Source organism: Streptomyces sp. NPDC059828, assembly GCF_042731955.1.
GTDB lineage: Bacteria > Actinomycetota > Actinomycetes > Streptomycetales > Streptomycetaceae > Streptomyces.
In genome coordinates, this window is record NZ_JBHWIW010000013.1 from 1 (window position 1) to 56739 (window position 56739).

The following is a 56739-nucleotide window of genomic DNA, read 5'->3' on the forward strand; positions in this document are numbered from 1 at the left end:
GGCGGGGCCCGGCCCCCCCGTGGGGGTAACCCGCCACCCGCCGCGGGGGTGGGCCCACTCCGCGTGCGCACTCCCCGGGGGTGTCGCTGAGGCCTGTCCCGTCATCCCCAGCGGGCGCACGACGCCGGCTGCGGCACTCCCGCCTGGCCTCGCCGGGCGGTACCCCGACGCTGCGGTAGCGGGTCATCCGGGATACGCCCGGTACGAGGACGACCTCCCCCACCTGGTCCTCAGAGCCACCTCGACTTCCCCTGAGAGCCAGGGGAGTCGACTCCCCCCGCCGGACTGTTTCCCCCGAGGGCGGCATCGCGCGCTCCAGTTCGACGCCCGATGGTGTGATCACTCGATCGGAGCATCCGCACGTGGCAGCGCGGGCGGGCCTGGCCGGGCGCACTTACGCTCACCCGGGTGACGCGTACCCGTACCGCCCTGAACACCGGCCTCGACGACTTCCTCGCCTGGGCGCAGCAGGCGAGGGGAGCGGCCCTGCCCGGGCGCCCCACGGACGCTGTGCTCGCGCTGCTCGCGCTGCGCGGTGCGGACCGCAGGACCGGTGTACCCGAGCCCACTCCCGAGCTGCTGCGCCGGGTCCTGCTGGAGGACCTGCCCCTGCTGCTGCACGCGGACGACGTCGAACTCGCAGCCGTACCCGGCATCCTCACCGCGCTCGCCGACCGGGTCCGCGCGGCCAACCGGTTGAACGCCAAACGGCACGCACGGGTGCTCGCGGCAGTCGATGAGCTGGTACCGGAGTTCGCGAGGGCCATGGGGGAGCCGCTCAACCTCACCTGGCCGCGCTGGTACGCATCGCTGCTGCGCGCGGACGGCATCGACGCCGACGAACCCGGGGCCGTATGCGACTGGCTCGCGGAGCTGGACGCGGCACCGCACGAGGACCGGCCCGCACTGCCCGCCCCGCTGCACCGCGCCGATGTCACCACCGCCACGTTCGCCACCCGGGTCCGGCTCACCGAAGCCCTGCTGGAGGCCTTCGCCCACGACGTGGAAGGGCCCTCGGCGGCAGGACCGCTGCTGCCCGCCTCGACCGCCCTGTCCGCCGACCGGCCCGAGGACGCGCTCGCGGCCGAACTGGAGGCACTCGCAGGAGCCCTGGGCGACCGCTGGACCGCCGAGGGACTCACCGAGGCGCTCACCGGCCCCTACGAGCACCTCGCGCCGGGCCCGGAATCGCTGCCTCATGTCATGCTCGCCGACCGGCTCCTCGATGAGCACCTCGACTACTACGGCGCCTCCGACGTACCGCTGCCCCCACCGGACATGCTGCCCCCGCCCGAGGAGATCAGGGACCTGCTGCACGCCGCCCCGCTGCCCGCCTCGCTGGCCGCATCGGACGAGGACCTGCACGAACTGGCCGAGCAGTGCGGCTTTCCCGGCCAGTCCGATGTGGTCTGGCACGCGGGCACGCCGACCGAGCTGACCGAGCTCGGCGCCGACATCCTGGCGGCCGTCGTGGAACGCGTCGCCGCCGACTCCGGCCCCGACGACGAATACGCCCTCGACGCCGCGCACATCCTCTACACGCTCTACGAACGCGGCGGCACACCGGACTCCGTGGCCCGCAGGGCGGCCGGCCACATCGACTGGTGGCTCGCCCCTGAGCTGGAGGACGCCCCGCTCACGGCCCCGGACACGGCCCCGGCCACCTACACCACACCGACCCCCGCCGAACTCGGCGAGCTGACGGGGCTCCCCGGTCTGACGGAGAGCAGCCGCGCCGAACTCGACGCCCCGGCCCGGGCCCTCGCAGCCATCGTCGACCGGCTCGCCGGGACCGGATGCGTCTTCCGTAAAGGCGATGTCTTCGGTCTCACCCCGCTCGGTGCCGCCGTCGTACGCCACGCGCTGTCGGTGGGCCATGTCGCCGTACCGGAAGCGAAAGCGCCCTCCGAGTGGGACGCGGCGCGGCTCGTCGCGGCCGTCGAGCCCTGGCCCCCGCATATCGCGGCCCGCACCCTGGCGGACTGGACGGCGGCGCGCGGCGGGGGCGACGAGGTATGGAGCGCACTCCTCGCCGCCGCGCCGACGGCCGTTCCCCGTCACGGCATCCCGGGACTCCTGGGGCGCCTCGATCGCGCAGCCATCCCCGTGGCACCCCTCGAGGCGGCCCTCACCGACCCGGTGATCGGCGGCCATGTACGCCGGGTCCTGCTCGCGCGCGGCGAGGAGGCGCCCGAGGACCGGGTCCCGCCGACGGCCCTGGCCAATGCGGTGCTCGGTGACCTCCTGGCCGCCTCGCTCAAGGACATGCGGGTCGCCATCGAGGTGGCACAGCAGGACCGTGCCCCCGAAAGCCCACCGCGTGCCCTGCTCGACGCCTTCGACAGCGCCGCCGCCGACTGGCCGGGCGGTGGCGCAGCCCTCATCCCCGTACTCGCCGCAGCCGATCCCCACCGGGCCCGTCCCGTCCTCGACGGTCTGCGCACCCGTCACCCGGACAGCGCGGTGACGGACTCGGCGGCGCACGCGCTGAAGGAGGCGAAGGTGTCGACGGGCGGTCAGCACCCGCGTAGGCGGAGGAAGCCGCACCGGTCCTAGGCGGGCCCGACGGCCGCTTCGGCGAACTGCTCCGGATCATCGAGCGGCTGGCCGCCGATGACGACCCGGGTGTCCTCACGGAGACCTTCTGGGCCGGTCTCCACGGCCTGGTCACCCTCACGCGCAGCGGACGGCTCCTGCCGGCAGCCCACGAACAGCGGCTCGCCCTGCTGGGCCCCGCGGGCCGTGCCGCGTCCGGGACGCCGTGGATGCGTGGGGTCGGGCGGTCAACTCGGCGCGGTGACAGGAGGATACGGCTCGAAAACATTGGTTCCGACGTCTTGTCAGTGCAATTTCACATTACTATTTTACAGGTCACATGTCGCGCGTGATGCTCTCACCGGAAGTGACCTCCATGAACAAGCGCACCCAACTCGCCCTCGCAACAATTCTGTTGACCGCACTGGCCCTCGGGACCCCGGGCTGCTCCACCGCGGACACCGACGCCCTGCGGAAGGCGAACGGCGGCCGCGGCCAGAACCCCGCGGCGGCCAACGAAGGAAAGATCCTCGGCGGCACTCCGGCCAGGGGCGGCACCCTGACGATCCTGTCCAACCAGGACTTCGCCCACCTCGACCCGGCCCGCAACTGGGTCATGCCGACCATGGACTTCGGCACCCGCCTGCTCTACCGCACCCTCGTCACCTTCGCCGCCGAACCGGGCAGCGCAGGCAGCCGGATCGTCCCCGACCTGGCCACCGATCTCGGCAGGCCCTCCAACGGCGGCAGAACATGGACCTTCACACTCAAGGAAGGTCTGAGATACGAGGACGGCTCGCCGATCACCGCCCAGGACGTCAAGTACAACGTCGAGCGCTCCTTCTCACCCGACCTCACCGGCGGCCCCGACTACGCCGCCCGCTACCTCGCCGGGACCAAGGGCTACACAGGACCGCTCACGGGTAAGCACCTCGCCTCGATCAGGACCCCGGACACGAGCACCGTCGTCTTCGAACTCACCCGTCCGGTCGCCGACTTCGCCTCCACCGCAACCCTGCCCACCTTCGCCCCGGTGCCGAAGGCGCACGAGAAGGGCGCTCAGTACGACGGACGGCCCTTCTCCTCCGGCCCGTACAAGATCGAGTCGTACGACCGCGACAAGAAGCTCGTCCTGGTGCGCAACGAGCACTGGGACCCGAAGACCGACCCGGTGCGCAAGGCCTATCCGGACCGCTTCGTGGTGCTGATGGGCCTCAAGGGCGGGCAGATCGACGACCGGATCATCGCGAGCAGCGGCGCCGACGCCTCCGCCGTCGCCTGGTCCGACCTGCAACCCGAGAGCGTGCCCAAGGTGCTCGGCAAGCCCGGCATCAGACAGCGGCTGCTCGCCGAGTCGCAGGGCTGCACCGAAATGCTCCAGCTCAACACCTCACGGCCGCCGTTCGACGACCCCGAGGTCCGCGAGGCCATGCAGCACGCCGTCGACAAGGAAGCCGTCCTCACCGCGGGCGGTGGCCCCGCGCTCAACGACATCGCCACCGCGTATCTGCCGCCCGCACTGACCGGTGGAAAGCAGGCCGACACCCTGCGCATCCCGCCCGCGGGAGACCCGGACAAGGCGAAGGCCCTGCTCAAGGCGGCGGGCCGGGCAAGCGGCTTCAAAGCCAGTCTCACCGTCTCGACGGGTGACAAGACCAAGGCCGAGGCGCTCCAGCAGGGACTGTCCCGCGCCGGGGTGAACATCACCGTCGACACCGTCGACCCGGGCGCCTACTACGACATCATCGGCGACACCCGCAGCGCCCCTGACATGGTGCTGGCCGGCTGGTGCCCCGACTACCCGTCGGGCTCCACCTTCCTGCCCTTCGTCTTCGACGGCCGCACCATCAAGGAGAAGGGCAACTCCGGCAACTACGCCCAGTTCCGGGACAAGCCCACCATGCGGCGTATCGACGAGATCAACGCCATGCCGGACGCCGCGGCGGCGGGCCGGGCCTGGGCCGATCTGGACGCGGCGATACTCGCCAAGTCCCCGGCCGTGCCCCTGCTTCTGGAACGCAAGCCGCTGCTCGTCGGCACGAATGTCGCGGGAGCCTTCGGCCATCCCGTCTGGGCCGGTCAGCTCGACTACGCGACGATCGGTCTCAAGGACCCGTCGAAGAGCCAGGGCTGAGAGCGCGCCCACCGATGACCGCATCCGTATCCGCGCCCGTCACCGCCCCGGACGCCGCCGTCGCAGCCGCATCCTCGGGCACCAGCCCCTGGAAGCGCGCCCGCGAGGAGCTGTGGCGCCGCACGTCCGTCCGTATCAGCCTCGCCGTCGTCGCGCTGTTCGCCCTGATGGCCCTCACCGCACCCTGGCTGAGCGCGCTCGGCGGCTGGAGCCCCGACACCTTCGACAAGAACGCCGTCGACCCCTACCTCGGCGGCCTGCCCATCGGCTCCGCCGGCGGGATCAGCCCCGACCACTGGCTCGGTGTCGAACCCGGCACCGGCCGGGACCTGTTCGCCCGGGTGGTGCACGGCGCCCGGGTCTCCCTCCTCATCGCCTTCACGGCCACCGCCGTCGTGGTGGTCGTGGGCACCACGGCGGGCATCGTGGCGGGCTACTTCGGAGGGCGCGTCGACGCCGTCCTCTCCAGGCTGATGGACCTCACCATGTCCTTCCCCTCCCTGATCTTCATGATCGCCGTCATGTCGGTGGCCAAGGACGTCAACCGGATCGTGCTGATGACGGCGGTCATCGGGCTGTTCGGCTGGCCGGGCATCGCCCGGGTCGTACGCGGCCAGACCCTGTCCCTGAAACACCGCGAGTACGTCGACGCCGCCCGCGTCGCCGGCTCCGGCCCCTGGCGGATCCTCAGCCGCGACATCCTGCCGGGCGTCTCGGGCCCCGTCATCGCGTACACGACCCTGCTCGTGCCCGGGATGATCAGCACCGAGGCCGCCCTCAGCTACCTCGGCGTCGGCGTCCGGCCACCCACACCCTCCTGGGGCCAGATGATCGCCGAGAGCGTCGCCTTCTACGAGACGGACCCCATGTACTTCCTCATCCCGAGCACCTTCCTCTTCCTCGCGGTGCTCGCCTTCACGCTGCTCGGCGACGCGCTGCGGGATGTGCTCGATCCGAGGGGCAGCCGCGGATGACCCTCTACCTCGTGCGCCGCCTCGCCGCAGTGGCGGGCGTCCTGCTCGCCGTCACCGCCGCCACCTTCGTCATCTTCTACGTCCTCCCGGCGGATCCGGCCGCCGCGGCCTGCGGCAAGACATGCAGCCCCGAACGGCTGGAAGCCGTGCGCCACCACCTGGGCCTGGACCAGCCGCTGTGGCGGCAGTTCACCGGATTCCTCAGCGGACTGTTCGCCGGGCGCACCCTGGGCACCGGTCCGTACGCCGTCCCGTGCGACTTCCCGTGCCTCGGCTACTCGTACGAGAACTCCCTGCCCGTCTGGGACCTGCTCGTGGACCGCCTCCCCGTCTCCGTGTCCCTGGCCGTCGGCGCCGCCGTGCTGTGGCTGCTGCTCGGTCTCGGCGCGGGAGTCGTCGCCGCCCTGCGCAAGGACACGCTGACCGACCGCGCTCTGATGGTCGGTGCGGTCGCGGCCGCGTCCGTGCCCGTCTACTTCACCGCGGTCATGCTGATCTACGGAGTGATCCGGGTGGCCGGACTGCTGCCCTACCCCACCTACCAGGAGTTCACCGACGATCCGCTGGGCTGGGCGGCCAACCTCCTGCTGCCCTGGCTGGCGCTCGCCCTGCTGTATGCGGCGATGTACGCACGCCAGAGCCGGGGTTCGATGATCGAGGCGATGGCGGAGCCGTACATCCGCACCGCCAGGGCCAAGGGCCTGCCCGAACCGACCGTGGTCGTCAAACACGGACTTCGGTCCGGGATGACCCCGATCCTCACCCTGTTCGGCATGGACCTCGGAGGACTGCTCGCCGGGGCGGTCATCACCGAGTCCATCTTCGGACTGCCGGGGGTCGGACGGCTCTTCTACGGGGCGCTCGTCAGCGCCGACCAGCCCGTGGTGCTCGGGGTGACCCTGCTGGCCGCCTTCTTCATCGTCGTCGCCAACCTGCTGGTCGACCTGCTGTACGCCGTGGTCGACCCGAGGGTGAGGTACTGATGGCCGCCCTGCTCGAAGTACGTGACCTCCAGGTCACGTTCACCACCACCGCCGGTCCCGTTCGCGCCGTGGACTCCCTCGGCTTCACCGTCGAAGCCGGCCGCACTCTCGGCATCGTCGGCGAGTCCGGCTCGGGGAAGTCGGTCACCTCGCTCGCGGTGATGGGCCTGCACCGGACTGCGGCGGCCCGGGTCTCGGGCTCGATCGTCTTCGACGGCCGTGAACTGACCGGACTGCCGGAGAAGCAGCTCGCCGGGCTGCGCGGACGCCGGATGGCGATGATCTTCCAGGATCCGCTGTCCAGCCTCCACCCCTCGTACACGGTCGGCGAACAGATAGCGGAGCACTTCCGCGTCCACTTCCGCAGCGGACGGGCCGCAGCGCGCCGCCGCGCCGTCGACATGCTCGGTGACGTGGGCATCCCCGAACCCGCCCGCAGGGCGGGAGAGTACCCCCACCAGTTCTCCGGAGGTATGCGTCAGCGCGTCATGATCGCCATGGCTCTGGCGTGTGAGCCGGATCTGCTCATCGCCGACGAACCGACGACCGCCCTGGACGTGACCGTGCAGGCGCAGATCCTCGAACTGATCGTGCGCGTACAGGAAGAGCGCGGTCTCGGCGTCATCATGATCACGCATGATCTCGGTGTGATCGCCAGGGTCGCCCACGACGTCCTGGTGATGTACGGCGGCCGGGGCGCCGAACAAGCCCCCGTGGAGGCGCTGTTCGACAGGCCGGCCCATCCGTACACCCGAGGGTTGCTGGACTCCTTGCCGCGGCTGGACGACGCCGAGGACGCACCCCTGCGATCGATCCCCGGCAGTCCGCCCTCGCTCATCGGGCGCACACCGGGCTGCGCGTTCGCGCCGCGCTGCGCACTCCACGCATCCGCCGACGAAGGGCAGCGGCGGCGCTGCACCACCGAACGCCCAGCCTTCATCCCGCTCGACCCCCTGCACGGTCCCGCACACAGGACGGCTTGTCATCTGGCCGTACCCGTCAAGGAGGAGGCCCGATGACCGTGACGACGGAGACGACCTCGCTGCTGTCCGTACGGGACCTCGGCAAGTCCTTCCCCGGCAGGCGCGGGCGCACCGGCCGGCGGGGTGCGCCGGTCAGGGCCGTGGACGGGGTGAGCTTCGACGTCGCGGCGGGGGAGAGCCTTGGCCTGGTCGGCGAATCGGGCTGCGGGAAGTCCACCACGGGCCGTCTGATCGTCCGTTTGCTGGAACCCACGGCCGGATCCGTCCACTTCGACGGCAGTGACGTCAGCCATCTGTCCGCAAGCGGTATGCGCCCCCTGCGGCGGCACGTCCAGATGGTGTTCCAGGACCCCCACTCCTCCCTCAACCCCCGGCAGACCGTGGCCCGGGTCATCGCCGACCCCCTGCTCGTACAGGGCTGGGGCCGGACCGAGGCGCGGCAGCGGGCGGCGGAACTGATGGAGCTGGTCGGGCTGATCCCGGAGCATCTCGACCGCTACCCCCACGAGTTCTCCGGCGGACAGGCGCAGCGGATCGGCATCGCCCGCTCCCTGGCCACCAGCCCACGGCTGCTGGTCGCCGACGAACCGGTCTCCGCCCTCGATGTCTCGGTCCAGGCGCAGATCGTCAATCTGATGGAGCGTCTGCGCCGCGAACTGGGCCTCGCCTACGTGTTCATCGCCCACGACCTCTCCGTGGTGAAGCGGGTGTGCGACCGGGTCGCGGTGATGTACCTCGGCCGGATCGTCGAGATCGGCGACAAGCGTGCGGTGTACGGCAGCCCGCTGCACCCCTACACCCGGGCGCTGCTGTCCGCCGTACCACTGCCCGACCCGGTGGCCGAGCGGCGCCGCGAACGCATCACCCTGGCCGGCGACCCTCCGAGCCCGGCGGCGCCACCGCCCGGGTGCACCTTCCATCCCCGCTGCCCCAAAGCGCAGGCGATCTGCCGTGGGGAAAGGCCGCTGCTGCGGATCGGTGGTCCGGGGGAGCGGAGGGAGGTCGCCTGCCACTTCCCGGGTGACTGAACCCGGCTACGGGATACGACGGGTCCGCCTCCCGGAGCGCGCAGCTCCAGGAGGCGGACCCGTCGTACCCCGCGGGTGTCACCCGACGAGCTGCTCGTACGCCGGGAGCGTCAGGAAGTCCGCGTAGTCCGCGTCCAGCGAGACCCGCAGCAGCAGGTCGTGGGCCTGCTGCCACCTGCCCGCCGCGAAGGCCTCCTCGCCGATCTCCTCGCGGATCGCGGCCAGCTCCCGGGCCGCGACCTCCCGGGCCAGCTCAGGGGTGGCCCGCACGGTCTCGCCGTCGTGCTCGAACGTCACACCCGCGTTGATCCACTGCCAGATCTGGGAGCGGGAGATCTCGGCGGTGGCGGCGTCCTCCATCAGATTGAAGATGGCCACGGCTCCGAGGCCGCGCAGCCAGGCCTCGATGTAGCGGATGCCGACCTGGACGGCGTTGCGCAGGCCCTCGTAGGTGGGCCTGGCGTCCAGGGAGTCGATGGCGATCAGGTCACCCGGCGCCACCGAGACGTCCTCGCGCAGCCGGTCCTTCTGGTTGGGCTTGTCGCCGAGCACCGCGTCGAAGGAGGCCATCGCGATCGGGACCAGGTCAGGGTGGGCGACCCAGGAGCCGTCGAAGCCGTCCCCTGCCTCGCGGTCCTTGTCGGCCTTGACCTTTTCGAAGGCGACCTTGTTGACCTCGGGGTCCTTGCGGGAGGGGATGAAGGCGGCCATGCCGCCGATCGCGTGGGCGCCGCGCTTGTGGCAGGTGCGGACGAGCAGTTCGGTGTACGCGCGCATGAACGGGGCCGTCATGGTGACCGCGTTGCGGTCCGGGAGGACGAACTTCGACCCGCCGTCACGGAAGTTCTTGACGATGGAGAACAAGTAGTCCCAGCGGCCCGCGTTGAGGCCGGCGGCGTGGTCGCGGAGCTCGTAGAGGATCTCCTCCATCTCGTACGCGGCCGTGATCGTCTCGATGAGCACGGTGGCGCGGACGGTGCCCTGCGGGATGCCCACGTAGTCCTGTGCGAAGACGAAGATCTCGTTCCACAGCCGGGCCTCGAGGTGCGACTCGGTCTTGGGGAGGTAGAAGTACGGGCCCTTGCCGAGCTCGATCAGCCGCTTGGCGTTGTGGAAGAAGTACAGACCGAAGTCCACCAGCCCACCCGGCACCGGGCGGCCGTCGACGCGCACATGGCGCTCGTCGAGGTGCCAGCCGCGGGGGCGCATGACCACGGTGGCGAGCTCGCCGGCGGGCCGCAGTGCGTACGACTTGCCCGTGCGGGCGTCCGTGAAGTCGATCCGGCGCTCGTACGCGTCGATCAGATTGAGCTGGCCCAGGAGCACGTTCTCCCAGGTCGGCGCCGAAGCGTCCTCGAAGTCGGCGAGCCAGACCCGGGCGCCCGAGTTCAGGGCGTTGATGGTCATCTTGCGGTCGGTGGGACCGGTGATCTCGACCCTGCGGTCGTCGAGCGCGGCCGGCGCCGGTGCCACCTTCCAGCTCTCGTCCGCGCGGATCCCCGCGGTCTCCGGGAGGAAGTCGAGCGTGCTGGTGCGGGCGATCTCCGCACGCCGCTCCGCGCGGCGGACGAGGAGCTCATCGCGCCGGGGGGTGAACCGGCGGTGCAGCTCGGCGACGAAGGCGAGTGCCGCGTCGGTCAGCACCTCCTCCTGCCGGGGCAGCGGCTCGGCGTCGACGGTGGCCAGCGGGGACGGCGCTGGTGCGGACATGAGCGGTCACTTCCTTCAGCGAGCTCGGCAGGGGCACTCGGTGCCAGGGGCCTTGAACTGCGGTCTCCGCACCCTGTTCAGGGCGAAGAGTGCTTCTGAACAGTGGATAGTAGTTATCGCATGGTGGAAGTTCAATGTTTTGTTGATGTCGAGATTCTCCGGGTCGACACAATGCGGCGCTCGGTGCCACCGTCCTCACTCCAGGTGTCCCAGATCCTCGGGAGTGTCGATGTCGTACGGCTCGGCCACATCCCCGCACTCCACGAGGCTGATCTCGGGCTCGTGCTTCCTCAGGTAGTCCCGCGCCCCGCGGTCACCCGAGGCGCTCGCGGCCACCGCGTCCCAGCGGGCCGCCCCGAAGAGCACCGGATGGCCACGACGGCCGTCGTACGCGGCCGACACGAGAGCCGACGACGAGTCACCGGCGGCGACCACCCGGGCGATCGCCGCCGCACCGATACCCGGCTGGTCCACCAGCGAGACGAGCACCGCGTCAGGGGCCCCCTCCGCGGTGCCCAGGGACGCCAGCCCGACGCGCAGCGAGGAGCCCATCCCCTCCTCCCAGTCCGCATTGACCGACACGACGCAGCCCGCGAGGTCGGCTTCCCGCTGCACCTGATCGGCCGCCGCGCCCAGGACGACGTGGACGGTGCGGCAGCCTCCGGCACGCAGGACGCGCACCGCGTTCTCCACCAGGGGGCGGCCCCGGTACTCCAGTAGCGCCTTGGGCTGGCCGCCGAGCCGCCGACCGCCGCCCGCGGCCAGCACCAGTCCCGCGACCTGCGGTTTCTCTGAGGTATGAGCCATGAACCCTGCTTACCTCATCAAAGAGCCCGATGGCCCGGCGGCGCTTCGGTGGCCTTGTATAAGGTGCCTTTCTGACAACGGAGTTCACCTTGGGGGACGTGAAAGGCCCGGGGGCGGCGTGCCTGGGCCGGTCGGAACCGTGGACGCGTATCCGGCCGGGGCCGCCGCTCGGCGCCGTGGGCACGGGCTGATCACCGTGAAGGGCTTCAGCCCGGAATCAGGCCCCGGCAACTACATCACGCTCGACCTCGCCGTCTGGCGCAAGCCGCTCGAAGTGGACACCTCGGGCTGATTCTCGTGCTCCCGAGTGGCGAAGCCCGCGTGTCATGGCGTTAACTTGCCCGCGACCCAAGACGTCTGACCATCGTTCGGCGGGTCATACACCGGACACCGGGACGTGCGAGGGGGAGTGCTGTGTTGCGGAGCGTGAGGCAGACGCGGGTGACAGGGAGCGGCGAGGATCCGAGGGTGGCGGAGCTGCGCTCCGCCGTCTCCCGGCTCCGCCGTGAACTGGCCGGCTATCCGGCCGAATTCGCGGATCGGGCCATCGCGGAGGACGAGCTCGCGGCGATGGCCGCGATGGTGGACGGCAGAGTGCCGGAAATCCGACGGCTGCGCCGCTCGCTGCTGCTCGTCGTCGGCTCGATCGGTTCGGTCAGCGCGCTCGCATCCGGGCTCGCCGCTGTGCGGCAGGCCGTCGAGCTCTTCGGCGAGCCCATCGGGCTGTACGGCGACGCGAGCGGCGGCCCCTGCGGGGGGCTGCGCGGCGGTCTGACCGGGGGCGCGTACGGCGGCGGTGCCTACGGCGCTGACGCGCCCTGCGATGGCGGGGCTTACGGCGGCGACGCGTCATACGGCGGCGCGTACGGACCCCGTTCGTACGGCGGCGGCATGGACGACGACCCCACGCGCTGACCGCGGCCCGCCTGGTCCGGATGTCGCCCCGTAACGCGGATTTCTCCGAACGCACACGGTAGTGACATGAGCGCGAAGCGTAGCCAAATTGGCGTGAACCTCGCTTGAGTCGGCCTCGGCGGGGCAAAAGACTTCTCCTGTGCCGGCGGCTGCTCCTGTTGGGGAGCATCCGTACGGGGGCCACGGCACATCCATCGCGTTCGCAAGGCAAGGAGAAGTCGGCATGGCCGACGGCATCGCCCGTGGCACCGGACACCCGATCACCCTGACCGACGGCACAACCACCCGTACCAGGGAGATGACCCCCGCCGATCTTGCGCCCGTCCAGGCGCTCCACCGGCGCTGCTCACCGGACAGCCGGGCCCGGCGCTATCACACCGGCAAACCCGAACTGTCCCGTGCCGGATGGCGGTTGCTGTGCGACCCGAGGCGCGGCACCACTCTTGTCACCACCGCGGGCCAGCACGCTGACCACATCATCGCCATGACCAACGTCATGCGCACCGACCGGAAGGGGGTGGGGGAGCTGGCCGTACTGATCGAGGACACCTGGCAGTTCAAGGGCCTCGGCACCGCCCTGGCCGCCCATGCCGCCGAAATCGCCCGCAGCCAGGGGCATCACACGCTGACGGCCACGGTCGCCGTCGACAACGCGCCGATGCTGCACGTACTGGAGAGCCTCGACGCGCCGCCGGCCCTCGCGGCCAACGGGCCGGTCATCGACGTCCGCATCCCCTTATGACGTGGTGGGTGTGCCCGCCGATCCGCGCAGAGCGATGAGACCCCACGCGGCCGCCGCGGTCAGCGCCACCCCGGCCATCAGCGCGACCATCGGCATCTCGGGTCGCCAGCCGAGCGTCATCCGGGTGCCGAGTGCGGTCGTGGCGAAGGCGATCCCCTCCGGGGCGTAGACCGGCACCCTCGCGGCGGCGGCCCGCAGCACCGCGCCCGACAGCAGCCCGATCACGGTCCAGATCGCGAGGTAGGGGAGCAGCGGCCCGGGCGCGACGCTGGGCAGCCCGTACTCCTCGGGTCCGATGCGGAACCGGGCACTCGCCCAGCCGAGTCCCACGCCGAGCACGGCCACGCCCACCACCCACAGGGCATGACGCCACAGCGGTCCCTGCCTGACCTCCTCGGCCCCCTTCAGGCCGTCCGGAATATTCGCATTGTCGTACCCGTGAGGGCTCAAGTCATCGCTCACGCACGGAAGGACGCCCCCGGTGTGCGTTTGGTTGTCCGTCGCGGACCGGGCGAAACGCGCCGGTTCGGTCGCGCCGGTGCCCCCGCAAGAGTGGACATAGATGCCTAAAGCTCGTATTCCGTGACACATGTGCCCGGTATTCGGTATCGCTTGTCCTTGCGTGCTCGGCAACCACCGAGTGCATGGGGCGGCCCGGCCCGGTCGGGGGTGGCCGCGTAACACTTCTCAAGGAGAGTCCATGGGTCCTGAATTCAGGACGAAGTCCTCGTACGGGCCGCTTCCGCGGCGCAGGGCGTGGGTGTCGGGCGGTGCCGTGGCTTCGCTGGCGCTCGTGGTGTCGGGCATCGCGGGTCCGGCGTTCGCCACCGCGGAGGCCGATGTTCCCGGGCTGAGCGCAGTCGGCGCCAGCGGGGACAGGTGCCGGCCGATGGTGAGCACCGACGGCATGATGGCCACGCTCGACTGGGGCGACTGCAACGGCCGCCCCGGCCCGGCCGGTCCGCGTGGTTCGACCGGACCCACCGGACCCACCGGCCCGACCGGGGCCACCGGGGCCACCGGGGCCACCGGGGCCACCGGGGCCACCGGTCCTACGGGGCCGACCGGTCCCACGGGGCCGGCCGGCGCCGACGGCACGGTTGCCATCACGTCGGACACCAGCGAGAGCCAGGCGTTCACGCTGCTCGGTGTCCAGACCCCGTTCGACTCGCCCTCGTGCCCCGCCGGCAGCGTGCCGATCTCCGGTGGGCTCGAGACCCAGAGCGGGGTGACGCTCATCGGCGAGAGCTACGCGAACGGTGACCACTGGACGGTGGAGGCGACGGCCACCGTCCTGCCCACCACGGTCACGGTGCAGGTCTGGTGCGCCTCCTAACCGGCGCGTGAGCAGCGGGCGGACCGGATGCCCTCTCGCGAAGGCCCGCCCGCACGGCTGCAACGGAGTCCCCGTCCCCGGACGGGGACTCCGGCCTGTCCGCGTCCAACGCACCAGCGCTGCCCGACCTGATCGGTACCGGTGGACCGGGCGCTTTCGCCCGGCGGGGACGGCGAGGCGCCGGGTGCGGGGCAGCCCTTACGCTGGAGGCGATGTCCATTCATGAACGCCCCACCCTCCGCGAACTCGCCGTCCAGGCCCTCTCCTCCGTCCAGCGCGGCTATGACCTGCTGGCGCCGAAGTTCGACGCGACGCCGTTCCGCACTCCCGAGCACATCCTCGACGAGGTGCTCCGGGCGGTCCGGCCGCTCGGCCCGTTCCGGGACGGGCTGGATGTCTGCTGTGGCACCGGCGCGGGAATCCGTGTGCTGCGGGAGGTGTGCGTCGGGCGGGTCGTCGGCGTCGACTTCAGCGCGGGCATGTTGTCCGAGGCTCGGAGCGCCTTCCCCGCGACGGACTGGATACGGGCCGATGTGCGGGCCATGCCCTTCACGCCGGTCTTCGATCTGGCCATGAGTTTCGGGGCGTTCGGGCACTTCCTGCCGAAGGAACGGCCCGGGCTGTTCGCGCAGGTGCACTCGGCGCTGCGGCCCGGCGGTCTCTTCGCCTTCCCGATCGGGGCGCCCGCGCGGCCCGGCAGTCGGCCGTACTGGGCGATGCTCGGCTTCGACGCGGCCATGCGGGTGCGCAACGCCGTGTGGTCGCCGCGGTTCGTGATGTACTACCGCACCTTTCCGCTCGGCGAAGTACGGGACGAGCTAGGCCGGGCCGGATTCGATGTGGAGCTGCGTCCGCTCGCGGGGCTGGGCCGACGGCACGACGGAAGCCCGCGTGCCGTGCTCCTGGTCGCCCGCAAGCGCCCGGACGGGACCTGAGCTGAGCGTCCAGATACGGTGCGCACTGTCTCTCACCCGTCCCAAGAGCTCAAGCCGGGCCTGTCCGGTCAGTGCACGGGCGATTTCCGCCGGGAGGTGGTCGATACCCGAGCGGGGCGCCCCCTCCCTGCAAGGGCCGGCACCGCCGTAGGGACCTGCCTGGTTGAACGCGGTGCACGGCCTTGCGCAACTCCGAGCAGGTCCTGCTGAACGGGGGCCGGCGATCGCGGCAGGTGCGCCGATGCCCCTGCCTTCAGCAGCAGCGGCAGATGAGCCGGTCAGGACAGGAGCGAACGGCCGGTGGGCGCCAGCCGCAGCATCCGAGGGGCTGCCGTCTGTCCACGCGTGAGGGCCGGCAGGATCTCGTCCCGTACGAGGGGTTGGGCCTGTACACGGGCGAGGTGCTGTCGGTACTCGCTCTCGTCCCGGTACGAGGCGAAGACCACGGCGACGTTCTCCCCGGTACGGATCGGCAGCCTGGGGAATGTGTTGTGTGCCGTCTCGGTGGTGAGGGCGGCGAGCGGGGCGGGGCCCGTCTCCCGGAGCGCGGGGAGGAGGCCTTCCCGGATCAGCGCGATGCCGTCGTGCCGCCCGGGCGGGAAGGACCACATGGTGGCGGACACGAATCGCTCCGGTGCCGGAGCACCGACCTGGGGCCGCTGGGACGGGAACACGGCGAAGCCGCTCGCGTCCGAGAGGGGGCACAGGAGGAGGACGTCGTCGGAATCGATCATGGTGGCGTTGGCCTGGGGGCCGTGCTCGGCCCAGACGGAGCCGCCGTAGAAGGCTGCCAGCGCGTGGTGACGCACCTCCATGTCCCGGAACCCCCGGAGCCAGACGAAGCGATCGGGGTCGTCAAGGTCCCGGAACTGGCCGAGTACGACCATCCCCACATCTTCCTGGGTCTCGACGAACTCCCTGTCGAACAGCTCGATGAGTTCGTCGCGCCGACCGGACCGCAGGGTGTACTGGCGAAGCTCGATCACGGCGGGGCGGGTGGCGGGCTCGGCAGTGGGCATGGCAGCTCCTGTTCGGTTCTTTTCCTTGCGGACGCGTCCTCCCGGCTCGTTCGGCCGGTGCCGGGTGCGAGCCGACGGTAGGCGAGCCGTGTGTCAGGTGCTGTCAGGGTTTCCGGGGAGAATGCGGCCATGTCTGCCGGTCGACTTCTGTCAGTACTGCTGTTGCTGCAATCCCGGGGCCGCATGTCCGCGCAAGGGCTCGCCGACGAGCTGGGCGTGTCCCTGCGCACCGCATATCGCGATCTGGCACGTCTGCAGGCCGCCGGGGTGCCGGTCTACGCGGAACCGGGCCGTGGAGGCGGATACCAGCTGGTCGACGGCTATCACACCCGCCTGACCGGGATGAGCGAGGGCGAGGCGCGGGCCCTGTTCTTCGCCGGGCTGCCCGGCCCCGCCGCCGACCTGGGGCTGGCGGCGGAGGTGGCGGCGGCGCGACTGAAGCTGCTGGCCGCCTTGCCGACGGGGCTACGCGACGAGGCCGCGCGGACCGCGGCGGTGTTCCACCTGGACGCGCCCGGCTGGTATCGGGAGCCCGAGCAGACCCCGTATCTGCCCCCGTTGGTCGACGCCGTACTCACCCGGCGTGCGGTGGACGTGCGCTACCGCCGCTGGCGCGCGCCGCAGGAGGTGCGTCGCCGCCTTCGCCCCTACGGCCTGGTGCTCAAGTCCGGTGTCTGGTACGTCGTGGCGGGCGTGAAGCAGCGGATCGCGACCTACCGGGTGACCCAAATCCTCGACGCAGCGGTGTGCGACGAGCGGTTCGACCGGCCGCAGGACTTCGACCTGGCCGCGCACTGGAGCTCCTACCTGGACGACTTCCACGCACGCCGCCATACCGGCACAGCCACCATCCGCCTGTCCCGGCGCGGACGCCGACGCCTGCCCGACAACGTCCCCCCGGAGGTGGTGCGAGCGGTCGAATCCACCGCGACCGCCGCCGACGACGAGGGATGGGTCGAGGCGGTCATCCCGATCGAGAGCACCGAACACGCCTGCGGCGAGTTGCTGCGGCTCGGTGTCGACGTCGAGGTCGTCGCGCCGGCCGAACTGCGCCAGGCCATGGCCGCCGTGGTGGGCGTACTCGCCAGAGCGTACGGATCCGACCGTGCGGTACAGGAGATCGGCTCAGGCGATGGGACGAGCGTCCCATGCCCTCTGAGGAGCTGACGGCACGTCTTTTCCGAGAACGACATGAGTGGTCCCGCCCCGTGGGGTGGGTAGCTCGGCCCAGTGGGTCACGGTTTCCGCACCAGCCCTCCTCAGATCGATCCCGCGGACGACCTCGCCGGCGTTGTCCTACAGCAGCGGTCGAGTCGCGTATCCCCATCAGCGGTCGAGTCGTCACGGGCTCCGGGTGGCCAAGTCCCGTAAGCCATCCAGCGGCTCACCCCTTGCAGCCATGCGCCCGGAGCCCCTGGGCCCTCCGATCCCACGAAGGACCGGTCGGACCCGTGTCCAGAAAGGTGGGACAGCCCTTGGCGCCGGATCAGCCCTGCGGCGGCGACGAGGTCTTCGCCAGGGCCTCGGACAACTCCTGCGCGACCGTCTGGAGGACGGGGACGATCTTCTCGGTCGCCTCGTCGGTCACCCGGCCCGCGGGGCCCGAAATCGAGATCGCGGCGGCCGTGGGCGAATCGGGCACCGATACGGCCAGGCAGCGCACACCGATCTCCTGCTCGTTGTCGTCCACGGCGTAACCGGTGCGGCGGACCTGCTCGAGCGCGGCCAGGAAGGCGTCAGGTGTGGTGATGGTCTTCTCGGTGGCGGCCGGCATCCCGGTTCTGGCCAGCAGGGCGCGCACCTCCTCCGGCGGGGTGTGGGCGAGCAGGGCCTTTCCCACCCCGGTCGAGTGCGGCAGCACCCGCCGGCCGACCTCGGTGAACATCCGCATGGAGTGCTTCGACGGTACCTGCGCGACGTACACGATCTCGTCCCCGTCGAGCAACGCCATATTGGCGGTCTCGCCCGTCTCCTCGACCAGGCGTGCGAGGTACGGTCGGGCCCAGGTGCCGAGCAGCCGCGCGGACGACTCGCCGAGCCGGATCAGCCGGGGGCCCAGGGCATAGCGCCGGTTCGGCTGCTGGCGCACATAGCCGCAGGCCACGAGAGTGCGCATCAGCCGGTGGATGGTGGGCAGCGGGAGTCCGCTGCTGGCGGAGAGCTCGCTCAGTCCGACCTCGCCCCCGGCGTCCGCCATCCGCTCCAGGAGGTCGAAGGCGCGCTCGAGTGACTGGACGCCGCCACCACTGCTCGTGGCGGGCTTGGCCGCATCGGCGGCGGCCGATGTGCTGCTGGCGCTGGACGTCGGCACGGCAACGGTCCTTTCAGGCGGCGGGCGAGTTGTCAGCCTATCGGGCGGCCTTGATTTTTCCCTGCGAAATCATATTTCCGCTGACCGGAAGTATCAAGGTGCCGGGCGGGCTGGGGGTGAGGTCTTGACGGAGCCGGGCCCTGGGTGAAGACTTCTTCAACAGATCGTTGAAATTCTGTTCTGCGAAGGAGGCGCGGGTGGCCGACGTGCACCTGGTGCTGCGCTCGACACGGGTCATCACCCCCGAGGGGACCCGGGCCGCGTCCATCGCCGTGTGCGGCGAGGAGATCGCCGCCGTGCTGCCGTACGACGCCGAGGTCCCGGCCGGGGCGCGCCTGGAGGACTTCGGGGACGATGTCGTGCTCCCCGGACTCGTCGACACGCACGTCCATGTGAACGACCCGGGCCGCACCGAGTGGGAGGGCTTCTGGACCGCCACCCGGGCCGCCGCCGCGGGCGGTATCACCACGCTGGTGGACATGCCGCTCAACTCCCTCCCGCCCACCACCACCGTCGATCACCTGCGGACCAAGCAGCGTACGGCAGAGCCCAAGGTCCACGTGGACACCGGCTTCTGGGGCGGCGCCATCCCGGACAATGCCGCCGATCTGCGCCCCCTGCACGACGCCGGGGTGTTCGGCTTCAAGTGCTTCCTGTCCCCTTCGGGTGTCGAGGAGTTCCCTGAGCTCGACCAGGATCAGCTCGCCCGGTCCCTGGCGGTGATCGCGGGCTTCGACGGCCTGCTGATCGTGCACGCCGAGGACCCGCACCACCTCGCGGCGGCGCCCCAGTGCAGCGGCCCCGCGTATGCCGACTTCCTCGCCTCCCGCCCGCGCGACGCCGAGAACACCGCGATCGGGCTGCTGATCGAGCAGGCCCGACGGCTGAACGCACGCGTCCACGTGCTGCACCTGTCCTCCGCCGACGCGCTGCCGCTGATCGCGAAGGCCAAAGCCGAGGGCGTGCGGATCACCGTCGAGTCCTGCCCGCACTTCCTCAGTCTCACCGCCGAGGAAGTCCCCGACGGAGCCACCGAGTTCAAGTGCTGCCCGCCCATCCGCGAGGCCGCCAACCAGGACGTGCTCTGGCAGGGTCTGGCGGACGGCACGATCGACTGCATCGTCTCCGACCACTCGCCCTGCACCACCGACCTGAAGACACCCGACTTCGGCTCCGCCTGGGGCGGCATCTCCTCCCTCCAACTCGGCCTCCCCGCCATCTGGACCGAGGCCCGCAGGCGTGGTCACACCCTGGAGGACGTGGTGCGCTGGATGTCCTCGGCTCCGGCGCGCCTCGCCGGACTCGACCGCAAGGGCGCCATCGCGCCGGGCCGCGACGCCGACTTCGCCGTGATCGCGCCCGATGAGACCTTCACCGTCGACCCCGCGGAGCTCCACCACCGCAACCAGGTCACCGCCTACGCGGGTAAGACCCTGCACGGTGCCGTGAAGTCGACATGGCTGCGCGGCACGCGGATCGTGGAGAACGGAACCCTTGCCGAGCCGTCCGGCCGGCTGATCGAAAGGAGCGCCTGAGACAGTGGCGATACCGTCCTACACCGGCGACGCGAACCCCTACGGCGGCGGAGACCCGTACGCCGACTACCGTACGCCCCGTTCCTCGGGCTTCCCGTTCAGCCAGTACGCCGACCTCGCCGACCGCAGCCTCGGCGCGGGCGTCATCGCCGCCAACGACGAGTTCTTCGCCGAGCGTGAGAACCTGCTGAAGCCCGGAGCCGCCGCGTTCGACCCCGAACACTTCGGCCACAAGGGCAAGATCATGGACGGCTGGGAGACCCGCCGCCGCCGCGGCGCGGGTGCCGATGAGCCGCACCCCACCGACGCCGACCACGACTGGGCCCTGATCCGGCTCGGCGCACCCGGTGTCGTACGCGGAATCGTCGTCGACACCGCCCACTTCCGGGGCAACTACCCGCAGTCCGTGTCCGTCGAAGCGGCCTGCGTACCCGGCTCACCGTCCCCCGAGACCCTGCTCGGCGACGACATCACCTGGACCACCCTCGTCCCGCGCACCCCCGTCGGCGGCCACGCGGCCAACGGCTTCGCCATCGACGTCGAGCGGCGCTTCACCCACCTGCGCCTCAACCAGCATCCGGACGGCGGCGTCGCCCGGCTGCGGGTGTACGGAGAGGTCGCCCCGGATCCCGAGTGGCTGAGCGTGCTCGGCACCTTCGACGTCGTGGCGCTGGAGAACGGCGGACAGGTCGAGGACGCGTCCGACCGCTTCTACTCCCCGGCCACCAACACCATCCAGCCGGGCAGGTCCAGGAAGATGGACGACGGCTGGGAGACGCGTCGGCGCCGCGACAAGGGCAACGACTGGATCCGCTACCGGCTGGTCGAGCAGTCCGAGATCCGCGCGGTCGAGATCGACACCGCGTACCTCAAGGGCAACAGCGCGGGCTGGGCGGAGCTCTCCGTACGCGACGGCGGATCGGGAGAGTGGACCCGCCTGCTCCCGCGCACCCGCCTCCAGCCCGACACCAACCACCGCTTCGTGCTGGACACCCCGGCCGTCGGCACACACGTCCGCATCGACATCTTCCCGGACGGAGGCATCTCGCGGCTGCGGCTCTTCGGCTCCCTCACGGAGCAGGGCGCGGCAGGTCTGGCCGCCCGCCACGAAGAGCTCGGCGGCGCCGGCTGACCCGGCTGTGACCGACTGACCGACTGACCGGGAGAGCGGGAGAGCGGGGCGCCTCAGGAGTGCTGCTCGCGGTGGCGGCCCGCGATGCCGAGTACCGCGATGCCCAGGGCCGCCACCACGATGTGCGCGTACAGCTCCCTGCCTTCCAGGAAGCCGATGGGATCGATGATCCAGCGGGTGAAGCCCATGATCGAGAACCAGCCACCGGTCAGCTCGCGCAGCACCCCGCAGACCCCGGTCACGAGCAGGACCATCCCGATGAACTCCAGCAGCTTCTTCATGTTCCGATCGTCGCCCCGGCCGGCCGTCCGGGGCCTCGGGCATCGGCATGCAGCGAGGTGACCAAAGTCTGAGATCGCGCAACTTTGGTAGCGCGGGTCGGTCAGGAGGCGCTTCCGGGGCCGCCCCTGCGTAGATTTGCGGTGTGATGCGTACGGAATACCCCTGGCTGCTGCCGTCGGCCCTGGCCGACCCGCTGGACCAGGAGCTTCCGGGCGACCGGGGCCAGGAGAGGCCCCGGCGTACCGTCCGTGACTGGGTCGTGGACACCTGCGCCTTTCTGTTCGCCGCCCTGATCGGGCTGCTCGCGCTGGAGGCGAGCGCGAAGGCCGGCAACGGCGAGGGTGTGCTGCTCGCCGACCAGCTCGTCGGCGCGCTCGCGTGCTGCGCGGTATGGCTGAGGCGGCGCTGGCCGGTCGGGCTCGCGGTGGCGCTGATCCTGGTCACGATCCCCGTGCCCGTCGCGGGCGGGGCGCTGCTGGTCAGCCTGTTCAGCCTGGCCGTGCACCGGCCGTTCCGCCCGGTTGCCCTGGTCGGCGGGCTGGCGCTGGCTTCCGCCGTCGTACAGCCGCTCGTCCGGCCCGAACCGGACACCTCCACGCCGGTGGCGATGGTCGCCGGGATCGTCTTCGTGCTGCTGGTGATCGGCTGGGGCATGCTCGTACGCGCGCGCCGCCAGCTCCTCGTCGCGCTGCGCGAGCGGGCGCACCGGGCCGAGACCGAAGCGGAGCTGCGTGCCCAGCAGGCGCAGCGGCTCGCGCGCGAGGCGATCGCCCGCGAGATGCACGACGTGCTCGCCCATCGGCTGACCCTGCTGTCCGTCCACGCGGGCGCGCTGGAGTTCAGGCCCGACGCGCCGCCGGCCGAGATCGCCCGTGCCGCCGGGGTCATCCGCGACAGCTCGCACGAGGCGCTCCAGGACCTGCGGGAGATCATCGGTGTGCTGCGCGCGCCGGGCGCGGGTGACGGCGAGGACGGGCACCGCCCGCAACCCACGCTGGCCAGCCTGGAGACCCTGGTGGCCGAGTCCCGCGAGGCCGGGATGCGGGTCACGCTCGACAACCGTGTCGCCGACCCCGCTGCGGCGCCCGCCGCCACCGGCCGGACCGTCTACCGCATCGCCCAGGAAGGCCTGACCAACGCGCGCAAGCACGCCCCCGGCGCCGAGGTCATCCTCACCGTGGGCGGCGGACCGGGCCGGGGGCTCACCGTGGAGGTGCGCAATCCGGCCACGGCCGAAGGGCCGGCCAGCGACGTGCCGGGCTCCGGACAGGGCCTGATCGGACTCACCGAACGCGCCACGCTCGCGGGCGGCAGGCTGGAACACGGACGGACGGACGACGGAGGGTTCCTGGTCCGTTCCTGGCTACCGTGGCCGTCATGACCCCGGCAGCCGCTACTCGCCCCACTCGTTTGCTCATCGTCGACGACGACCCGCTGGTCCGTGCCGGACTCACCCTGATGCTCGGGGGAGCCGACGACATCGACATCGTGGGCGAGGCCGCCGACGGCTCCGAAGCCCTCGCACTGGCCCGGCGGCTGCGGCCCGATGTCGTCCTGATGGACATCCGGATGCCCGTGCTGGACGGCCTCTCGGCCACTGAGCAGCTACGTGCCGCCGCGAAAGCCCCCGAAGTCATCGTCCTGACCACCTTCCACGCCGACGAACAGGTGGTGCGGGCGCTGCGGGCAGGGGCCGCCGGGTTCGTCCTCAAGGACACCCCGCCCGCCGCGATCGTCGCCGCCGTGCGCCGTGTGGCGGCCGGCGACCCGGTGCTGTCGCCCGCCGTCACCCGCCAGTTGATGACCCAGGTCGCGGGCGCGGCCCCCGACGGCCGCACCGGCCGGGCCCGCGCCCGTATCGGCCTGCTCGCCGAACGGGAACGCGAGGTCGCCGTGGCCGTCGGCCGTGGTCAGTCCAACGCGGAGATCGCGGCCGGGCTCTATATGAGCGTGCCGACCGTGAAGACCCATGTGTCGCGGATCCTTGCCAAACTCAACCTCAACAACCGTGTGCAGATAGCCCTGTTGGTCCATGACGCCGGGCTCCTGGACGGGGAGGAAGCGCAGGAGGGGGGAGCGTAGGCTGGGATCATGGCCGTCATGGATTTAGGGGAGTACGGGGCGGACTTCACCGCCGATCCGTATCCGTATTACGCGAAGCTGCGCGAGGCAGGACCCGTCCACGAGGTGGTCTCGCCGTACGGCGACCGCGTCTGGCTGGTCGTCGGATACGAGGAGGCGCGGGCCGCCCTCGCCGACCCCCGGCTGTCGAAATCCCCCGGGACGGTCGGCCTGACGATGCTGGACGAGGAACTCATCGGCCCGAATCTGCTGGTGCTCGATCCGCCGGACCACACCCGGCTGCGCAGGCTCGTCGCCCGTGAGTTCACCATGCGCCGCGTCGAGGAGCTGCGCCCGCGCGTCCAGCGGATCACCGACGAACTGATCGACACGATGCTCCCGGCCGGGCAGGGCGATCTCGTCGAGGCGCTCGCCTTCCCCCTGCCCATCACCGTCATCTGCGAACTTCTCGGCGTCCCCGTCGCCGACCGCGACCGTTTCCGCGCCTGGTCCACCGAGGTCGTGGCGCCGACCAGTGAGGAAGCCGCGCAGACCGCCATCGAGGAGCTCGCCGGGTATCTCCGCGAACTCATCGAGGACAAGCGCAGCGCCGGGCCCGCGGACGACCTGCTGTCGGCTCTGCTGCGCACCCGGGCGGAGGACGGGGACCGGTTGTCCGCCGCCGAACTGCGGGCCATGGCCTATCTGCTGCTCATCGCGGGCCATGAGACCACCGTCAACCTGATCTCCAACGGTGTACGTGCCCTGCTCGGGCATCCGGACCAGCTGGCCGCACTGCGCGCCGACTTCGGGCTGATGGACGGCGCCATCGATGAAATGCTCCGCTACGAGGGTCCGGTGGAGAACGCGACACTGCGCTTCACCACGGAACCGGTCCGCTACGGAGGCACGGTCATCCCCGCGGGTGAGGTCGTCCGGGTCGGGCTGGCGGCGGCGGACCGCGATCCGGACCGCTTCCCGGGCCCTGACACCTTCGACATCCGCCGCGCGGAGAACTCGGGGAAGAGTCCGGGCCATCTCGCCTTCGGCCACGGTATCCACTACTGCCTGGGTGCCCCACTGGCCCGGCTGGAGGCCGGGATCGCGATCCGCACCCTGCTGGAACGCTGCCCTGCCCTCGCACTGGATCCCGGTGCCGGGCCGCTGAAGTGGCTGCCCGGCATCCTGATGCGCGGAGTACGCCGGCTGCCCGTCGTGTGGTGACGGGCAGTCGCGGCCCGGACCGGACAGGATCCGACGCCGCGGGTCGATCCCCAAAGATCGCCCGGACAGGCCCTCGTGGGGGCGGGGTCACAGGCCCGGGATCTCCTCCATCCGCACCGGTCTGCGCTCCCGCCGCGACAGCTCGCACGCCTCGGCGATGCGTAGCGCCTCCAGCGCCTCCCGGCCGTCGCACGGATTGTCGGCCCCGCCGATGGCCACCTGGATGAAGGCCCCCAACTCGGCCTCGTATGCGGGGGCAAAGCGTTCCAGGAACCCCGTCCAGGGCTTGTCGGCGGCCGGCGGGCCCTTGGGTTCCGTGGAGGAGATGGGCGTACGGTCGTCCAGGCCCACCACGACCGTGTCGGACTCCCCGGACAGCTCCATGCGCACGTCGTAGCCCGCGCCGTTGAAGCGTGTGGCGGTGGCGGACACGAGGGTGCCGTCGTCCAGGGTCAGCACCGCGGCGGCCGTGCCGACATCACCCGCCGCGCGGAACACGGCATCCCCGGCGTCCGAGCCCGTGGCGTACACCTCCACGACCTCGTGACCGGTGATCCAGCGCAGCATGTCGAAATCGTGGACCAGGCAGTCGCGGTAGAGCCCACCGGACAGCGGCAGATACTCCGCGGGCGGCGGCGCTGGGTCCGCGGTGATGGCGCGGATCGTGTGCAGCCGGCCGAGCTGTCCCGAGCGCACCAGCTCGCGGGCCTTGCCGAAGCCCGCGTCGAAGCGGCGCATGAACCCGAGCTGGAGCACGGTGCCCGCGGCGGCCACCTCGCGCAGCGCCCCCAGGGTCCCCGGCAGATCCACGGAGATCGGTTTCTCACAGAAGGCGGGCAGCCCGGCGCGGGCGGCCCGGCCGATCAGATCGGCGTGGGAGGCGGTGGTGGAGGCGATCACCACGGCGTCGACACCCCATTTGAAGATCTCGTCGACGGAGGGTGCCGCGGTCGCGTCGATACGGGTGGCGACCGCGCGCGCCCGCTGGGCGTCGGTGTCCGCGACCACCAGGGCGCCGACCTCGCGATGACGGCTGAGGACACCCGCATGGAACGTGCCGATACGTCCGGTTCCGATGAGTCCGATGCGCATGGCCCCAAGGTGGGGGCCGCCCCGGGGCCATGTCAAGCATTTGTCCTGACAATCGAACGACACAACTTCCGGTCAACAGGACCTGCGACTACGCTCGCAGCGTGCCCAAGCAGCCGAGAGAGCCAAGAGAGCCCAAAGACGCGCCGGACGCCACCGTGGCCCTCCAGCTCGGGGTGGACCGCACCAGCCCCGTCCCGCTCTACTTCCAGCTGTCCCAGCAGCTCGAAGCGGCCATCGAACGCGGCACGCTTTCCCCGGGAAGCCTGCTCGGCAACGAGATCGAGCTCGCGGGCCGGCTCGGTCTGTCCAGGCCCACCGTCCGCCAGGCCATCCAGTCGCTGGTCGACAAGGGCCTCCTGGTGCGCCGCCGCGGTGTCGGCACCCAGGTCGTGCACAGCCAGGTCAGGCGGCCCCTGGAGCTGAGCAGCCTCTATGACGACCTCGAGGCGGCTGGTCGGCGCCCGGCCACGGCCGTGCTGCGCAATGCCCTCGAACCGGCCCCCGCGGAGGTCGCCGCCGCCCTCGGCATACCCGAGGGGAGCGAGGTCCATCTGGTGGAGCGGCTGCGGTACGCGCACGGGGAGCCGATGGCGTATCTGTGCAACCACCTGCCGGCCGGGCTGCTGCCGCTCGACACCGACCAGCTCGAGGCCACCGGGCTCTACCGGATGATGCGGGCGGCCGGGATCACCCTCCACAGCGCCCGCCAGTCGGTCGGGGCGCGGGCCGCCACCCCCGACGAGGCCGGGCAGCTCGCCGAGGAGCCCGGCGCGCCATTGCTGACCATGCAGCGCACCACGTACGACGACACCGGGCGTGCGGTGGAGTTCGGCTCGCATGTGTACAGGGCGTCGCGCTACGCCTTCGATTTCCAGCTCCTCGCACGCCCGTAGTCCCGATCCGGGGGCTCAGGGATACTGACCCCTGGAGTTCGGCAAGCGGGGACGACGAGCGGAACAGCGGAACAAGAGAGGCGCGGTGTCGTGACAAGGGTTCGGACAGGGGTGCGCGTGCTCGGCGCGGTGCTGGCGGCGGCGCTCGGCGTCTCGCTCGCGGGATGCAGCGCGACCGGTGGCAAGCGTGCTGAGGACGCCCGCAAGCAGGCGGCGGCCGAGGGGCGTGCCGCCGTCACCACGCCGCGCTGGACCTTCGCGATGGTCACCCACTCCGGAGCGGGCGACACCTTCTGGGACATCGTCCAGAACGGCGCCAAGCAGGCCGCCGTCAAGGACAACATCAACTTCCTCTACGCCAACAGCGACGAGGCGCAGCAGCAGGCGCAGCTCGTCGACTCCTACATCGACAAGAAGGTCGACGGCCTCATCGTCACGCTCGCCAAGCCCGAGGCGATGAAGGCCGTGGTCGCCAAGGCGGTCAAGGCCGGGATCCCGGTGATCACCGTGAATTCCGGCGCCGAGCAGTCCAAGGTCTACGGCGCACTCACACACATCGGCCAGGACGAGACCATCGCCGGTGAGGCCGTCGGCGACGAGCTGGACGAGCGCGGCCGCAAGAAGGCCCTGTGCGTGGTGCACGAGCAGGGCAACGTCGGCCACGAACAGCGCTGCGCCGGGGCGAAGAAGACCTTCGGCGGGACGATGGAGAACCTGTATGTCGACGGCACCAACATGCCCGACGTCCAGGCCTCCATCGAGGCCAAGCTCCAGACCGACAAGTCCATCGACGCGGTCGTCACCCTGGGCGCTCCCTTCGCCGACGCCGCCGTCCAGGCCGTGCAGTCAGCGGGGAGCGAGGCCGAGGTCGACACCTTCGACCTGAACGCCAAGGTCGCCACGGCGCTTGAGGACGGGAAGCTCGGCTTCGCCGTCGACCAGCAGCCGTATCTCCAGGGCTACCAGGCCGTCGACCTGCTGTGGCTCTACCGCTACAACGCCGATGTGCTCGGCGGCGGACGGCCCGTACTCACCGGACCGCAGATCATCACCGGTGCGGACGCCGCCAAGCTGAAGGACTTCGCGGAGCGGGGGACTCGATGAGCGCGACCGCGCCACCCGATCACGAGCGCCCGCGGGAGCCCGGTCCCGCCGCTACCGCCGACGAGCGGCTGCTGCACACCTCGCCGCTGAAGAAGCTGCTCGGCAGGCCCGAACTCGGCGCCGTCGTGGGCGCCGCCGCGGTGTTCCTCTTCTTCTCCCTCGTCGCCGACGGCTTCCTGCGGGCCTCCAGCCTCGGCACGGTGCTCTACGCGTCCTCGATCATCGGCATCATGGCCGTGCCCGTCGCGCTGCTGATGATCGGCGGCGAGTTCGACCTCTCGGCCGGTGTGCTGGTGACCAGCTCCGCGCTGATCTCCTCGATGTTCGCTTACCAGATGACGGCGAACGTCTGGGTCGGGGTGCTGGTCTCACTGCTCGTCACCCTGGCCATCGGGGTCTTCAACGGGCTCATGCTGACCCGTACCAAGCTGCCGAGCTTCATCATCACGCTCGGTACCTTCCTGATGCTCACCGGCCTCAACCTCGGCTTCACCAAGCTGATCAGTGGCACGGTCTCCACGAAGACGATCGCGGACATGGAGGGCTTCGCCTCCGCCAAGGCGCTGTTCGCCTCGCAGCTCACCATCGGCGGTGTCGACCTCAAGGTCACCATCCTGTGGTGGCTCGCCCTGGTCGCCGTGGCCACCTGGATCCTGCTGCGCACCCGCTTCGGCAACTGGATCTTCGCGGCCGGCGGGGGCGCCCTGGCGGCCCGTGCGGTGGGCGTACCGGTCGGCAGGACCAAGGTCGGGCTGTACATGGGCGTGGCGTTCTGCGCCTGGATCTCCGGCCAGCACCTCCTGTTCTCGTTCGACGTCGTGCAGTCCGGCGAAGGCGTGGGCAACGAGCTGATCTACATCATCGCGGCCGTGATCGGCGGCTGTCTGATCACCGGCGGCTACGGCTCGGCGATCGGCTCAGCGGTGGGTGCGTTCATCTTCGGCATGACCAGCAAGGGCATCGTGTACGCGGAGTGGAACCCGGACTGGTTCACGTTCTTCCTCGGAGCGATGCTTCTCCTGGCGACCCTGCTGAACTCCTGGGTCCGCAAGCGAGCGGAGGCGACCGCATGACCGCCCGGACCGCCCTCGTGGAACTCCACGACGTCAGCAAGTACTACGGGAACATCCGCGCGCTCGAAGCGGTCTCGCTGGAGGTCCACGCGGGAGAGATCAGCTGTGTACTCGGCGACAACGGCGCCGGGAAGTCCACCTTGATCAAGATCATCGCCGGCCTGCACCGGCACGACTCCGGAACCTTCGCGATCGAGGGCGAGGAAACCACCCTCGGCTCCCCGCGCGAGGCGCTCGACCGGGGGATCGCCACCGTCTATCAGGACCTCGCCGTCGTCCCGCTGATGCCGGTCTGGCGCAACTTCTTCCTCGGTTCCGAGCCGACCAGGGGCAGCGGCCCGTTCAAGCGCCTCGACGTGCGGCGGATGCGTGAGACCACCCGCTCCGAGCTGCTGCGTATGGGCATCGACCTGCGTGACGTGGACCAGCCCATCGGCACCCTCTCCGGTGGTGAGCGGCAGTGCGTCGCGATCGCCAGGGCCGTCTACTTCGGGGCCAAGGTGCTGGTCCTGGACGAACCCACGGCGGCTCTCGGCGTCAAGCAGTCCGGCGTCGTGCTCAAGTACGTGGCGGCCGCCCGCGACGCGGGCCTCGGCGTCGTACTGATCACACACAACCCCCACCACGCCTATCTCGTCGGCGACCGGTTCGTGCTGCTGAAGCGCGGCACGATGGTGGGCAGTCACGACAAGCGCGAGATCACTCTGGACGAGCTCACCCGCCAGATGGCCGGCGGCAGCGAGCTCGACGACCTCCGCCACGAACTGGAGCGGGCGCCTGCGCCCAGGCATCTGGGCGGGCACGACGGCTCTCGTAAGTCCTGACGGAACGCGGCTCGTGGAAGCGTGGCAGGAAGCCGGTGTGCATCCGGTCCGAAGCCACTGCGCAGTCGGCCCGCAGCCGGTCCGAAGCCCGGGGGAGTCGCAGCGATCATGTCGTGGAGGCTTCCCGCCCGCCATGGCTCGGCTCCGGCGTACCCAGCCGCCGGGCCAGCCAGGGCTCGCGTGCCAGGACCGCCCCCGCCGTGATGCCGAGGGCGATGGCGACACAGAGCACGATCAGCCAAGACAGCATCGCGAACACCGGCCCCAGGGCCCCGTACTCCTCCAGGCTGCGGTTCAGCGCCCGGGGCATGTAGTAGCGGCTGGCGATCGACAGCGCCGTGGTGACGGCACCGGTCAGTACCGCGCCCGGCAGCAGCGGGAGCCAGCTGACGAGGCCGCCGAGCAGCAGGTGCTGCGACCACCACCACAGCAGGATCTGGGTGAGCAGGGTGACGGGGAGGGCCAGCCAGAGCCCGGTGCCGAAGCCCTCGCGTACCGGACCCTGCACGATCAGCACGGCCAGCCATACTCCGATCCAGGCCACCCAGCGCCATGGGGCGATCTTGACGCCCGTGCGCGGGATCAGCCAGGCCCGCTTGCACAGGCGCTGCATCGCGCGGCTGCACGCGGTGGCGGAGAGCAGCACGATCAGCGCGCCGATGACACCGGTCGCCTGGCGCAGGCCGTCGTCGTTCGCGGATCTGTACACATGCTCGAGCTGCTTCTGTGCCGGGCCGGTGAGCCCGAAGATCGCCTGTACCGAGCTGATGAGCTGATTGCGTACGGCTGAGGGCGCGAACGATCCCACGACGAAGAGCAGGGGGATCGCAGTCAGGAAGCACTGCGCCGCGAGCCGAGTGGCGGAGTCGAAGATGTTCACCGCGACCATACGGGCCGTCAGCCGCGTCATGACGGGGAAGCGCGCCTCGATCCGTGAGACCAGGGCGCGCAGGGACTCCCCGTACGCATGGAACCGGGCCGTCCACCACGCCGGGTGGGGGAAGCCCGCCCCGCGCCGCGGGGCGCTGCTTCCCGGGGGCATGGCTGCTCCTTCCCTGGGTCCAGGGTGGGGGACCGGGCCGGCAACGGCATCTCGGACCATGCGGCCCTGCTTTGCGGGGGCCATCGACCAGGGGTGACGATGAACGGGCGGGCCGATCGGACACAGAGAGGAGCGCCATGGTCCTCGACCTGCTCCTCATCGGCATCGGTATCACCCTCGATCCGCTGCCGATCATGGCCTTCGTCCTGGTGCTGTCGGCGCACAAAGGGATCTGGAAGGGCCTGGTCTTCCTGCTCGCCTGGCTGGCCAGCCTGGTCGCGGTGATCGCCGCCGTGCTGCTGGTCACCGGAGGACAGCCGCCACCGCCGAGGTCCCCGCCCTCGACCACGGGGCTCGCGATCAAGCTCGCCATCGGCGTCGGACTCGTCCTCTACAGCGTCCATCGGCAGCGCAGACATGGCGCCGAGCGGCCCCGGAAGAAGCAGTCGTCGTCCATGACGTCCAGGCTGGACCACGCCTCGCCGTGGTCCGTGGCCGGTCTTGCCTTCTTCCTGCAGCCCTGGGGCCTGGTCGCGGCGGCGGCGACCGTGGTCATCGAGGCCGACCTGTCCCATGTCGGCACGTATCTGATCCTGTTCGGCTTCTGCCTGCTCGCCAGCGCGAGCCTGCTGGCCGCCGAGCTGTACATGATCTTCGCACCCGAGGCCGCCGGGGTCCGCCTGAAGCGGCTTCGGGCCTGGCTCCAGCGGCACCAGGAGCCGGCCATCGTCTTCGGCTGTCTGCTGCTGGGGCTGTGGCTGACCGGCAACAGCATCTACCAGTTGACGAGCTGATCCCCGCCCGGACGGGGCCCGGGCCACCGCCTTGACCAGCGCCGCTGGCCGAAATGCGAAGCGTGCGGCCGAGTGCTGCAATGGCAAGCAGGGTGCCCCCCAGGACCGCCGGCGCGTTGGCAAGGAGTGGTCATGATCGATGACGTCGAAGAAATGGGACCCGTCGACTATCTGGTCGTGGAATTCCCCGGCAACCGTATGACGGGCGAGGGCCTTCCCCTGCTCATCGATCTGGCCGATCGCCAGATCATTCGCATTCTCGATCTGTTGTTCGTCAGCAAGGGTGCCGACGGATCCCTCACCGTCCTGGAGCTGTCCGACATCGACGGCGATGTGGATCTGACGGTGTTCGAGGGCGTCTCGTCGGGTCTGCTCGGCGAGGACGATCTGGGCGAGGCGGGAGCGGCCATCGAGCCGGGCAACTCCGCCGCCATCCTCGTGTACGAGAACACCTGGGCGGCACCACTCGCCCGGGCGATGCGGCGCAGCGGCGCCCAGCTGGTGGCGGGAGGACGTATTCCGGTCCAGGCCCTGCTCGCCTCGCTCGACGCGATCGAAGGCGACATGTCCGGGCAGGAAACCTCAGCGGCCTGATCACCGCACCTTCGCATCCACCGGGAGAAGAACATGCCAGGTCTCATCCGCGGTGTCGCCCGTACCGCCGTGATCGCGGGTACCGCCACGGCCGTGTCCAACCGTGTCTCGCGGCGCCAGCAGGGCCGCTGGGCACAGCAGGGTGAACAGCAACAGCAACAGCAACAGCAACAGCAGCAACAGCAGGAGCCGCAAGCCGGACCTCCGCCGACCGCGCTCACGCCCGATGACGAGCTGAGCAGCAAGATCGACAAGCTCAAGGAACTCGGCGAGCTGAAGGCCCAGGGCCTGCTCACCGAGGAGGAGTTCGCGGCCGAGAAGCAGAAAGTCCTCGCCTGACATCTGAACTCGAGCAGTTCGCACAACTCCAACAGCTCGGGGGGCCGGGAAGGGACGACCCCCATGACACAGCCGCGGCCCAGGGCTGCCGCCTCCGCCGGCGGCGCCCAGCCGGAGGAGGCGGACCGGCTGCGGGAGCTGCTGCGCACCCCGAGCTATCGCAAGACGCTGGTGTTCTCCGCACTGCTCGGCATCCCGGTGTCGCTCGTCGCGTTCTGGTTCCTCGTGGCGCTGCACGAGCTGGAACACCTCGTGTGGGACACGCTCCCGGAGGCACTCGGCTGGGCCATGCCGCCCTGGTGGTGGCCGCTGGTGCTGCTTCCGATCGCCGGTCTCGTCGTGGCATGGGTCGTCCTCCGGCTGCCGGGCGCGGGCGGCCATATCCCCGCGTACGGGCTCCAGCCGGGCGGCTCGACCTCCAAGGCGCTGCCGGGCGTGGTCATCGCGGCGGTGGCGAGCCTGCCGCTGGGCGCGACCCTCGGGCCCGAGGCTCCGCTGATCGCCCTGGGCGGTGGTCTCGCCCTGCTGTTCAGGGAACTCACCCGCGCACCCGCCACACCACAGAGCACCGCCCTGCTCGGGGCGGCCGGTGCCGCCGCCGCCATCGCGGCGATCTTCGGCAACCCGGTCATCGGGGCCGTGCTGCTGATGGAGGTCATCGGGGTCGGCGGCCCGCAGCTCTTCGCGATCATGCTTCCCGCACTGCTCTCCAGTGGGGTGGGCGCCCTGGTGTTCACGGGCTTCGGGCGCTGGACCGGTCTCGACACGGCGAGTCTGCGGCTGAAGGTGTCCGGCCCGTTCCCGCACCTGGACGCCGGGGACGTGCTCTGGGCGCTGCTCGTCGCCGCCGTGATCGGCGCGCTGGTGCACTACGTGTTCACGGCGGGACGGTATCTCGCCGCCCTGGTCGCCGCGCGTACGGTCCGTACGACCGTGCTGTGCGCGCTGGGCGCCGGAGTCTGCGCCGCCCTGTACACACTGCTCACCGACCGCTCGCCCGCCGACGTCGCCTCGTCGGGCCAGGCGGCGATGGTCCAGTTGTCCGCGCAGCCCCAGTCCTACGGGATCGCGGCGCTGGTGGCCGTCCTGGTGTTCAAGGGCGCCGCCTACGCCCTCTGCCTCGGCAGCCTGCGGGGCGGACCCGTGTTCCCGGCGCTGTTCTTCGGCGCCGCGGCCGGTGTGCTCGCGGCGCCGCTGCCCGGCCTCGGCTTCATCCCAGGCATGGCCGCCGGTATGGCCGCCGCTTCGGCGGCGGCTCTCAGGCTGCCCGTCAGCAGCGTGGTGCTCGTGGTGATGCTCCTCGGCAGTGTCTCGATGATCCCGGTGGTGATCCTGGCCGCCGTGGTCGCCTTCGTCGTCACCGAACTCCTGCCCGCCGGACCGGGGGTGGCCCCCGGCGGCGCGCCACCGCCGCAGCCGGAACCGGCACGAGCGCGGGGAGCGGCGTGAGCACACCCCCGCGCACCCACATGAGCCAGGACGCGTTCCGGTCCCTGTACGAGCGGCTGCGCGAGCAGACCCGGCAGGGCCCCGCCGACCGACGGGGCGCCCTGAACCACCTCACCCCGGACCGGGTCGTGACCGCGGCGGCCGAGATCCGCTCGGGGCGCTCGGTCTCGCTCGCCGCACCGGTCGAGACCAGATCCGGACCGGACAGCCCGGAACCGGCAGTCCACCGCATGACGGGCCCCGAACCGGGCGACCTCGGGGCCCCGGGCCTGGACTTCGCCCGCGACCGCTTCGCCATGAACGTGCACGGCGACTGCGACAGCCACCTCGACGCGCTCTGCCATGTCATCTACGACGGTGCGCTCTACAACGGCGTGCCCGCGTCCACCGTGACCCCGGACGGCGCCACCGCGCTCACCGTCGACATCGTCGCGGACGGGATCGTGGGACGCGGGGTGCTGCTGGACATCCCCCGGCTCAGAGGGGTCCCCTGGCTGGAGCCGGGCGACCAGGTGACGGCGGACGAGCTCGTCGCCGCCGAGGGGGCACAGGGCGTACGGACCGGGCCGGGGGATCTGCTGCTCGTCCGGGTCGGCCACCGGCGCCGGCGCCGCGAGACCGGACCCTGGGACGCGGCATCGGCCCGGGCCGGTCTCCATCCGCAGGCCATGGAGTTCCTCGCCGAGCGTCGGGTCGCGGTGCTGGGCAGCGACGGCAACAACGACACCGCCCCGAGCGCGGTGGAAGGGGTCGACTTCCCCGTCCACGTGCTGGCCATCCACGCCATGGGAGTGCACCTGATGGACTACCTGCAATTCGAGGAGCTCGCCCCGCTCTGCGCACGGGAAGGCCGCTGGAGCTTCCTGTGCGTGGTCGCCCCGCTGCGGCTGCCCGCGGCCACCGGTTCCCCGGTGAACCCGATCGCGATTCTGTGAGGACGGTGGCAGTCATGAACGGTTCCCCGCACGCTGACCACTACGACGTCATCATCATCGGCACCGGCGCGGGGGGAGGCACCCTCGCTCATCGCCTCGCACCCTCCGGAAAGCGGGTGCTGCTGCTGGAACGCGGTGACTACCTCCCGCGGGAGCGCGACAACTGGGACTCCACGGCCGTCTTCGTCAAGGGCAAGTACCGCGCACCCGAGTTCTGGTATGACAAACACGGCCGCTCCTTCCCACCCGAGGTCAACTACTACGTCGGGGGCAACACCAAGTTCTACGGCGCAGCGCTGTTCCGGCTGCGCCCCGAGGACTTCGGCGAACTGCGCCACCACGGCGGCATCTCCCCTGCCTGGCCGATCCGTTACGAGGACCTGGAGCCGTACTACACCCAGGCCGAGCACCTCTACCTGGTCCACGGCAGACACGGCGAGGACCCGACCGAGGGTCCGGTGAGCGGGCAGTACGCCCATCCACCCGTCGAACACGAGCCGCGCATCCAGCAGTTGAGCGACGACCTGGAGAGCCGCGGACTGCACCCCTTCCATCTGCCCATCGGGGTCAATCTGCGGCAGGACGAGCAGGGCCGGGCCACCCACTCCAGTGTGTGCATCCGCTGCAACAGGGTCGACGGCTTCCCCTGCCTGGTGCGCGGCAAGTCCGACGCCCAGGTGATCTGCGTGGAACCCGCTCTGGAGCACCCCAACGTCGAACTGGTCACCAACGCCCATGTGGTGCGCCTGGAGACCGACCCGACCGGGCGCAGCGTGTCCACGGTGGTCGCCACCCTCGGCGACGGCTCGACCGCCCGGTTGTCCGCCGATGTGGTCGTGGTCTCCTGCGGCGCCGTCAACTCCGCCGTACTGCTGCTCGCCTCCGCCAACGACCAGCATCCGGGCGGCCTCGCCAACAGCTCCGGCACCGTGGGCCGCCACTACATGCGGCACAACAACCTGGCGCTCATGGCGGTGTCCAAGGAACCCAACGACACCCAGTTCCAGAAGACCCTGGCCCTGCACGACTGGTACCTGGGCGCGGACGACTGGGACTACCCCCTCGGCGGCATGCAGATGCTCGGCAAGTCGGACGCCGAACAGATCCACGGCGAGGCACCGCGCTGGGCCGGGGCGGTGTCACCGAACATGCCCTTCGAGGTGCTGGCCCATCACGCCGTCGACTTCTGGCTGTGCGGCGAGGATCTCCCCGACCCGGACAACCGCGTCACCCTGGACCGGGACGGCGGCGTCCACCTCGCGCTGGACGAGGAGAACAACATCGAGGGCCTGAACCGGCTGAGGCACAAACTCCAGAGCATGCTGGGTCACCTCGGCATGCACGAGCACCACCTGCTGCCGCACAGCATCTATCTGCACAAGGGCATGCCCATCGGTGCGACAGCCCACCAGGCGGGCACGGTGCGCTTCGGCGACGACCCGGGCGGCTCCGCCCTGGACATCAACTGCAAGGCGCACGACCTGGACAACCTCTATGTCGTGGACACCAGCTTCTTCCCGAGCATCGGCGCCGTCAATCCGTCCCTGACGGCGATCGCCAACGCCCTCCGGGTCGGTGACCACATCACGGAGCGCCTGCGCGGTTGAGCCGCCCGGGGGAAGATCGGCCATCCAACGGCGCAACGGGCAGTGTGCCCGGCCCCCGGACGGGTGCCGCGGTGGTTCCGTGGCATGACGCGTGCCCGCGCAGCGGACCGCGGGACCGGAGTGACGTACCAGGGAGGCAGCGTGGATACCCATGCCAGCGCGGCACCGCAGGCGGTCGCACCCCTGCTGAAGGGGCAGAAGGCGCTGGTCACCGGAGCCAACTCGGGCATCGGCAAGGCCACCGCGCTCGCGCTCGGGCGCGCGGGCGCCGAGGTGGTCGTGAACTACGTGGCGGGTCGTGAAGCGGCCGACGAGGTGGTCGCGCAGATCACCGCGCAGGGCTCGCGCGCCACCGCCTACGAGGCGGACGTCTCCCAGGAGGACCAGGTCGTCGCCATGATGGGCCGGATGGTCGACGAGTTCGGCACCATCGACATCCTGGTCGCCAACGCGGGCCTCCAGCGTGACGCCGCGTTCACCGATATGACGCTCGCGCAGTGGCAGAAGGTCATCGACGTCAACCTCACCGGCCAGTTCCTGTGCGCCAGGGAGGCCACCAAGGAGTTCCTGCGGCGCGGCGTGGTGGCCGAGGTGTCACGTTCCGCCGGGAAGATCATCTGCATGAGCTCCGTGCACCAGCTCATCCCCTGGGCGGGCCACGTCAACTACGCCTCGTCCAAGGGCGGCGTGCAGATGATGATGGAGACCCTGGCCCAGGAACTGGCGCCGAAGAAGATCCGGGTCAACGCCGTCGCTCCGGGCGCCATCAAGACCCCGATCAACACCGACGCCTGGGACACCCCCGCGGCCGAGCAGGACCTGCTCAAGCTCATTCCGTACGGGCGGGTCGGCGAGCCCGATGACATCGCCCACGCAGCCGTCGCCCTCGCATCCGACCTCATGGACTACGTGGTGGGCGCCACGCTCTACGTCGACGGGGGGATGACCCTCTTCCCCGGATTCGCCACGGGCGGATGACACGCGCCCCCTCGCCCAGGCCGTGTTCGTGAACGAGCGCCGTCCGCCCGCAGGGCGGGCTCGCGGCGTCTGACCACCGAAGGCACATATGCACCACGCGGTCCACCTGCTGGCGGACGCCCGGCTGCTGGCCGACGCGCCCGCCCAGCTGCTCCCGGCCAGGGAGCTCATGGCATTCACACTGGCATCCCACATCATTCTGGTGCCGATGGGGGTCGCCTTTCCGCTGATCACCCTGATCATGCACTACCGGGGGCTGCGCACCGGCGACGCCGTCGCGCTGCTGCTCGCCCGGCGCTGGTCGGCTGTCATGGCCATCCAGTTCGCCGTCGGCGTGGTCACCGGGACCGTGCTGTCCTTCGAGTTCGGGCTGCTCTGGCCCGGCCTGATGGGCCGCTGGGGCGATGTCTTCGGCATCGGGTTCGGCGTGGAGGCCTGGGCGTTCTTCCTGGAAGCCGTGCTCATCGCCATCTACCTCTACGGCTGGCGCCGGCTCCCGGCCCGCACGCACTTCCTCCTCGGTGTGCCGCTGCCCGTGACCGCCCTGCTCGGGGCGTTCGGCATCATCGCCGCCAACTCATGGATGAACACACCGCAGGGCTTCACACTCGACGCCGAGGGCAACCCGGTCGACGTCAGCGTCTGGAAAGCCCTCTTCACCCCGATGTTCGGGCCCCAGTACTGGCACTTCGTGGTGGCGATGCTCGTCACCGCGGGCTATGCCGTCGCGGGTGTGTACGCCGTCGGCTGGCTGCGCGGACGCAGGGACCGCTACCACCGCCTCGGCTTCACCGTCCCCTTCACGGTCGCCGCGGTGTTCACGCCCGTGCAGTTCGTACTCGGCGACGCCATCGCCCGCGCGGTGTTCCACAAACAGCCCGTGAAGTTCGCCGCGATGGAGATCGTCTGGGAGACGGACACCCATGTGCCGGAGTACATGTTCGGCCGGCTGCATCCCGACGGCACCGTCTCCGGGGGCATCAAGATCCCCCAGCTCGACTCCATCCTCGCCGGGTTCAGCCCCGCCACCAAGGTCACCGGTCTTTCCGCGGTCCCCGCGTCCGACCGGCCCAACGCCACCCAGGCCACCATCGTCCACTGGGCTTTCGACATCATGGTCGTCATCGGCTCGCTGCTCGTACTGCTGGCGCTCTGGTACGCCTGGATCTGGTTCCGCAAGCGCCGACTTCCCACCTCGCGCTGGTTCTTCCGCAGCGCGGCGTGCGCCGGGGCCGCCTCCCTGATCGCGGTCGAATGCGGCTGGGTCACCACCGAGGTGGGACGCCAGCCCTGGATCGTCTACCAGAACATGAGGGTCGCCGAGGCGGTGACCGCGACCAGATCCACCAGCCTCTGGATCATGTTCGGGCTGGTGATCGTCGTCTACGTGTTCATCTTCGGCTCGTTCCTGGCCGTGCTGCTCGTGATGCGCACCCGTTGGCGCCAGGCGGACGCCGCGGCGGCAGGACCGACGCCTCCGGGCGGCGAAGGACCTGAAGCCCTCACCCCCTACGGTCCCCGGCCGGTACCGTCCGGCCGCGGCACCCCGGCAGGACACGGCGCCGTGCCCGGGGATGAACGAGGCGGCACTCCATGACGATCGCCAACATCATCGCCGTCGTCCTGCTGCTCGCGATCGCCGCCTACGCCTGCGCGGGGGGCACCGACTACGGCGCCGGTTTCTGGGACCTGGTCGCCGGAGGCACGGAGCGCGGCAAGCGGCCACGCTGGCTGATCGACCACGCCATGGCGCCCGTCTGGGAGGTCAACAACGTCTGGCTGATCTTCGTCATGGTCATCATGTGGACCGGATTCCCGGTGCTGTTCCAGACCGTGTTCTCGGCGATGTGGCTGCCCCTGGCACTGGCCACCGTCGGCCTGGTGCTGCGGGGCGCCGGGTTCGCCCTGCGCAAGCCCATGCGGCGGCTGTCCCGGCGTCGTCTGTACGGGGCCGTCTTCGCGATCTCCTCGCTGCTCACCCCCTTCTTCCTCGGCGCGGCCGTCGGGGGGATCGCCTCGGGGCGGGTGGCACCGGGCACCGAGGCCTCGGCGGACGCCTGGTCCAACCCCACCTCGGTGTTCTTCGGGCTGCTCACCATCGCGGCCACCGCCTTCCTGGGCGCGGTGTTCCTGCTCTCGGACGCCGAGCGTTTCGAAGCCCCCGACCTCATGGGCTACTTCAGGCTCAGGGCACTCGGCAGCCTGGCCGTCGTGGTGGTGCTCGGCGTGGCCGCGTTCGCCGTCACCCACAACGACGCACCACACGTCTGGCACGGACTGACCCATGGCGCGGGTCTCGTCTTCGTGGTGCTGGCCGCGGTGTGCGCGGTGGCCACCGCCGTACAACTGGGGCGGTCGTCCGCCCGCTGGACCCGCCCGGCGGCCGTCGGTGTGGTCGCCACGGGTGTCATCGCCTGGGGGCTCGCCCAGCGCCCGTATCTCATCCCGACCTCCCTGACCGTACGGGAGGCGGCCGGTGACCCGACCACCCTGGTCTGGCTGGCCTTTGTGACCCTCGTCGCCGTGCTGCTCGTCGGCCCCGCCGTGTACCTGCTGTACTGGCTGGACACCCATGGCGAACTGGAAGCGCTCGGTGACGCGGACCTGCGGCAGGGCGCTGCAGGGGATTCCGCCGACGGCGGCTGAGGGGGCGCCGGGTGCTGAGCGCCGACGAGTTCCTCCTCGGGATCGCGCTGACCGTGGTGCTCGCCGTGGGCTGTCAGATCCTGGCGAGCCGGCTGCACATCCCGGCGCTCATCCTGCTGCTGCCCGCGGGATTCACGGCGGGCGCGCTCACCGATGTCGTCCAGCCGGACAAACTGGCCCCGCAGAACTTCCCGTCCATCGTCTCGCTGTCCGTCGCGGTGATCCTCTACGACGCGGGACTCGGCCTCGAACTGCGCCATTTGAAGGGTCGCACCCGTTCGGTAGTGGCCCGGCTGCTGCTGCTCGGGGTGCTGATCACCTGGGCGGCGGTGCTGGCGGTGGGCCCGGTGCTGTTCAGCGTCCCGGTGGCCGTCGCGCTGATGCTGGGCGTCATCCTCGTGGTCTCGGGACCGACCGTGGTGGGGCCCCTGCTCGAATACGTCCGGCCGTCGGAGCAGGTGCGGCGCATCCTCGTCTGGGAAGGCACGCTCGTCGACCCGGTCGGCGGCATCCTCGGGGCGCTGGTGTTCCATTCGATCCTGGTCGGCGGCTTCCAGGTCGGAAAGGGCTTCCACGTCGGCGAGTTCCTCCTCAGTGCCGTGGTCGGAGTGGCCGGCGGTCTGGTCGGAGCCGCGCTGCTCTGGCTCGCCCTGGGCGCCCTGCGACTCGGCGAGACCCTCGGCACACTGGCCCAACTGGCCGTGGTGGTGGCGGTGTCGGCGGGCTGCGACGTGCTGCGTGACGACACGGGCCTGATCGCCGCCATCGTGGCCGGTCTCGCAGTCGCCAACCTCCGCGGACTGGACATGCCCGCCCGGCGCCCCTTCTTCGAGACCCTGGTCCAGCTGATCATCGGCCTGCTGTTCGTCTCCATCTCGGCATCCGTGGCACCCTCCGCCGTACGACCCGTGCTGCTGCCCGCCGTCGGCCTGATCGCGCTGCTGGTGCTGGTGGTCCGTCCCCTCGTCGCGTACCTGTCCACCGCACGGACCGGGCTGGACGGCGGGGAGCGGGCGTTCATCGGCTGGATGGCGCCACGCGGAATCGTCGCCGCCTCCACGGCCTCGGCCTTCGCGGGCAGCCTGGACGAGGCGGGGCTGCCCGGCTCGGAGGTGATCCTTCCCGTCACCTTCCTCGTGATCGTCGGCACGGTCCTGGTGTACGCGCTCACCGCGGTGCCCGTGGCCGGCCGGCTCGGGGTCTCCCGGTCCGCCCGGACCCGGCCGTTGCTGGTGGGCGGCGAACCCTGGGCGGTCGCGCTGGGCCGGTGCCTGCGGTCGGCCGGGCTCGACGTACTGATGTGGGCGGGACCCGAGGAGCAGCGGGAGCGGATCCGCGGCGCCGGACTCGCCCTGGCCCCGGGGGAGCTGCTGGCCAGCGCCACGGCTCCCGGCGCCCAGCTGGAGGGCGTCAGTGCGGTGTTCCTGCTCACCGATGACGACGACTTCAACGCCCTGGCCGCCGTCCTGGTGCAGGACAGTGTGGAGGAGCCGGTGCACCGCATCGGCCCACCGGCCGACAGCACGGGCGCCGTCGCCCCGTACACCGACCGCGACATCCTCTTCGGCCCCCACCTGCTGCGCCGAACCATCGCCGAACGCTACGGGCGCGGCGCGCGCTTCGTCCTGGGCGGACCCGGCGACGAGGTCCCGGCACAACACGACCTGCTGTTCGTGCTCCACTCGGACGGCCGCCTGACCCCGGCCACCGGGACGCACACGGTACGACCGGGGCCGGGGGACAGGTCTGTTCTGCTCAGCCCCTCACTCAGTTCCTAGAGGAACGCCCCCGCCCCTTCACCGGATTCGCGTGCGCCGTCCGCCTCGCTGCGGTTCAGCTCTCTGTCCAGGGTCAGCGCCGTGTCGATGAACGCGAGGTGTGTGAACGCCTGCGGGAAGTTGCCGAGTTGCCGGCCGGTCAGGTCGATCTCCTCGGAGTAGAGGCCCAGATGGTTGGCGTACGTCAGCATCTTCTCCAGCACCAGCCGCGACTGGTTCAGCCGGCCGGCCCGCGCCAGGGCGTCCACGTAGGTGAACGTGCAGAGCGAGAAGGTGCCTTCGGAGCCGCTCAGCCCGTCGGGTGACGCCTCGGGGTTGTAGCGGTAGACCAGGCTGTCGTTGACGAGCTCGCGGTCCATCGCGTCGAGTGTCGAGGTCCACATCGGATCGTCCGGGGTGATGAACCCCACCGTGGACATCCGCAGCAGCGACGAGTCGAGCACATCGCTGCCGTAGTGCTGCACGAACGCCTGGCGCTTGGGGTCCCAGCCCCGGGCCATGACCTGCTCGTAGACCCTGTCGCGCTCCGTGCTCCAGCGTGCCAGCGAGGCCGGGCGGCCGCTCGCGACGGCCAGTCGCAGGGCCCGGTCGAAGGCGACCCAGGACATCACCCGGCCGTAGGTGAAGTCCTGGCGTCCGCCCCGGGTCTCCCACAGCCCCTCCTCGGGCTGGTCCCAGTGGTCGCTGAGCCAGTCGAGGAGGGTACGCAGGGACGACCAGCCGCGGTGGTCGAGCTGGATGCCCCGCTCATGGGCGAAGAAGATGCTGTCGAGTGCCTCGCCGTAGATGTCCAGCTGGAGCTGGGTGGCGGCGCCGTTGCCGATGCGCACGGGACTGGAGCCCGCGTAGCCCTCCCAGTGGTCGAGCGTCTCCTCGACGAGGTCGGAGGATCCGTCGACCCGGTACATGATGTTCAGTGGGCACAAGTCGCCCGACCGGTCCGCCTGTTCGTGGACGCGGTCACGCAGCCAGCCGATGAACGCCGCCGCCTCCTCGGTGAATCCGAGGCCCAGCAGGGCGTACACGGAGAACGAGGCGTCGCGGATCCAGGTGAAGCGGTAGTCCCAGTTGCGTTCGCCGCCCAGTTGCTCGGGCAGTCCCGCGGTCGGCGCCGCCACCAGTGCGCCGCTGGGCGCGTAGGTCATCAGTTTCAGGGTCACCGCCGAGCGTTCCACCGCCTCACGCCAGCGGCCCGAGTAACGGGACTGGTGGAGCCAGGAGCGCCAGAACTGGACGGTCTCCTCGAACAGCTCGACGAACTCGTTGTGGGTGATGTGCCGTGGCGGTCCGTCGGCGAAGGTCTCGATGACGACGCCCCGCTCCTGGCCCGCGTGGAGGGTCAGCTTGAAGTGCAGGTCCTGGTCGTCGCCGAAGAACACGGGCACGAGGCGCACGTCCTCTGGCTCACGGACCGCGTGGACCGTCAGCTCCATCCCCTCGGCCTCGAACACGGCGCCCTTCTCGGTGAAGTGGAGCTTGTGCGGTTTGCGGCCGTAGTCGAACCGGGGGGCGATGTCCACGTCGAAGGTGAGGCTGCCGCGCACACAGCGCAGCAGGCGTACGAGGCGGTGCCGGTCGGTGGCGGAAGTGCCGGTCACCGGCATGAAGTCGATGACCTCGCCCGCGCCGCCCTCGGTCATGAAGCGGGTGACGAGGATGGCGGTGTCCGGCAGGTAGAGCTGCTTGGTGGAGTACGTCGTGTCCGTGGGGGTGACCTTGAAGTGCCCGCCCTTCTCGCTGTCCAGCAGTGCGCCGAAGATGCTGGGCGAGTCGAACCGCGGAGTGCAGTACCAGTCGATGGTTCCGTTGGTGGTGACCAGCGCAGCTGTCTGGAGGTCACCGATCAGACCGTGGTCCTCGATCAGGGGGTAGTCGCCCATCCTGAGCCCCTTTCGCCCCGGGCCGGGAGGCGGACGCCGTCCCACACCACCCCATCAGCTTAGACAATCGGGCCACTTCGGGCTTTTCGGGACGATTAGTGCTTCCCGGGCTGCGGCACTACCGTGGAGGAACGCCAAGGAGCGCGAGGAGCATGTGCACCAGGTGATCCCGGGGGTGCGACGCCCATGATGTCCTGGGCCACGGTCTTCCAGCTGAGGCAGTACGTCAAAGCGAGCCTGTGGATCGTGCCACTCCTCGGGTTCGTGTTCGGGGCCCTGCTCGCCGACGCCGCGGTGTGGCTCGACAGCAACGTCGACGCGCCCCCCGGCTGGGAGTATTCGGCGAGCACCGCGAGCAGTGTGCTCAGCTCCATCGTCGGTGCGATGATCGCCCTGCTCGGTTTCGTCGTCACCATCGGCGTCCTCGTGGTCCAGCAGGCGACGAGCACCCTGTCCCCGCGCTATATGCGCTTGTGGTACCGCGACCGGCTGCAGAAGGCCGTGCTGGCCACCTTCACCGGGACCTTCGCCTTCGCCTTCTCCCTGCTGCGCAACGTCGAGGCGGACTTCGTGCCCGACATCGGCGTGACGCTGGCCGGGGCCGCGGTCGCCGTGAGCCTGATGCTCCTGCTGATCTACCTCAACCGCTTCATCCACAACCTCAGGCCGGTGGCCATCGCCTCGCTGGTGGTGCGGTCCGGGCAGGCCGTGCTCAGGCGGGGGACCATCCTGGCGGAGGGCGGGACGCTACGGCCCGCGATGCCGGGCAGGGAATCGTTCCCGCCGCTGCTGCCCGGTCCCGTGACGCCGGTCCGTACGGAAGGAGGCGGCACCATCCAGGGCCTCCATGTGGCACGGCTGAGAGCCGCGGCGGAGCGGTACGACTGCGTACTCGTGCTGCCGCACAGGATCGGTGACTTCGTGCCACCGGGCGCCACGCTGATCGAGATCCACGGGACGGCACCGCCCGATCCGCTTGCCCTGAGCGGATACATCGCCCTGGGTGTCGAACGAACAATCGAACAAGATCCGGCCTTCGCGCTGCGGATCCTCGTCGACATCGCCATCAGGGCGCTGTCACCGGCCGTGAACGACCCCACGACCGCCGTTCAGGTGCTGAACCACATCGAAGCCTTCCTGCACACCGTCGGCAGGATGGAGCCGGCTCGTGGCTACACCCTCCACGACCGCCGGGGCCGGCCCCGGCTGGTGGTGCCGGGGCGTTCCTGGGAGGACTTCCTCCAGCTCGCGGTGACCGAGATCCGCGAGTACGGCTCCACGTCCGTCCAGGTCTGCCGACGGCTGCGGGCCGTGCTGGACGCCCTGCTCGCCGCCCTCCCCGAAGAGCGTGCCGTGACGGTGCGCACAGAGCTGGGGCTCCTGGACGACTCGGTGCGGCACGCCTTCACCGACCCGGCGCGGCGTGCCATGGCGCTGACACCGGACCGCCAGGGCATCGGCGGCGGCTTCCCGGTGAGTCCTGACGCACCGGGCCGCACCGGGCCCGGTGGAGCCCCGGATGGCACAATCGGGCAGGGCGGGCACCGCCCGCCTCCGCAGACCGGACCGTAACGACCACTCACAGGGACGCCGTGAGCACGTACCGTGACTTCGCCCACAGGGGCGCCGCCCGGGCCACCGCCCTGCGGACCACCGGCACACGGGAGCGGCGCTCACACCTCACCGCGCCGCGCGTCCCGACGGTGGGCATCGACATCGGCGGCACGAAGGTGATGGCCGGTGTCGTCGACGCCGACGGCGTCATCCTGGAGAAGGTCCGCACCGAGACCCCCGACAAGTCGAAGAGCCCCAAGGTCGTCGAGGACGTCATCGTCGAACTCGTACTCGACCTTTCCGACCGGCACGATGTGCATGCCGTCGGCATCGGGGCGGCCGGGTGGGTGGACGCCGACCGCTCCACGGTGCTCTTCGCGCCCCATCTCGCCTGGCGCAACGAACCTCTGCGCGACTCGCTGGAGAAGCGCCTCGTCGTGCCCGTCATGGTGGACAACGACGCCAACACCGCCGCCTGGGCCGAATGGCGCTTCGGGGCCGGTCGTGGTGAGGACCACCTGGTCATGATCACCCTCGGCACCGGTATCGGCGGGGCGATCCTGGAGGGCGGGCAGGTCAAGCGCGGAAAGTACGGGGTCGCCGGGGAATTCGGCCATATGCAGGTCGTACCCGGTGGGCACCGCTGCCCCTGCGGAAACCGCGGCTGCTGGGAGCAGTACAGCTCCGGCAACGCACTGGTCCGCGAGGCCCGCGAACTGGCCGCGGCCGACTCCCCGGTCGCCTACAACATCATCGAGCGGGTCAAGGGCAGCGTCTCCGACATCACCGGCCCCCTGATCACCGAACTGGCGCGTGAGGGCGACGCGATGTGCGTCGAACTGCTCGAGGACATCGGTCAGTGGCTCGGTGTCGGCATCGCCAACCTCGCGGCGGCGCTCGACCCCTCCTGCTTCGTCATCGGCGGCGGAGTCAGCGCGGCCGACGATCTGCTGATCGGCCCGGCGCGGGACGCCTTCCGGCGGCATCTCACCGGCCGCGGCTACCGGCCCGAGGCGCGGATCGCCAAAGCCCAGCTCGGCCCCGAAGCCGGTATGGTCGGCGCCGCCGACCTGGCCCGGCTGGTCGCCCGCCGCTTCAGGCGCGCCAACCGGCGCCGTGTCGAGCGCCATGAGCGGTACGAGCGCTACGCCCAGGCGCTGCGCAACGCCGGCGCGAACGGAACCGGCAACGGCACCAGCACTGGCAACGGCAACGGTGGTGCCGACGAGGGCCGACCGGACGGCGCCGGCAGCCTCGATCACGCCGGGCCCGGCAGCAGCACCTCCCGCACCACGCCCCAGGAACCCACTTCATGACCCTGCCCCGACAGACCCCCCGGAAGACAGCGCACCACCCGGATGACGCGGAGGGCAGACGGCACATGATCCTCCGCCGCTGTCTGACGCTGCTGGTGATCGTGCTGCTCATCGGCGTCCCGGCCGGATACCTGGTGATCTCCGCCGAGCAGAGCCGGAACAGCGGCCTGGACAAGGAGCGCGAGTCATCGGCGACCGGGCTGCGGGAGAACTGGCCGTCCAAGATGAAGCGCCGCGTCTTCGAGGTGCCCATCCCCGCGAAGGCCACCGAAGTCGCCTACTACGAGACCTCCAACTGGAAGTCCAGCAGGTTCTACGTCACCTTCCGGACCACTGCCGCGGGACTCGACCTGTTCCTCAACCGGATCGGTACCACCCGCTCCGAGCTGGAGACCGGTGAGGTCACCATCGGCGAGCGCGACGCCTCCACGGTCGGCTGGACCTTCGGCCCCGACAACCTGTGGTCGGGCACCACACACCCGCAGTCGGATCCCCGGCCCACCCAGGACATCACCGTCAATCTGACCGACCCGTCCTCGCCCGAAGTCTTCGTCGTCTCGACCACGACTCCCTGATCCGGGACCGGCACCCGGCGGCTGCCGAATCGGCCTTGGCCTGCGGGTGGTTCGAGCTCTACGGCCACGGCATGCGAAGACGCCGCGATCAACCCGAGGAGCCACCGGCACCACCGTACGACTCGAATGCGATCGCGATCAGCGTTCGAGAATTGACGGCCCTTGTGGAAACCTTCGAATACGCCCATGCGCAAATTGCCGAGCTCAGTGGCGCCGGCTATGACACGGTTGCAAGGGCCAGCGGATCCATTCTGATTTCGACCCTGTACGCACGAGCTGGATTCGCCGCCGTAAGAGGGCGCCACCGCATTCCCTTACTCGTCAGTGAGCTCGGATTGCTCGAGGCTGCCGTCATCAACCTGGAATCGTACGAGGGGAATGAGGCGGCGTTGTGTACGGGCTACGGATTGCTCGACGACCTGGTGAACCGTAAATCCAGCTCCGGTATTCTCTGCTGCATTCACGGAATTCTGGCCTTCACCGATGAGGCTGATGGGGCAGAAGACCCGGCGCAGGGCATAGTCGTGTAACGCCCGCGATCCGTGTGTGAGAGGGTCGGGCGGGTGAGCGAGACAGCACCGAACACCTTGCAGTACCGGATCGACGGCCCCGACGACGCCCCTGTACTCGTCCTCGGACCCTCGCTGGGCACCACCTGGCACATGTGGGACCGTCAGATACCGGAGCTGTCCCAGCGATGGCGGGTCCTGCGCTTCGATCTCCCCGGTCACGGCGGCGCCCCCGCTCATCCCGCGGCCTCGGTGACCGAGCTCGCGGACCGCCTCGTCGCCACTCTCGACGGACTCGGTGTGCAGCGCTTCGGGTACGCGGGGTGCTCCATCGGCGGGGCCGTCGGGATCGATCTCGCGCTGCGGCTGCCGCAGCGGGTGGCCACCCTGGCGGTGATCGCGACCTCGCCCAGGTTCGGGACCGCCGACGAGTTCCGCAGGCGCGGGGTGATCGTCCGCACCAACGGGCTGGAACCGATGGCCCGCAGCGCGCCGGACGGCTGGTTCACCTCCGCGTTCGCCGCCGCGCAGCCGGCGATCGTCGAGTGGGCCGTGCAGATGGTGCGCACCACCGATCCTGGATGCTACGTCGCGGCCTGCGAGGCGCTCGCGGCTTTCGACGTGCGCCAGGACCTCGGGCGCATCGGGGTCCCCGCGCTCGTGCTGGTCGGCTCCGACGACCAGCTCACCGGACCCGCCGAGGCCCGGACGCTCGTGGCCGGCATCCCGGACGCCCGGCTCGCCCTGGTCCCCGGTGCCTCCCATCTCGCACCCGTGGAGCAGCCGGCCGCTGTCACCGACCTGCTGACCCGCCACTTCTCCCTCGCCTGGCAGGACACTCTGGCCGCGATCCCCGCGCCGTCCGTGCTGCCGGGGCTGTCCGCGCCGGTCACCCCGGCCGGAGAACTCGCCGCGGCTCCTCTACGGCAGCCGGGCACCGGGCGCACCGCTCGTCCCGACCTGTACGAGGCGGGGCTGAAAGTCCGCAGGGAGGTGCTGGGGGACGCCCACGTGGACCGCGTGCTGGCGACGGCCGACGACTTCACCGCCGACTTCCAGGAGCTGATCACCCGCTACGCCTGGGGCGAGGTGTGGACCCGCGGCGGCCTGGACCGCCGCACCCGCAGCGCGGTCACCCTCACCGCCCTGGTCGCGGGCGGCCATCTCGAGGACCTGGCCGTGCACATCCGTGCAGCGCTCCGCAACGGGCTCACCCCCGTGGAGATCCGCGAGGTCCTCGTCCAGGCGGCGGTCTACTGCGGCGTGCCCGCCGCGAACGCGGCATTCCGCGTGGCCCAAGGGGTGATCCGCGAGGAGACCACACCGCACGCATAGGATGCGCCGCACCGCCGCGAAAGAGAGGTCACCCAGGTGAAGCTCACGAAGAAGTCGCACGCCTGCATCCGGCTGGAGAAGGACGGGCGGACCCTCGTCATCGACCCCGGGGCCTTCAGCGAGGCGGACGCGGCCGTGGGCGCCGACGCGGTGCTCATCACCCATGAGCATCCCGACCACTTCGACGAGACCCGGTTGCGCGTCGCCCTGGACGCCAACCCCGCCGCGGAGATCTGGACCCTGCGCAGTGTCGCCGACCAGCTCTCCGCCGCCTTCCCCGGGCGGGTGCACACCGTGGGCAACGGTGACGCGTTCTCCGCCGCCGGCTTCGACGTCCAGGTGTACGGCGAACTGCACGCGGTCATCCACCCCGACCTTCCGCGCGTCACCAATGTCGGGTTCCTGGTGGATGGTTCGGTCTTCCATCCGGGGGACGCCCTGACCGTGCCCGAACGGCCCGTGGACACCCTGATGCTCCCCGTGATGGCACCGTGGAGCAAGGTCTCCGAGGTCATCGACTATGTGCGGGAGATCGGTCCGCGCCGGGCGATCGACGTCCACGACGCGCTGCTGACCGAGCTGGCGCGACCGATCTACGACACCCACATCGGCAATCTGGGCGGTGCGGAGCACAGCAGGCTCGCCTCGGGGGACTCGGCGGAGATCTAGGGGCCGGAGGCCTTGTCCGGGCGATCTCCTGTGCGCCCCCGTCTGTCACACCCCGCGGTTACGCTTGCGGCATGCGCATCGCCACGTTCAACGTCAATTCGATCACAGCCCGGTTGCCACGGCTGCTCGCCTGGCTGGAGAGTAGCGGCACCGACGTGCTGTGCATCCAGGAGACCAAGTGCACGGCCGAGCAGTTCCCCGCCGACGCGCTGAAGGAACTCGGCTACGAGTCCGCGGTGAACGCCGACGGCCGGTGGAACGGAGTGGCGCTGCTCTCCCGGGTCGGGCTCGACGATGTCGTCATGGGGCTGCCGGGCGGCCCCGCGTACGGCGGGGCGCAGGAGCCGCGCGCGGTGAGCGCCACCTGCGGGCCGGTGCGGGTGTGGTCGGTGTACGTGCCCAACGGCCGGGAGGTCGCCCATGAGCACTACGTGTACAAGCTGGCCTGGCTGGAGGCCTTGAAGCAGGCCGTCACCGAGGACGTCGCCGGCAGCCGCCCGTTCGCGGTGCTGGGCGACTACAACATCGCGCCGACTGACGACGATGTATGGGACCGCTCCTTCTTCGAGGGTATGACCCATGTGACCGAGCCGGAGCGTGCCGCGCTCACGGGGCTGCGGGAGATCGGTCTGTCCGATGTGGTGCCCCGCCCGCTCAAGTACGACCATCCGTACACATACTGGGACTACCGCCAGCTGTGCTTCCCCAAGAACAGGGGGATGCGCATCGACTTGGTGTACGGCAACGAGCCGTTCGCCAAGGCCGTCAAGGACAGCTATGTCGACCGCGAGGAGCGCAAGGGCAAGGGGGCGTCGGACCATGCCCCCGTGGTGGTCGATCTCGCCCTCGACGCCGCCTCCGGTCTCTGAGGCTCAGCGCCCCGGACCAGGGGCGCGCCCCGCGCGCCCTGTGGTGCGCCGTCCACGGGAATGCGAGGCTGATCCGTATGAACATCCCTTTCTTGGACAACTGGCGTAAAAAGCATGGTGCCGAGCGGGGCGGACAGACGCTGGCCTCCGCCGTCGGGGGCGACGCCGACGGCGTGGCCGAGCTGCTCGCCGAGTGCGAGCTGCTGCGTGTCCGGGCAGGACAGCAGGGGCTCGAACTGGACGACACGCCCCGCTCGTTGGAGGCGCTGGACCAGCTTCCGCCGCGCTGGCGCGACGATCCCGAGGAGCTGCCCTGGGTGGGTAATGACGCCGGCCTGTATCTGGGCACGGTGATCGTCCGCACCGTGCGGGGCGCCGCCTGGCATGTCTGGCCCGGTGGCCAGCCGGTGGTCCGGCTGGCGTCCGGACGTGAGATCAATGTGGTGGAGGCAGGCCTTGACTGGGCGGCTCAGGGTTCGCCCGAGCTGTCCCAGGTGTACGCGGAAGCGGCAGAAGCCTGACATTCCTACCGCTTATGCCGTATTTATCCGTGTTGGGTGCGTGTTGGGTGTGAAGCCCCCTGTCGTGCCGGATAGTTTGCGCTGACCGCGCCCGGACCGGTGGCCAGCCGGAGATCACTTCTCACGCAGGGGGACCGACACATATGACGGGTCGTGCGCCGGTGAGGAGAAGGTCAGCTTCGCCCCGGACGGGTTGTGCTCGATGTAGAGGGGGTCGACGGTGTCGACGACCAAGGCGAGACGGTGGCCCGCCGGCACATCGTAGGCCGTGGAGTACAGCTCCATATCCACGCCGAACGGGCGACCGGGAGTCTGGCCGTGAAAGGTGTAGGGGGCGTTGCTGATCAACTTGCCGAGGCCGAGCGGCCCCACGTCGTAGAGGTATGCGATGAGGGTGCCGCTCTCCTTGGTGCTGGTGACCGTGGTGTGCAGCTTCGCGGTGCCTCTGACGTGCTGCTCGGAGGCATACCGCTCGGACTGCCAGACCGCGGCGAACCAGCGCGGCAGCAGCGGGATCGACGCCATGGGCGGGACCTTCAGGAACTGGTCCAGCGCGCTGGAGAGCACGGTGACCCCGCCGTTGGCCCCCGAGTCGATGTTGGCGTGGATCTTCTCGGTGCCCCCGAGTTCGAACTTCCGGGTGTCCGCGCCCACCGACTTCCAGTCCGGATAGGACTCGTAGCCGCCGTCCGAGCGGGATTTGATGCGCACCGGCGCCTCGCGGTCGACGCCGTTGTCGTCGGCCTTGAGGTAGTGGTCCATCCAGCGGCGGGCACTGGTCCAGGTGTCGTTGGGCAGCCCCAGCAGGCCGGTGAGCTCGGCGGTGGCATGGTCGCCCGGGCGGAACTCCAGCCGCTTCGGCACGGTGAGCCGCTCATAGAACTCGGCGTACTGGTTGGGCGGGAAAATGGTGTCGCCCCAGGCGTTGCCCAGCATGATCGCCGCGCCGTTCCGGTTGATCTGGTCCACATAGGTGGCGGGGGAGCGCTTCTTCCCCCAGGCGATCATCTCGTCTTCCTTCGCCAGGTCGACACCGCCGAGGAAGTCCTTCATGAACTGCTGGAGTTCGGGACTCGGGCGACCGGTCACATAGCCGGTGCCGCCGAGCAGTGCGGCGGCCTGGAGGTGCTCGGTGCGTCCGCCGTAGATGGAGGCGGGGATGTCGGCCCAGCCGCTGAGGGCGGCGACGGCCCTGACCCGCTTGTCGTGCGCCGCGGCGAGCAGGCTGATGCCGGCTCCGTACGACATCCCCGCCATCCCGACTCTGGAGGGATCGGCGGGGGTGTTCGCGAGCGCCCAGTCGATCACCTTGGAGGCGTCCGCGACATCCGGTGGGCCCGCCACCTCGATGTTCCCCTCGGACTGCCAGAAACCGCGCACGTTGTAACTGACCACCACGTAGCCGGAGTCCGCGAGCTTGGCGGCCTGGGCGAGGTACTGGACCTGCGGCGTGGCCCAGCTGGTGGGCAGCACGATCACGGGATAGGTGCGGGACCCGTCGGCGTCCGCCGGGGTCACGACGTTGGCCTTGAGGACGGTACCGCCGTCGCCGTGGATGTCGACGAACCGAACGCCTGGGATGGCGCCGGTGGTGGCGGCGGCGGCCGGTGCGGCGGGGCTCAGTGCGAACACCGTACCGGCGAGGAGAGCGGCCGAGGCGGCGCCGGTCGTGGCCGTCCGCAGGGCCTTGTGGGGGTGTCCCATCGGTCACTCCTGACTCGTGCAAGTACGAAAGTGACCCGACGGTAACCGGTGCTCCTTACCCGAGGTAACTGGTCGGTAAGTTACGTGCGGGTAACGATTGCTTGACGATGTGTCGGGTACGCATCGGTCGACCGTCGCACGGACCCGAGAGCTGAGGGTTCGTCAGGCGGCTCTTCCTGCTGTTCCGTACGGGGGAAGTCCGCCCGTGCGCCGGTTCTGCACCCTGGTGATCGCGGGATCCGCGGTCCACCGTGGTGGCGTACACCCGTAGTGCCCCACTCGGCTGCCCCGCGATCGGAGATGTTGTCACCGTGACCGAAAATCGACGTTTTGTGCCTCCGTACACGCTCATCGGCCAAGGACCGCACCACGTCATCGCCGTGCACGGCTGGTTCGCCGACCGGGACGCCTACGCGCCCCTGTTCCACGACCTCGACCTGGCCTCCTTCAGCTATGCCTTCGTGGACCTGCGCGGCTACGGCGAGGCGATCCGCGCCAGCGGCGCCTACACCACCGGCGAAGGCGCCGCCGATGTGCTCGCACTCGCCGAGACGCTCGGCTGGGACCGCTTCTCGGTCGTCGGCCACTCCATGGGAGGGTCCGTGGCCCAGCGCGTCGTGGCGCGCGCCCCGCAGCGGGTGCGAAGGCTGGTCGGGATCTCCCCGGTGCCCGCGGGAGGCCTCCCGATGCCGCCCGACCAGTGGCGGCTGTTCGCCGACGCCGCCGACGTACCCGCGAACCGCCGCGCCATCATCGACATCACCACCGGTTCCGTACGGCCCGGCGCCTGGCTGGACCGGATGACCCAGCGGTCGCTGCGCAGGAGCGACCCCAAGGCGTTCCGCGCGTGGCTCGACTCCTGGTCGGCCGAGGACTTCCACAGCGAGATCGAGGGCTCGGCCATCCCTGCCCTCGCCATCGTCGGCGGACTCGACCCGGCGCTCGGCGCCGCGCTGATGCGTGAGACCTGGCTGCGCTGGTACGCCCGGGGAGAGCTGGCCGAACTGCCCGCGGCCGGGCACTACGCCATGGACGAGACCCCGCTGCAACTCATCCGTACCGTGGAGGACTTCCTTCGGGCGGACGCATGAGCGGATCTCAGGGCCAGGGCGCGCGGACACCCGCACCCTGCCCGGACTCCGCCGTGCCGGCCGTCCCCGACGTGTTCGACCCGAGGCTCTACGGGCGGGGGCTGCCGCACGACGCCTTCCGAACCCTGCGTGCCCACCATCCCGTGGCCTGGCAGGAGGAGTACGAGGTACTGGGCTGGCCGGCCGGACCCGGCTTCTGGGCCCTCACCCGGCACGCCGACGTCGTACGGGTGCTCAAGGACGCGGGCACCTTCTCGTCCTGGCTCGGCGCCACACAGATCCGGGACCCCGATCCGGCCGATCTTCCGTTCATTCGACGGATGATGCTCAATCAGGACCCCGCGCCCGGCGCCACGGGAGAGTCCGGCCCTGGCCACGGCAGGCTGAGGCGGCTGGTGAGCCGTGCCTTCACCCCGGCCCGTGTCGACCGTTTCACCGCCGCGGCCCGGGCCAGGGCCCGCGAACTGCTCGGCGCCGCCCGGGAGCAAGGACCGGTGGTCGATCTGGTCTCCGCCGTCACCGACGACTACGCCCTGCTCAACCTCGCCGACCTGCTCGGCGTACCGGCGAGCGACCGCGGCCTGCTCCTCGACTGGACCGAACGCGTCATCGCCTACCAGGACCCGGACGAGCCGCCCCTGCTGGACGACCACGGCCGTCCGGTCAACCCCCGCTCGCCCGCCATGCTCCGGGAGATGTTCGACTACGCCCGGGAACTCGCGGCGTACAAGCGGCGCGTGCCCGCCGACGATGTGATGACCTCGCTCGCCGCGTCGGCCCTGACGGACGCGGAACTGGAGATGTTCTTCTTCCTGCTCACCGTGGCCGGCAACGACACGGTACGCAGCGCGGCGCCGGGCGGCCTGCTGGCGCTCGCCGAGCACCCGGACGAACAACGGCGGCTACGGAAGGGGGACATCCCGCTCGGCACGGCGGTGGACGAGCTGCTGCGCTGGCACCCACCGGTCCTGTCGTTCCGCCGCACCGCCGCCCGGGACACGGTCGTCCACGGCCGCCGGATACGCGCGGGCGACAAGGTCGTGGTGTTTCACGCCGCGGCCAACTACGACGAGCGGGCCTTCCGCGATCCGTACCGCTTGGACCTCTCGCGGCGGCCGAACCCCCATGTCTCGTTCGGCGACGGCCCGCACATCTGCCTCGGCGCCCACTTCGCCCGGCTTCAGCTGCGCGTACTGCACGACGAGGTACGCGAGACCCTCCCGCCCATGACGCTCGCACAACCGCCGAGGCGTCTCGTGTCCAACTTCATCAACGGAATCAAGTCACTGCGGGTGCGTCTGGGCTGACCGGCAGCGGGGACTGCGCCGCCCTGCTCACATCGGCGACGAGTTCCACGACATCGGGCCCGTAGGCCTCGGTGTTGAGCACCTTCAGCAGCAGCACGAAGGACTTGCCGCCGTACTTCCGGGACAACCGCTCGTGGTGGCGGGCGAGATAGCGGGCCGCCGCCTGGTTGGTGATCGCCCGCTGACCGCAGAAGAGGAACACCGGTCTGCCGCCCTCGCCCGCCGTCAGCCGGGCCAGCAGCACGTACTCGGTGGCACCCTTGTCCAGCCGGTAGTGCTCGGTGCCTATCTGGAACGCCAGGCGGTCGGGACCCGGCTCGGCGTCGGTGTTGACCCGCACGCCAGGCAGCAACGAGGACAGGTGTGCCCCCATCCGGCGATTACTGCCGGGACCGCCCACACAGAACTCCGTGCGGTCGCCGAAGCCCTGCCGTGCGGTGTCGTGCTGGACGATCTGGGCATGCGCCCCGCAGTCCTTGATGAGCGCCGAGAGCTCGAGCAGCGTGAATACGTCAAAGCGATGCACCGCCCCTTCGCTGGCGGGCTCGCGGTTGACGACCAGGAGGCACTCCGAGTCCTGTGGCAGACCGAAGAAGGCCTGCTTGCGGTGGAGCCGTCGGCGCCAGAGGTAGGTACGTGCCAGCCAGCCCAGTGAAGCACTGATTCCGGCCGCCACGACACCGAGCACAAGGTCGCGCAGGTCTTCGTTCATGGGCGCGCATGGTAGCGGGCCCGGCGGAAAGGTGTTCGACGCGGTCCTGACGGGGAGAATGAAGGGACGCTACGCTGCGGCCGACTCTCGTCGGCTGGAGGTACACATGCGTCGTACTACCAGGACAACCCATCGCCTTGTCGCCATTCCCGCCCTGGTCATGGCGGCCCTCGCGACGGGGGCATCGGGCCCTTCGGTGCCCCCCGCGGTCAGCACCGCCCACACCGACGCCCCGGCCAAGGCCAAGGTGCCGGTCGCCGTGGGCTACGGGGGAGTGGTGGCAAGCGTCGACCCGGACGCCTCAGCGGCCGGCATCGAGGTGCTGCGCGGTGGTGGCAACGCCGTGGACGCCGCCGTGGCCACGGCGGCGGCACTGGGTGTCACCGAGCCCTACTCCGCGGGCATCGGCGGTGGCGGCTTCTTCGTCTACTACGACGCCGACACCCGGACCGTCCACACCATCGACGGGCGCGAGACCGCGCCCCGCTCCGCGGACACCTCGCTCTTCCTGGAGAACGGCAAGCCCATCCCGTTCGACGAGGGCGTCACCAGCGGCCTCGGCGTCGGCACCCCCGGTACCCCGGACACCTGGGACGCGGCGCTGGACGAATGGGGCAGCCAGTCCCTTCGGTCACTGCTGAAGCCCGCAGAGAAGCTCGCCAGGGACGGCTTCACCGTGGACGCGACCTTCCGCGCCCAGACCCAGGCGAACGAGGCCCGCTTCCGGGACTTCCCGGCCACGGCCGAACTCTTCCTGCCAGGCGGACAGCTGCCGGTGGTCGGCTCGGTGTTCCGCAATCCGGATCTGGCGCGCACCTACGCCGAACTCGGGCGCAAGGGCACCGGCGCGCTCTATCGCGGCCCCCTCGCCCGGGACATCGTGAACACCGTGCGGCACCCGCA

Annotated in this window: 51 protein-coding genes and 2 pseudogenes (1 of these 53 only partly in view); 42 read left to right on the plus strand and 11 right to left on the minus strand. The window is 70.5% G+C overall.

Annotated elements, in window-relative coordinates; all coding sequences use genetic code 11:
• The first annotated feature begins 408 nt into the window (after positions 1-408).
• From ACFV6V_RS10745 to ACFV6V_RS10770, 6 genes are all read left to right on the plus strand, one after another.
• Positions 409-2556 (plus strand): hypothetical protein, encoded by a 2148-nt coding sequence (locus ACFV6V_RS10745; RefSeq protein ID WP_385562121.1) that lies wholly within the window; start codon positions 409-411, stop codon positions 2554-2556.
• 355 nt (positions 2557-2911) lie between these two features.
• Positions 2912-4669, plus strand: coding sequence for an ABC transporter substrate-binding protein (locus ACFV6V_RS10750; protein WP_385562124.1), 1758 nt, complete (start codon positions 2912-2914; stop codon positions 4667-4669).
• A gap of 14 nt (positions 4670-4683) precedes the next feature.
• On the plus strand, positions 4684-5643 hold the full coding sequence (locus tag ACFV6V_RS10755; RefSeq protein WP_385562126.1) for an ABC transporter permease: 960 nt from the start codon (positions 4684-4686) through the stop codon (positions 5641-5643).
• Positions 5640-6626 carry an ABC transporter permease gene (locus ACFV6V_RS10760; RefSeq protein ID WP_385562129.1) on the plus strand — a complete coding sequence of 329 codons (987 nt, stop codon included), beginning with the start codon at positions 5640-5642 and terminating at the stop codon, positions 6624-6626. Before ACFV6V_RS10755 ends, ACFV6V_RS10760 begins: the two co-directional genes overlap by 4 nt.
• Positions 6626-7645, plus strand: a complete 1020-nt coding sequence (locus tag ACFV6V_RS10765) for an ABC transporter ATP-binding protein (RefSeq protein ID WP_385562132.1) — start codon at positions 6626-6628, stop codon at positions 7643-7645. The genes ACFV6V_RS10760 and ACFV6V_RS10765 overlap by 1 nt, the downstream gene beginning before the upstream one ends.
• Positions 7642-8637: an ABC transporter ATP-binding protein gene (locus ACFV6V_RS10770; protein WP_385562135.1), complete on the plus strand. Its 996-nt coding sequence runs from the start codon at positions 7642-7644 to the stop codon at positions 8635-8637. The genes ACFV6V_RS10765 and ACFV6V_RS10770 overlap by 4 nt, the downstream gene beginning before the upstream one ends.
• 78 nt (positions 8638-8715) lie before the next feature.
• Here the strand turns inward: ACFV6V_RS10770 and aceB are convergent, their stop codons facing one another.
• Both aceB and ACFV6V_RS10780 read right to left on the minus strand, forming a co-directional pair.
• Entirely contained in the window at positions 8716-10347 is a 1632-nt protein-coding gene (aceB, locus tag ACFV6V_RS10775; protein WP_385562137.1) for a malate synthase A, read from the minus strand.
• Positions 10348-10542: 195 nt separating this feature from the next.
• Entirely contained in the window at positions 10543-11154 is a 612-nt protein-coding gene (locus ACFV6V_RS10780; RefSeq protein WP_385562139.1) for an NTP transferase domain-containing protein, read from the minus strand.
• 118 nt (positions 11155-11272) lie between these two features.
• On the opposite strand from ACFV6V_RS10780, the gene ACFV6V_RS10785 reads away from it, so the two are divergent.
• The 3 genes and pseudogenes from ACFV6V_RS10785 to ACFV6V_RS10795 all read left to right on the plus strand — a co-directional run bounded on the left by ACFV6V_RS10785 (position 11273) and on the right by ACFV6V_RS10795 (position 12811).
• Positions 11273-11446 carry a hypothetical protein gene (locus ACFV6V_RS10785; RefSeq protein WP_385562142.1) on the plus strand — a complete coding sequence of 58 codons (174 nt, stop codon included), beginning with the start codon at positions 11273-11275 and terminating at the stop codon, positions 11444-11446.
• Positions 11447-11568: 122 nt separating this feature from the next.
• Positions 11569-11871: pseudogene (locus ACFV6V_RS10790) on the plus strand (DUF5955 family protein); the annotation flags it as partial.
• Positions 11872-12292: 421 nt separating this feature from the next.
• Positions 12293-12811 carry a GNAT family N-acetyltransferase gene (locus ACFV6V_RS10795; protein WP_385562145.1) on the plus strand — a complete coding sequence of 173 codons (519 nt, stop codon included), beginning with the start codon at positions 12293-12295 and terminating at the stop codon, positions 12809-12811.
• Here the strand turns inward: ACFV6V_RS10795 and ACFV6V_RS10800 are convergent.
• Positions 12806-13273: a hypothetical protein gene (locus tag ACFV6V_RS10800; RefSeq protein WP_385562148.1), complete on the minus strand. Its 468-nt coding sequence runs from the start codon at positions 13271-13273 to the stop codon at positions 12806-12808. The two genes, ACFV6V_RS10795 and ACFV6V_RS10800, sit on opposite strands and share 6 nt — an antisense overlap.
• Before the next feature lie 238 nt (positions 13274-13511).
• On the opposite strand from ACFV6V_RS10800, the gene ACFV6V_RS10805 reads away from it, so the two are divergent.
• Both ACFV6V_RS10805 and ACFV6V_RS10810 read left to right on the plus strand, forming a co-directional pair.
• Positions 13512-14147: a hypothetical protein gene (locus ACFV6V_RS10805; RefSeq protein WP_385562151.1), complete on the plus strand. Its 636-nt coding sequence runs from the start codon at positions 13512-13514 to the stop codon at positions 14145-14147.
• Between the two features lie 212 nt (positions 14148-14359).
• Positions 14360-15082: a class I SAM-dependent DNA methyltransferase gene (locus tag ACFV6V_RS10810; RefSeq protein WP_385562153.1), complete on the plus strand. Its 723-nt coding sequence runs from the start codon at positions 14360-14362 to the stop codon at positions 15080-15082.
• Between the two features lie 278 nt (positions 15083-15360).
• Here the strand turns inward: ACFV6V_RS10810 and ACFV6V_RS10815 are convergent, their stop codons facing one another.
• Positions 15361-16101 carry an NIPSNAP family protein gene (locus ACFV6V_RS10815; RefSeq protein ID WP_385562156.1) on the minus strand — a complete coding sequence of 247 codons (741 nt, stop codon included), beginning with the start codon at positions 16099-16101 and terminating at the stop codon, positions 15361-15363.
• Between the two features lie 129 nt (positions 16102-16230).
• On the opposite strand from ACFV6V_RS10815, the gene ACFV6V_RS10820 reads away from it, so the two are divergent.
• Positions 16231-17268, plus strand: coding sequence for a helix-turn-helix transcriptional regulator (locus ACFV6V_RS10820; RefSeq protein ID WP_385562158.1), 1038 nt, complete (start codon positions 16231-16233; stop codon positions 17266-17268).
• A gap of 319 nt (positions 17269-17587) precedes the next feature.
• Here ACFV6V_RS10820 and ACFV6V_RS10825 read toward each other — a convergent pair whose 3' ends face one another.
• Positions 17588-18412, minus strand: coding sequence for an IclR family transcriptional regulator (locus tag ACFV6V_RS10825; protein WP_385562160.1), 825 nt, complete (start codon positions 18410-18412; stop codon positions 17588-17590).
• Positions 18413-18609: 197 nt separating this feature from the next.
• On the opposite strand from ACFV6V_RS10825, the gene allB reads away from it, so the two are divergent.
• Together allB and alc are read left to right on the plus strand one after the other, a co-directional pair.
• Positions 18610-19947: an allantoinase AllB gene (gene allB / locus ACFV6V_RS10830; protein WP_385562163.1), complete on the plus strand. Its 1338-nt coding sequence runs from the start codon at positions 18610-18612 to the stop codon at positions 19945-19947.
• A gap of 4 nt (positions 19948-19951) precedes the next feature.
• Entirely contained in the window at positions 19952-21079 is a 1128-nt protein-coding gene (gene alc, locus ACFV6V_RS10835; RefSeq protein WP_385562166.1) for an allantoicase, read from the plus strand.
• 53 nt (positions 21080-21132) lie between these two features.
• Here alc and ACFV6V_RS10840 read toward each other — a convergent pair whose 3' ends face one another.
• Entirely contained in the window at positions 21133-21360 is a 228-nt protein-coding gene (locus tag ACFV6V_RS10840; RefSeq protein WP_385562169.1) for a hypothetical protein, read from the minus strand.
• A 143-nt stretch (positions 21361-21503) separates the two neighbouring features.
• Here ACFV6V_RS10840 and ACFV6V_RS10845 point away from each other — a divergent pair, with 143 nt between their 5' ends.
• Genes ACFV6V_RS10845 through ACFV6V_RS10855 form a run of 3 tightly spaced genes read left to right on the plus strand, consistent with a single transcriptional unit; the run spans position 21504 to position 24646 of the window.
• The gene (locus tag ACFV6V_RS10845) at positions 21504-22742 is read left to right on the plus strand and encodes a sensor histidine kinase (RefSeq protein WP_385562171.1); all 1239 of its coding nucleotides are present in this window, start codon (positions 21504-21506) and stop codon (positions 22740-22742) included.
• Positions 22739-23443, plus strand: a complete 705-nt coding sequence (locus tag ACFV6V_RS10850) for a response regulator (protein WP_385562174.1) — start codon at positions 22739-22741, stop codon at positions 23441-23443. The genes ACFV6V_RS10845 and ACFV6V_RS10850 overlap by 4 nt, the downstream gene beginning before the upstream one ends.
• Positions 23444-23452: 9 nt before the next feature.
• Complete coding sequence (locus ACFV6V_RS10855) at positions 23453-24646, plus strand: cytochrome P450 (RefSeq protein WP_385562177.1); 1194 nt, start codon at positions 23453-23455, stop codon at positions 24644-24646.
• Between the two features lie 87 nt (positions 24647-24733).
• Here the strand turns inward: ACFV6V_RS10855 and ACFV6V_RS10860 are convergent, their stop codons facing one another.
• Complete coding sequence (locus tag ACFV6V_RS10860; RefSeq protein WP_385562180.1) at positions 24734-25738, minus strand: Gfo/Idh/MocA family oxidoreductase; 1005 nt, start codon at positions 25736-25738, stop codon at positions 24734-24736.
• Positions 25739-25911: 173 nt separating this feature from the next.
• On the opposite strand from ACFV6V_RS10860, the gene ACFV6V_RS10865 reads away from it, so the two are divergent.
• The 4 genes from ACFV6V_RS10865 to ACFV6V_RS10880 all read left to right on the plus strand — a co-directional run bounded on the left by ACFV6V_RS10865 (position 25912) and on the right by ACFV6V_RS10880 (position 29632).
• A complete protein-coding gene (locus ACFV6V_RS10865; protein ID WP_385562404.1) occupies positions 25912-26631 on the plus strand; it encodes a GntR family transcriptional regulator in 720 nt (239 codons plus the stop codon).
• A gap of 90 nt (positions 26632-26721) precedes the next feature.
• Positions 26722-27735, plus strand: a complete 1014-nt coding sequence (locus tag ACFV6V_RS10870) for a sugar ABC transporter substrate-binding protein (RefSeq protein WP_385562183.1) — start codon at positions 26722-26724, stop codon at positions 27733-27735.
• A complete protein-coding gene (locus tag ACFV6V_RS10875) occupies positions 27732-28808 on the plus strand; it encodes an ABC transporter permease (RefSeq protein ID WP_385562186.1) in 1077 nt (358 codons plus the stop codon). Before ACFV6V_RS10870 ends, ACFV6V_RS10875 begins: the two co-directional genes overlap by 4 nt.
• A complete protein-coding gene (locus ACFV6V_RS10880; protein ID WP_385562189.1) occupies positions 28805-29632 on the plus strand; it encodes an ATP-binding cassette domain-containing protein in 828 nt (275 codons plus the stop codon). The genes ACFV6V_RS10875 and ACFV6V_RS10880 overlap by 4 nt, the downstream gene beginning before the upstream one ends.
• A 106-nt stretch (positions 29633-29738) precedes the next feature.
• Here the strand turns inward: ACFV6V_RS10880 and ACFV6V_RS10885 are convergent, their stop codons facing one another.
• Positions 29739-30674, minus strand: a complete 936-nt coding sequence (locus tag ACFV6V_RS10885; protein WP_385562193.1) for a YhjD/YihY/BrkB family envelope integrity protein — start codon at positions 30672-30674, stop codon at positions 29739-29741.
• Positions 30675-30811: 137 nt separating this feature from the next.
• Between ACFV6V_RS10885 and ACFV6V_RS10890 the strand changes: the two genes are divergently transcribed.
• The 10 genes from ACFV6V_RS10890 to ACFV6V_RS10935 all read left to right on the plus strand — a co-directional run bounded on the left by ACFV6V_RS10890 (position 30812) and on the right by ACFV6V_RS10935 (position 41794).
• A complete protein-coding gene (locus ACFV6V_RS10890) occupies positions 30812-31468 on the plus strand; it encodes a GAP family protein (protein WP_385562196.1) in 657 nt (218 codons plus the stop codon).
• 132 nt (positions 31469-31600) lie between these two features.
• Entirely contained in the window at positions 31601-32062 is a 462-nt protein-coding gene (locus ACFV6V_RS10895) for a DUF6325 family protein (protein WP_385562199.1), read from the plus strand.
• 33 nt (positions 32063-32095) lie between these two features.
• Positions 32096-32401 (plus strand): SHOCT domain-containing protein, encoded by a 306-nt coding sequence (locus tag ACFV6V_RS10900; protein WP_385562202.1) that lies wholly within the window; start codon positions 32096-32098, stop codon positions 32399-32401.
• 63 nt (positions 32402-32464) lie between these two features.
• On the plus strand, positions 32465-33850 hold the full coding sequence (locus ACFV6V_RS10905) for a chloride channel protein (protein WP_385562205.1): 1386 nt from the start codon (positions 32465-32467) through the stop codon (positions 33848-33850).
• A gap of 20 nt (positions 33851-33870) precedes the next feature.
• Positions 33871-34785, plus strand: coding sequence for a cyclase family protein (locus tag ACFV6V_RS10910; protein ID WP_385562407.1), 915 nt, complete (start codon positions 33871-33873; stop codon positions 34783-34785).
• A 14-nt stretch (positions 34786-34799) separates the two neighbouring features.
• Positions 34800-36392 (plus strand): GMC oxidoreductase, encoded by a 1593-nt coding sequence (locus ACFV6V_RS10915; RefSeq protein WP_385562208.1) that lies wholly within the window; start codon positions 34800-34802, stop codon positions 36390-36392.
• A gap of 183 nt (positions 36393-36575) precedes the next feature.
• Entirely contained in the window at positions 36576-37370 is a 795-nt protein-coding gene (locus ACFV6V_RS10920; protein ID WP_385562409.1) for an SDR family oxidoreductase, read from the plus strand.
• 88 nt (positions 37371-37458) lie between these two features.
• Positions 37459-38967, plus strand: coding sequence for a cytochrome ubiquinol oxidase subunit I (locus ACFV6V_RS10925; RefSeq protein WP_385562210.1), 1509 nt, complete (start codon positions 37459-37461; stop codon positions 38965-38967).
• Positions 38964-40016 carry a cytochrome d ubiquinol oxidase subunit II gene (locus tag ACFV6V_RS10930; RefSeq protein ID WP_385562213.1) on the plus strand — a complete coding sequence of 351 codons (1053 nt, stop codon included), beginning with the start codon at positions 38964-38966 and terminating at the stop codon, positions 40014-40016. The genes ACFV6V_RS10925 and ACFV6V_RS10930 overlap by 4 nt, the downstream gene beginning before the upstream one ends.
• A gap of 14 nt (positions 40017-40030) precedes the next feature.
• Complete coding sequence (locus ACFV6V_RS10935; protein ID WP_385562412.1) at positions 40031-41794, plus strand: cation:proton antiporter; 1764 nt, start codon at positions 40031-40033, stop codon at positions 41792-41794.
• On the opposite strand, the gene ACFV6V_RS10940 is transcribed toward ACFV6V_RS10935, so the two are convergent.
• Positions 41791-43674, minus strand: a complete 1884-nt coding sequence (locus tag ACFV6V_RS10940; RefSeq protein ID WP_385562216.1) for a glycoside hydrolase family 15 protein — start codon at positions 43672-43674, stop codon at positions 41791-41793. The two genes, ACFV6V_RS10935 and ACFV6V_RS10940, sit on opposite strands and share 4 nt — an antisense overlap.
• 186 nt (positions 43675-43860) lie before the next feature.
• On the opposite strand from ACFV6V_RS10940, the gene ACFV6V_RS10945 reads away from it, so the two are divergent.
• The 8 genes and pseudogenes from ACFV6V_RS10945 (at position 43861) to ACFV6V_RS10980 (ending at position 51022) form a co-directional block, all read left to right on the plus strand.
• Entirely contained in the window at positions 43861-45246 is a 1386-nt protein-coding gene (locus ACFV6V_RS10945; RefSeq protein WP_385562218.1) for a DUF2254 domain-containing protein, read from the plus strand.
• Between the two features lie 20 nt (positions 45247-45266).
• Positions 45267-46406 (plus strand): annotated as a pseudogene (locus ACFV6V_RS10950) (ROK family glucokinase); the annotation flags it as partial.
• 134 nt (positions 46407-46540) lie between these two features.
• The gene (locus tag ACFV6V_RS10955) at positions 46541-47119 is read left to right on the plus strand and encodes a hypothetical protein (RefSeq protein ID WP_385562221.1); all 579 of its coding nucleotides are present in this window, start codon (positions 46541-46543) and stop codon (positions 47117-47119) included.
• Between the two features lie 152 nt (positions 47120-47271).
• A complete protein-coding gene (locus tag ACFV6V_RS10960) occupies positions 47272-47649 on the plus strand; it encodes a hypothetical protein (protein ID WP_385562224.1) in 378 nt (125 codons plus the stop codon).
• 33 nt (positions 47650-47682) lie between these two features.
• Entirely contained in the window at positions 47683-48963 is a 1281-nt protein-coding gene (gene pcaC, locus ACFV6V_RS10965; RefSeq protein ID WP_385562227.1) for a 4-carboxymuconolactone decarboxylase, read from the plus strand.
• A gap of 36 nt (positions 48964-48999) precedes the next feature.
• On the plus strand, positions 49000-49632 hold the full coding sequence (locus ACFV6V_RS10970; protein WP_385562230.1) for an MBL fold metallo-hydrolase: 633 nt from the start codon (positions 49000-49002) through the stop codon (positions 49630-49632).
• Positions 49633-49703: 71 nt separating this feature from the next.
• Positions 49704-50501, plus strand: a complete 798-nt coding sequence (locus ACFV6V_RS10975) for an exodeoxyribonuclease III (protein ID WP_385562233.1) — start codon at positions 49704-49706, stop codon at positions 50499-50501.
• Positions 50502-50578: 77 nt separating this feature from the next.
• Positions 50579-51022, plus strand: coding sequence for a DUF6278 family protein (locus ACFV6V_RS10980; protein ID WP_385562235.1), 444 nt, complete (start codon positions 50579-50581; stop codon positions 51020-51022).
• A 114-nt stretch (positions 51023-51136) separates the two neighbouring features.
• Here ACFV6V_RS10980 and ACFV6V_RS10985 read toward each other — a convergent pair whose 3' ends face one another.
• On the minus strand, positions 51137-52726 hold the full coding sequence (locus tag ACFV6V_RS10985; RefSeq protein WP_385562238.1) for an alpha/beta fold hydrolase: 1590 nt from the start codon (positions 52724-52726) through the stop codon (positions 51137-51139).
• A 311-nt stretch (positions 52727-53037) separates the two neighbouring features.
• Between ACFV6V_RS10985 and ACFV6V_RS10990 the strand changes: the two genes are divergently transcribed.
• Positions 53038-53817: an alpha/beta fold hydrolase gene (locus tag ACFV6V_RS10990; protein ID WP_385562241.1), complete on the plus strand. Its 780-nt coding sequence runs from the start codon at positions 53038-53040 to the stop codon at positions 53815-53817.
• Complete coding sequence (locus tag ACFV6V_RS10995; RefSeq protein ID WP_385562243.1) at positions 53814-55124, plus strand: cytochrome P450; 1311 nt, start codon at positions 53814-53816, stop codon at positions 55122-55124. The genes ACFV6V_RS10990 and ACFV6V_RS10995 overlap by 4 nt, the downstream gene beginning before the upstream one ends.
• Here ACFV6V_RS10995 and ACFV6V_RS11000 read toward each other — a convergent pair.
• A complete protein-coding gene (locus tag ACFV6V_RS11000) occupies positions 55096-55836 on the minus strand; it encodes a hypothetical protein (RefSeq protein WP_385562246.1) in 741 nt (246 codons plus the stop codon). The genes ACFV6V_RS10995 and ACFV6V_RS11000 overlap by 29 nt on opposite strands.
• Positions 55837-55942: 106 nt before the next feature.
• Here ACFV6V_RS11000 and ggt point away from each other — a divergent pair, with 106 nt between their 5' ends.
• Positions 55943-56739: the 5' portion of a gamma-glutamyltransferase gene (gene ggt / locus ACFV6V_RS11005; RefSeq protein ID WP_385562249.1), read on the plus strand. Its footprint extends 1042 nt past the window's final position; only the first 797 of its 1839 coding nucleotides appear in the window; it begins with the start codon at positions 55943-55945; its stop codon lies off the right edge, out of view.

Bases quoted from the DNA above. Each gene is read 5' to 3' on its own strand.
- ACFV6V_RS10750 (WP_385562124.1), top strand. From the start codon at position 2,912: ATGAACAAGCGCACCCAACTCGCCCTCGCAACAATTCTGTTGACCGCA.
- ACFV6V_RS10755 (WP_385562126.1), top strand. From the start codon at position 4,684: ATGACCGCATCCGTATCCGCGCCCGTCACCGCCCCGGACGCCGCCGTC.
- ACFV6V_RS10760 (WP_385562129.1), top strand. From the start codon at position 5,640: ATGACCCTCTACCTCGTGCGCCGCCTCGCCGCAGTGGCGGGCGTCCTG.
- ACFV6V_RS10765 (WP_385562132.1), top strand. From the start codon at position 6,626: ATGGCCGCCCTGCTCGAAGTACGTGACCTCCAGGTCACGTTCACCACC.
- ACFV6V_RS10770 (WP_385562135.1), top strand. From the start codon at position 7,642: ATGACCGTGACGACGGAGACGACCTCGCTGCTGTCCGTACGGGACCTC.
- aceB (WP_385562137.1), bottom strand. From the start codon at position 10,347: ATGTCCGCACCAGCGCCGTCCCCGCTGGCCACCGTCGACGCCGAGCCG.
- ACFV6V_RS10780 (WP_385562139.1), bottom strand. From the start codon at position 11,154: ATGGCTCATACCTCAGAGAAACCGCAGGTCGCGGGACTGGTGCTGGCC.
- ACFV6V_RS10795 (WP_385562145.1), top strand. From the start codon at position 12,293: ATGGCCGACGGCATCGCCCGTGGCACCGGACACCCGATCACCCTGACC.
- ACFV6V_RS10805 (WP_385562151.1), top strand. From the start codon at position 13,512: ATGGGTCCTGAATTCAGGACGAAGTCCTCGTACGGGCCGCTTCCGCGG.
- ACFV6V_RS10810 (WP_385562153.1), top strand. From the start codon at position 14,360: ATGTCCATTCATGAACGCCCCACCCTCCGCGAACTCGCCGTCCAGGCC.
- ACFV6V_RS10815 (WP_385562156.1), bottom strand. From the start codon at position 16,101: ATGCCCACTGCCGAGCCCGCCACCCGCCCCGCCGTGATCGAGCTTCGC.
- ACFV6V_RS10820 (WP_385562158.1), top strand. From the start codon at position 16,231: ATGTCTGCCGGTCGACTTCTGTCAGTACTGCTGTTGCTGCAATCCCGG.
- ACFV6V_RS10840 (WP_385562169.1), bottom strand. From the start codon at position 21,360: ATGAAGAAGCTGCTGGAGTTCATCGGGATGGTCCTGCTCGTGACCGGG.
- ACFV6V_RS10850 (WP_385562174.1), top strand. From the start codon at position 22,739: ATGACCCCGGCAGCCGCTACTCGCCCCACTCGTTTGCTCATCGTCGAC.
- ACFV6V_RS10855 (WP_385562177.1), top strand. From the start codon at position 23,453: ATGGCCGTCATGGATTTAGGGGAGTACGGGGCGGACTTCACCGCCGAT.
- ACFV6V_RS10860 (WP_385562180.1), bottom strand. From the start codon at position 25,738: ATGCGCATCGGACTCATCGGAACCGGACGTATCGGCACGTTCCATGCG.
- ACFV6V_RS10875 (WP_385562186.1), top strand. From the start codon at position 27,732: ATGAGCGCGACCGCGCCACCCGATCACGAGCGCCCGCGGGAGCCCGGT.
- ACFV6V_RS10880 (WP_385562189.1), top strand. From the start codon at position 28,805: ATGACCGCCCGGACCGCCCTCGTGGAACTCCACGACGTCAGCAAGTAC.
- ACFV6V_RS10885 (WP_385562193.1), bottom strand. From the start codon at position 30,674: ATGCCCCCGGGAAGCAGCGCCCCGCGGCGCGGGGCGGGCTTCCCCCAC.
- ACFV6V_RS10890 (WP_385562196.1), top strand. From the start codon at position 30,812: ATGGTCCTCGACCTGCTCCTCATCGGCATCGGTATCACCCTCGATCCG.
- ACFV6V_RS10895 (WP_385562199.1), top strand. From the start codon at position 31,601: ATGATCGATGACGTCGAAGAAATGGGACCCGTCGACTATCTGGTCGTG.
- ACFV6V_RS10900 (WP_385562202.1), top strand. From the start codon at position 32,096: ATGCCAGGTCTCATCCGCGGTGTCGCCCGTACCGCCGTGATCGCGGGT.
- ACFV6V_RS10905 (WP_385562205.1), top strand. From the start codon at position 32,465: ATGACACAGCCGCGGCCCAGGGCTGCCGCCTCCGCCGGCGGCGCCCAG.
- ACFV6V_RS10910 (WP_385562407.1), top strand. From the start codon at position 33,871: ATGAGCCAGGACGCGTTCCGGTCCCTGTACGAGCGGCTGCGCGAGCAG.
- ACFV6V_RS10915 (WP_385562208.1), top strand. From the start codon at position 34,800: ATGAACGGTTCCCCGCACGCTGACCACTACGACGTCATCATCATCGGC.
- ACFV6V_RS10925 (WP_385562210.1), top strand. From the start codon at position 37,459: ATGCACCACGCGGTCCACCTGCTGGCGGACGCCCGGCTGCTGGCCGAC.
- ACFV6V_RS10930 (WP_385562213.1), top strand. From the start codon at position 38,964: ATGACGATCGCCAACATCATCGCCGTCGTCCTGCTGCTCGCGATCGCC.
- ACFV6V_RS10940 (WP_385562216.1), bottom strand. From the start codon at position 43,674: ATGGGCGACTACCCCCTGATCGAGGACCACGGTCTGATCGGTGACCTC.
- ACFV6V_RS10945 (WP_385562218.1), top strand. From the start codon at position 43,861: ATGATGTCCTGGGCCACGGTCTTCCAGCTGAGGCAGTACGTCAAAGCG.
- ACFV6V_RS10955 (WP_385562221.1), top strand. From the start codon at position 46,541: ATGACCCTGCCCCGACAGACCCCCCGGAAGACAGCGCACCACCCGGAT.
- ACFV6V_RS10975 (WP_385562233.1), top strand. From the start codon at position 49,704: ATGCGCATCGCCACGTTCAACGTCAATTCGATCACAGCCCGGTTGCCA.
- ACFV6V_RS10980 (WP_385562235.1), top strand. From the start codon at position 50,579: ATGAACATCCCTTTCTTGGACAACTGGCGTAAAAAGCATGGTGCCGAG.
- ACFV6V_RS10985 (WP_385562238.1), bottom strand. From the start codon at position 52,726: ATGGGACACCCCCACAAGGCCCTGCGGACGGCCACGACCGGCGCCGCC.
- ACFV6V_RS10995 (WP_385562243.1), top strand. From the start codon at position 53,814: ATGAGCGGATCTCAGGGCCAGGGCGCGCGGACACCCGCACCCTGCCCG.
- ACFV6V_RS11000 (WP_385562246.1), bottom strand. From the start codon at position 55,836: ATGAACGAAGACCTGCGCGACCTTGTGCTCGGTGTCGTGGCGGCCGGA.